Genomic DNA, 51,557 nt, shown 5'->3' on the forward strand with positions numbered 1-51,557 from the left:
ACGAGGCCCAGGTTCACCCGGTCGTTGCGGCTCTTCACGCCCGCCAGCAGCACGCCGCCCAACTCCAGGTAGGGGGCGAATTGCAGGAAATCGTCCACGTGGGTGTGGCGGCCGGGGCCGAAGAGGTGGTTGATGTCGCTCTTGGCGTCGTAGCTGCTGTAGAAGCCGTGGCCGTGGATGGTGCTGTGCCGTAGCCAATGAGCACCGCCGGCACGACGCTGGCCCGAAACCCCTTGCTCTGGAAAAAGCTTTTCTTCTCCACCGCCCCCGGGCCGGTGGCGGGGCGCTCGTACTTGTGGAGGGTGTCGGCCGCCGGCTTGGGCACCTGTTGCGCCAGCGCAGAAGTAACGGGGGCCGCCAGCAGCAAGCTCAGGCCCAGGGATTTGAAGAGGCTAAAACGCATAACGGAAACAGCTTGGTGGATAAGGCTTAAAAATCAGCACCAGCGTGCCGCCGATAATCATGGCCGCGCCCAGGCCGGTGTGCCAGGTAAGCTTTTCGCCCAGAAACACCACCGAGAGCACGATGGCAATGGCCACGCTGAGCTTATCGACCGGGGCCACCTGTGACACCTTGCCTAGCTGCAGGGCCCGGAAGTAGAATATCCAGGACAAGCCCGTGGCCAGGCCGGACAGCCCGATAAAAATCCAGTTGGTGCGGGTAAGGTCCCCGATGTGCTCCAGCCCGCCCCGGAAGTACACGATGCCCCAGGCCAGCACCAAAATGACCACGGTGCGGATGGCCGTGGCCAGGTTGGAGTCGACACCCTTTATGCCAATTTTGGCCAGTACGGCCGTGAGGGCCGCGAACACGGCCGAAAGAAGTGCATATATCCACCACATGAGGGCAAGGGGTTAAGGTTGGGGGTTGATTTCGGAAAAGCGGTACAGGCGGCCCTGACCTTTTTTGCTGCCCGCCTCGCTCGACACGAACAGGTCGCCGTTGGGCGCGAAGGCCAGGCCCTCGGGCTGCGGAAACAGGTTCGGGTCCAGGGTTTGGGCGGCGATGAGACGGCCCTGCGCGTCCAGCTCCACCAGGTCGTTGCCCCGGGCCGAGAGCACGAACACGTGGTGGGTGCGCGGGTGCACGGCCACGGCGGAAGGCGCGAACTGGCTGAGCTGACCGGTCTTTTTAGCGGCCTTGCCCTTTCGGGCCGCGTCGGGCGAGCGCGTGAGGATGGCCTCGATGTCGAGCACGTAGGCAGGCTTCGGCTCGATGTGGTAAGTGGTGGGGTTGAGGCGATAAACGGCCCGCTGGGTGCCGGGCAGGCCCGCGCCCGGCTCGCCCTTGCAGGCCACGAGCAGGGTCTGGCTGGCCGCGTCGTAGGTAAGGCCTTCGGGCTCGTTGGCGGCGCTCAGGCCGGTGGCGTAGGTCGAAGTCACCCGGCCGCTGCGCTTGAACAAGGTGCCGTCGCTGCGCAGGACGAGGTAGCCGCCGGGCACCCGCGCCACGTCCTCGTAGTCGCCCTTGGGCCCAAACTGCACGGTGCTGTCGAGGCGCTGGGTGCGCAGGTTGTAGAAGAGTAGGTCGCCGGTTTCGTCCTCGATGCAGGCCAGCTGCCCGTCGCCCACCAGGGTTTGCCCGGACAGCTCCTGCAGCGCCGGCGGCACGGCGTACGTCACGGTGGGCCGGGTGAAGTTGTAGGCGCTGGTCGCGTGGCTACCCGCGGCATCCGATGGCGAGGTGGTCAGCGGCCGGGCGGGGTCGGAAGACGCGGGCGCATTTCCGCAGCCGGTGAGCAGCAGGGCCGCAAAGAGGGGTTTGAGCATGGGAGGGCAAAGGCGTTTGGAGCCGCAAGGCTACGGGCCAATTTTGAGTTAGTTCGGAGCATGAAGTTGTCTGCCATGCTTGGCCTTAAAGGCCACCAAAAGCGGGGAGGACCCTCCGGACCGGGGCGAAGCATGCTCAATCTTTGCTCAGAATGCTGACGTAACCTTGGGCGTCGGCCCCAGGTAGGGTTGGCTACACACTGATTAAGCCCGCAATGAGCAATTCGCAACTACCCGGTTTTGGGCACCTGTTCAGCCCCCTACCGGCGCTTGGGGTGGCTGCTGCTGCTCGGAGTGGCGCTGCCCTGGGCCATCTTCCTGAAAGTGGGCTCGGAAATTCAGGAGCAGGAAGGCTTTTACGGCGACCAGCAAGCCCTGCGCCTGGTACACGCCCACGCTTCCCCCGCCATGGACACCGTAAATCTGCTGCTGACCCGGGCCGGCGGGCCGCTCTGGATGGCCCTGGCCAGCGGGCTGATTGCCGCCGGGCTGCTGTGGCGAAAGCAGCGGCGCCAGGCCTTGTTTTTGGGGTGGCTGTGGGCGGTGCCATGGGTATTAACCTGCTGGCCAAGGTGCTGCTCGGGCGGGCCCGGCCGGCGCTCTGGGTGTCGCTGGCCCCGGAATCCTCGTCGAGCTTTCCCAGCGGCCATGCCATGGGCACGGCCGCGCTGGCCCTCACCCTGGGGCTGCTGCTGGCGCACTCGAAGTGGCGCTGGCCGGCATGGGTACTGGGCGGGCTCTTTGTGCTGGGCGTAGGCTTTTCCCGGGTGTACCTGGGGGTCCACTACCCCAGCGACGTGCTGTCCGGCTGGATAGCCTCCCTGGGATGGGTGACGAGCGTGTACGTGCTGTTTTTACCCGTCCTGCGGTCGTTATGGAGCCCGGTTAGGCACCGACACCAGGCCCACCGCCAACCTTCCTGACTACCACTTGCCGCTTCGCCACATGATAACGTTGCCTTCCCGCTTTTCCGCCGGTTTATGGTTGGTTGCCCTCTCGTTAACGGGTAAAGGCTGGGCCCAGGCGCTGCCTCTGCCAATGGTGCCGTCGGATTCTATTCCCGCCACGTACCGACCAGTAAATCCGTACCGCCCGACGCTGCGGCAGCTGGCGCTGCCCATAGCCCTGCTGGGCGTGGCCGTGCTGAGCACCGAAGGCGTGGATGTATTGGAAACCGACGAGGCCGTGCAGCGGGCCGTGCGGGCGCACTTCCCCCGGTTCGAAACCTCGCTCGACGACCAACTGCGCCACGTGCCGGCCGTGGCCACGCTGGGCTTGAGCCTAGCCGGCGTAAAAGGTGTGCACAGCACCGTGAATCAGGCCGTGATTTTCTTTCTGGCCTACACTATCAACAACACGCTCACCAGCAACCTCAAGAACCTGGCGCAGGTGGAGCGGCCCTACGGCAACCAAGATTACAGCTCTTTCCCGAGCCAGCACACCAGCGCGGCCTTCGCGGCGGCCACGTTTATGCACCGCGAGTACGGCGGGCGCAGCGGCTGGTACAGCGTGGGCGGCTACTCCGTGGCCACGGCCACGGCTGCCATTCGGGTGCTGGGCAACAAGCACTGGCTGTCCGACGTGCTGGCCGGGGCCGGGGTGGGCATAGTATCCACCGAGCCTGGCCTATTGGGCCTACCCGCTGGTGCACCGGCTGCTGCTGCGCGGCCTGAACGAGCGGGCCATGATAACCCCACTGTATTCGAACGGGGCCGTAGGCGCGGCCGTTTGCATCGTGCTTCCTTGAGGCAAAAACCTACTCCGCGACTGGCACAAAACACGCCCCTGTCTTCTTAGCAAGGGCTTTTTAAACGGACGAACTTCCGCCTATGCCCCGTCGTTCAACGCTCTCCGTAGTCGACCGCGAAGTCCTGCTGGCTTTGCCCGCTACGCCCACCGAGTTGCTGCTGCACTATTCTTTTAGCGAAGCAGACCTGTCGCTTACCCGGCAGCATCGCAGGGCGGCTAACCGCCTCGGGTTTGTTGTGCAACTCCTGTAAGTGCGGTTTCCGGGAATGGTGCCCTGGCAAGCGTGGCTGCGGCAAGCCCCGGCTGCGCCCACGGCCAGCATATAAACGAGGCCTTGCTGCCCCGATGGTCGCCGCTGGGCTGGGAGCATATCAACCTCACGGGCGACTATACCTGGCGCACCAAGCGTGCACGCGGCAAGTTTTACCCGCTACGGCCCTTTCTACGCCTTTACGTGCGATTTTTTCCGTTTCCTGAGAGGACCCCTAACTCCCCAACCTCTAACCGAGGCCCACGGCTTTACTATTGAGCTATTGTTCCCATGAAAAAGGCCTCACCATCTCGGTGAGGTCTTTTTTTCTCCAGATGCAAGACAGTGGGGCGGGGCATTTTACAATTGCGAAACCTACTTGCCACAACGGGTTGCGAACATGACAGATTTCAGCGGGTGCAGGTGGCAAATCAGCCAGGTGTAGGATTTGGGCGGGTGGCCGGGCTGTCCAGGGCTCCGCTTCGCTGCGGTCCTGTGGACAGCTCCCGCTGGTCGCTCCCTTCCCATCCCTACCGCGAACAAAAGCAGAAGCCCAGCGCCGCGCACGCCTGCTGCTGTTCCGCTAAGCTCCACAACTGCAGGCTTGCTTTTGCCCCTCGACGTGGGCACAGAGCGGGATGATTAGTTGCCTGGTACTGGCCAGGTACGGCCTGTTTGCAATTGCAAGAATTAAGGCAGCCAGCAAAGAGAACAAAAGGGAAAAAATCAAAGCTCATGCCAGAAAATAAAGATAAAATATCATATTTAATAATGATAAATATGCAACGTTAATACAGAGTTTTGCGTTTAATAAGTATAAGTAACAAGCAAAGAAACAGGTTTTTAGTCATGAAAACGACCAGCGCCGCGCTCACTCTTACTTCCGGCCAAATGCTCATGGTATCATCGGCCCGCCGCAACCTACGGCAAGTCCTGAACCACCCGGCTTTCACCAAAGAGCGCCGCGAGAAGGCCGAGGCCCTGATTAGCACCAGCACCGACGCGGCCCGGCTGGTGAAGTGGAAGGCCCTAGCCATCGCCGAAAGCCAGGCATGGGAAGATGCCAAGCTGAAAGCCGAACACGAACAGCCAGGCCCCCGGCCCATCCTGAGTACCAATACTAACCCGCAACCCTCACCAATTAGCCCCTTCGATATGAAAGCTGCAACCACCTTCGCCCCCGCACCGACGTTCAAGAAATCATTACGAACCGCATCATCATGGCCCTCGAAAACGGGGTTACGCCGTGGAAAAAGCCTTGGAACGCAGCCAGTGGTGCCCCCGCAACTATCGCAGCAAGCACGTTTATACCGGCGTTAATGCCCTTTTGCTAGGCATGCTCGACTATGAGCAGGCCTATTACCTGACCTATAAGCAGGCCCAGGAACTAGGGGGCCAGGTGCGCCGGGGCGAGAAAGGGATGCCCGTCGTATTCTGGAAAGTGAGCAAGAAGGAGGACGCGCAGGGCAAGGAAAAGAAGGTGGCCTTCCTCCAATATTCTACCGTGTTCAACGTGGCGCAGATTGACGGCATTACGTGGAAGTTTCCCGAGCTGCCCAGCCGGGAGCACACGCCCCAGCAGGCAGCCGAGCAGATTATTGCCGGTTACGTGGGTGGCCCCAACATTACCTACAAAGGCAGCGAAGCCTTTTACCGCACGAGCACCGACAGCGTGACCATGCCCGAGGCTAGCACGTTTCACACGGCCGAAGATTTTTACCTGACCACCTTTCACGAGTTGGTACACAGCACCGGCCACGCGAAGCGCCTAGACCGGGCCACGCTGACCGAGAAGGCTTCTTTGGTAGCGCGACCTATGCCAAGGAAGAACTGGTAGCCGAGTTGGGGGCCGCTTTCCTGAGCAACACGGCCGGCCTCGACCTGAGCGTGACCGAGAACAACACGGCCGCTTATATAGAAAGCTGGTTACAGGCCCTGCGTAACGATAAGACGCTGATAATATCGGCCGCCAGCCAGGCACAGAAGGCCCTCAACCACATTCTAGGGATTGTACCCAGCTACGAAGCCAGCGAGGCCGAGAGCGAGTAGGGGAGGGGCCAGCGGGCCGGCCGGCAACCATCCGGCCGGCCCAGGGCCGCGACAAAATGAAAAACGCCTCTCCCAGCCCAGGAGGGGCTTTTTAGTGCCCCAGCCAACAAAGAGAACAAGAGGGAAAAAATCAAAGGCCATGCCAGAAAATAAAGACAAAATATCTTACTTAATTGTGATAAATATGCAACCTTAATAGGCGCTTGTGCGTTTAATATGTATAAGCAACGAACAAAGAAACAGCCCTTTAGCCATGTTTGACGAAGCTTTTGACTTAGCCCCCGGAGAAGTAGCCGCTGACCGTTACGACCCGGCCGACGCAGCAGAAACCCCCACCCCAGCCAGTGCCGCCGACGTGGCAGCTTGGGAAGCTAACCCTTGGTTCTAACCTTCTTTTTGCCTCACCTCAGCAGCTTTTATCTAATGAAAACCGCCCAAGTCCTTCGCCCCGCCCGTCGCATGAGTGCCGCCGCCCATGCTGCCCTGACCCTGAAAGTGGAAGCCGCCCGCGCTACCCGCGAAGCCCAGCGCCAAGCCCGCCAGGACGCAGCCGAGCAGCTGACCAACCCGGTGCCCGAGTTCGAGGCCGCGCCCCGCTTAACGATGCTCCCCGGTGGCTTGCATTGGTCGGCCCAGCAGCCGGTGCCCGCTGTAGGTGCCACGGTAACGGTGAACCGCGACGGACACCCCGAGCGAGCCGAGGTGAAAGGCTACACCCACGCAGCCGGTTTTCTAGGTCTGGTAACCGAAACCACCCACCACGCCAAAGGTGCCAGCCGCCGGAAGCGCAGCAGCCCCCGCGCCGGAGTGGTATTCGGCAGCCAGTTGGCCCTTGCCGCTTAGCCCCCGGCTCAACTTCTCACTACTCCCTTTTCCCCTTCGATATGATAACCCCAGCCCCCGCCCCCCAGCAGCCCCAAATTAGCCCCCTCGATTGGGCAGGTGACCCCGAGCAGTGCCCAAAGTGGATAGGCTACCCCACCCGCGCCGGTTTGCCTGCTGGCCTCATATGGTCCGGCAGCGGCGAGGTGCCCGCCATCGGTGCCCGAGTTCATATCTACATGAACAGCTTTGGCCCGGCCACCGTGCGCGCCTATTTTCACGCTGACGGTTATTTGGGGTTACTTTGCCAGCCAGATAAGATGCCCGAGCATCTAGCGAAGCACGGCGTAACGCTAGGCCATTTTTTCGGCCGGGAGTTGGAGCCCTACACGCCCGGCCCCGCCGCGCCCGCCCAGGTGCCCGAAGTGGTAGAAATCATCTCGCAGGAGTACCGGGTAATTCCGGCCCCGCTTTACTACCGCAACCTAGGAACCGGCCGCATTACCGTTGTGTACGGCGGGCTGGCTGATTATTACGGTTTCTATGACGTGGAACACTTCACCGGCACGGACCGCCAGGACGCGGCCCGCCTGGCCGACCCGGCCAACTGGCAAGACCTTCCCGAGCACCACTATTTAGAGGTTCACGAGGAAAGCCACGAGCGCAAGGGGCCGCAGATTTTCGCCCTTCGCGCCGGCACTGAAAACCAGGTGGACTACCTGACCGAGCAGTTCCCCGGCCCGTACCGCATCCCCGCCGCAGTGCCCTACACCTACGACCAGTACGACACGCTGAGCGCACTTGCCGAGGCCATGAAGGAGCAGGGCGCACAGTACCGGGGCCGCATCGTGGAGAAAAACGAGTGGCGGACGTGGGTAGCGTTCGAGGAAGAAGCCTACGGCAGCGGGGAGTGCCCTTGGGAGCGCCTAGAGCTTGATTTAGGCCAGATTCCGCTTGACAGCTACGCCTACATTTCGGGCCGCAGGGTCACGGCTGAGGAAGGCGAGTGCAACGGCCGCGTTACTCTTTGGCAGCAGTCCAGCGGGCAGTATTACGTGGAAACCGAGCCCCGCTTTCACTACGGCCCGAATTACCCCCGGCTGACCCCGCTAACGCTGGCCCAGGTGCAGGAGCAGTACGTTTTCGATTTCACCCCCAACGGCCAAGAGCCCGCTCCGGCTGAGCACGGCGATTGGATTCCTGAGTACCCGCCCCAGGAGGGCGACGACAACCAGGACAGTACCGAGTACCCGGAGCACCCGGCCGACGAGCAGCGCGACTAACTGATGCTCCCGGTTTTCAGCGTCCACGTCCACCGGCAGGGCAGCCGGTGGGCGTGGAAAATGCGACAGGGCCGAGGCCCCGCCGCCAGCATCCGAACCGGAGCAGCGGCCAACTTCCCCGAAGCTATCCGCGCCGCCCTACGCTTCGAGCAGCCCCGGCCCCAGGTGCAGGAGCACCAGGCCCACCACCAGCAGGCAGCCTATCCCCCACTTTTTACAATTGCAAAAGCTTATGTTACCGAACCTCCCCGCCATCGAAACCCACGCCGGCCGCATTGCCATTGGGGCCACCGTCCGCAGCACTCGTTACCGCGACGTGCAGGGACTGGTGACCGCCATTTATTGGAACGGCTACCACTACGCCATCAAAGTAAACGACCGCCACAGCGACGACGCGGGCCAGTACGAGCTACTTTCTGAGCCCACGCACCAAGGCTTTAATTACGTCAATCCGAACACCCAGCAGGTACTAAGCGGCAAGTTCGAGGTCCTGCTACCAGGGGAGGGCGACCGCATATATTTTGCCGACACCGCCGAGCAGGCCATTGCTTTGCTTGCGGCCACCATCGGCCTGCGCGCCCAGACCGCCGAAGTCGAATACCTGAAGCAGCGGGCCGAGGCCGGCCCGGTGGACGAGTTGCGTTGGCGCGGGCAGGCCTTTGGCAGCATCGTTGGCCAACTCGCTTACGTGAGCACCGGCACCGGCAAGCAGCACCCGGCCCCCAAGTTTCTAGTGGGCCACCAGGTGCATTTTTCAGCCCCCACACGACCCACACGATTAGCGGACTGGCTTTGTACAAGGACCGCCTGAACTACGGCAAGACGCAGTGGCACTACTTCTACGAAGGCGCGAAAGGCACCCACCACCCCATGAGCGAGGCCAACACTACGGCCGCGCCAGCAGAGCTGGCCGCGTAGCCCATCGTTTTGCAATTGTAAAAATATCTCCCTTTTTTCCCCTTTTGTTATGGCTTACCCCACCCCCAGGAAATCACGGCTAAGGCCGCAGCGAAGGGATTTCGCGTCGGCGCTTATGTCCACATGAGCACCCGCAACGCTGACACAGCCGCGCCCATCCGGGAGTTTACCAGCATTAACGGCCAGGTACAGGCGGTTTGGATGGGCGGCGCTTGCCGCAATCTGCTAGGCGAGTTGCGCCTGAGCTGCCAGCACCGCTTGCCGTATCAGTTCCCGGCCGGCTATGACTTCCTGACCAGCCCGCAGGCTCGTGGCCGAGGCCAGCCGCCAGGCGGGCAACACGGCTACCGGCACCTACACCGCCGCCAGGGTGAAGGACTACGGCACCGAGGCCGCGGATACGTGGGTAACCACCGACCCGCACCCGGAGCACGAGGGAACGGTTTACCTGAGCCTACGGCCGCAGCCCGCGCCGGCACCTTTCGCGGAGCTGAGCCCGAACATGGAATTTCTGTTGGCTGGTCAGCTCGTAACCGTGGCCGACGTGGCGCACTGGCTGGATGCTGACCCGAAGCAGGCCGGGAAGCTATTCAAGGAAATGCAGCGCATCTATGGCCCCAAGCCCACGATGGTAGACTTGGGGTTGTTCAGCTGCACTACCGAGCTGGCCCCGATGTTGGGCAGCGTGATGCTAGGCAGGAAGCAGGCCCAGCCCCAGGGCAAGTAGCCCCGCCCACCTGAGCATCAAACGAAAGCGCCTCGGTCAGCTGGCCGGGGCGCTTTCACTCTAACCAAGGCCAAACGTGTGGCCAACTATCTAAGCAGATTTGGAGTCATCCGCAACAGGCTCGTTCATGTCGGAAGGAGGGGCTGTAACAGTATATTCTTGTGGCGAACTAGTCATCGAGGCCCCGCTCTCTTCCAAATCGTCCTCGTCGATGTAGTAGGTCAGATTCAGGTTAAGGGTCTGAGCGTAGGGTATCACCATTAGGTCACCCAACACGTCATAGTATTTGCCCTCCACTTGCTCATCTGTCAGCGGCATCGTTGCCTCACTAGTCGCGTCTAGTCCGCCTACTTCCTCTGTTGCATCAGATGTTGGTTTCTGCTCCTCGGGCGCACCGTTGCTGAGAATCTTCCGGCGTGCTTCGCGTATGTAGATGGTACGTAGTCCACCATCAGCAGCTAACTCATAGTCCACTAAGATGCCCGAGTAAAGCATGTTGCTTTTCTCCAGCTTCATCAGTACATCCACAAACACAAAGTCAATTAGGCTGGCGTCTGGCAAGCCGATGGTAGGTTGTAAATCCGGCGTCTCTAAGATTTCGCCTGTCAGCAAGTAATGCCACTGATTGTCGTAGCGCAACCACGAATACCGCCGGTCCAGCTTAAGCCAGCGCACCAGCGACCGTACTCCCCACCCAGCTAGCGCCCCGGCGGTCAGCAGCCCCAGATAATACGCCAGAATAGGCCCCAATTGCTGTCGCAATAAGTCAAACCCCTCTCGGATGGTCCGGTCTTCTTTCGCTCCTAACAGCATGCTGCCCAGTACATCCAGCCGCACGTAGCGTGAGCTACAAAGCCCAATGAGCCAGAACGCTACTAGTTGCAGCAACAGCCCCGGTACAATGGACCGAAACACTTGGTCCGTAATGGTCAGATTACTATATCGGATGGAAAACCGCCCTGCGTAGTAAGTCCGAAAAATAAGAAGTCCTGGCGCTACCAGCAGGAGCACCAGGACCGTTGTAAATAGAAAATTCACCGGGTACGTTAGCGGGCGCTATGCGCCTCGGCGATAAATAGAAGTGACCGATTTGTATCGTTTTACGACATCACCTTTTCGTACTTCAATCACGCGTTTCCCCCGTGAGGAACGCTCCTTTAGCACGGCTGACACCAACTCGTAAGCCGAACGCGGGTCTTGCAGTACGCTGGCGATATCCGCAGAGAGTGGGGCTTTCATAAGATTTGAATTTGATGCAATCTACACTCTAAACTGGATTTATCAACCTGAAGTTTCAACATCCAAGTGGATAAAGTGAGTTGGTCGCTGGTGCGCAGCAAGTAGCGCCCAGCAAAGCCGCGAGTATATATTTTTGTCATAGAATGGAAGAAAGCGGGTAGAGTGGAAGTCAGCGTAGGCCGTTCATTTTCAAGAATAGGCCACCAGGATTCTTATCGGCTTTAATCTTATCCGTTTTCAGTTTATAAATGAATCCAAATAGTGCCTCCGTCAGCTTTGGGCTTTGCAAAATCTCCTGCACCAATTTGGGCTCAACAATCCCCAACGACCCTAAATGCTTACTGGCCATTTGGGCTTTGGCATCATCGGCCGGCAACTCAAAGGGTATCAGTAGTTGCTTCGGCTCCTGCGCGTTGACGTAAAACTTAATCCGGTCATAGGCGCGGCTCGATTTCAATAACTCGTAGCTGACCCGTAAGTCGGTGTGCTCATTGATTTGATTCATGGCCACCTTGAGCACGTCGCGCTGAAAGTTAGCAATCGCTACATATTGCTCCGGCTCTTTTCCTTTTGGGTCTTTCAGGTTGAGCATGTACTTGAACTCATCCAGGGTGTAGGTTTTTGTGTGGCCTACGTCTTTCCATTGCGAAACGAGTTGGTAGATGCGCTTCGCAAACTTGCTCGTCAGGCTGAGCGCCGCTTGCAGGTGGTAGCTGGTGAAGTTGCTTTTTAAGTCGATGAGGTAGGGGCGCATCTTCTCCGAGATTTCCAACTCGATAACGCCCTTGCCTTTTAAGTATTCGGCCGAGGCCAGCAGACTTATTTGTAGCACTTTGGCCTTATCCTCGATGTGGTAGATACGGCTGTTTAGCTGTTCCGTGGAATCCAGCAGTTGCTTGTAGTTCCACTGGCGGCCTGTCAACAGCTCTAGCTCCCGGACCCGTACCAGATACATTGTACCGGGCTTGTCGTGGCTGCTTAGCTTGGATAGTAAGGCAAAGACAATGTCCATCTCGCACGCGCTCATTTCGTAGCGTGCGTTGGTAATGGCATTGTGTTGCCGCACCTGAACGGAGGCAACAGTTTCAGCAGCAGCGGCAGACATGGCAGGGTGGGAAGGTTCGACGTCCCAAACATACGTCAAAAAACCCAAGTAGGAGGGAGGTGGAAACTTCTCCTACTTAGCTTATAAAACCTCCTTGCTCAGCTTATAAAACCTCCTACTTAGCTTATAAAACCTCCTGTTAGACTTATAAAACCTCCTACTTAGCTTATAAAACCTCCTTTTTGTTCCAATTAAAACACTGTTTCACAAGTAGTTACAGCAGCCTACAAATACTGTTAAATACTTTAAATACCACAAACTTGGTGATGGCTTCGCTAAAAAAGCTTTTAGGTATAAAACGGGGCCTCTCGGACGACAAAACAACAAAAAAGAGAGGCCTATAATAGCACAAACCGGGATTGCACTTTTTTGCTATTTATTACTACTTTACTAATAATGTAAAGCCCTCCCGCCCGGACTTGCCCAAAGATAAGCTCCTCCCAGCCGACGACCAATCGCACCATAACGTGTATGTGCTGGCATTTTGACTTATAAAACCTCCTACTTAGGGCTAACCAAATATTACCTCAGCAGGTCAGGGTAGGGTTTTTGCTTATAAAACCTCCTACTTGGCCATCGTCTTAACCTCTTGGGTGGACATTTCCGGTCTTTTAGCTTATAAAACCTCCTACTTCGTGAGACGCAGGGCCAAGGAAAAGGAACGTATAATTCCTCCTTTTTCGATTCAGAGCCTCCATTTCTGAGCCTTCAGCATCATTGAAGCCAAGAATCGCTAACTGTCCTGCACTGCGGAACCACCCAGAGCATTTGTCTCTAGCCCCCTGCGGCAGCGTCCAAAGAAGCGCGAGGCCAGACTTATAAAACCTCCTAGTTAGGATTGCTGCCAGTAGAACAGCAAGCCGATTGAGCAACTGATAAAAAGTAGTAGTTGGAAAATAGGTGGGCGGGTGGCCGGGCTATCCAGGGCTCCGCTTCGCTGCGGTCCTGCGGACAGCTCCCGCTGGTCGCTCCCTTCCTATCCCTACCGCGAACAAAAGCAAAGGCCCTACGCGGCGCGTTGCTGCTGCTGCTCCGCTTCACTTCGCAGCTGCAGTAACGCTAGCTCCCCAGCTCATTGACCAAGCGCACTTGATTACTGCTGCCATCGGCCCCGAGCGCCAAAAAAGAACAAAAGGGAAAAAATCAAGCGCCATGCCAATAACGACGCTAAAATATCTTATTTAATTATGACAAATATGCAACGTTAATAGGGTTATTTACGTTTACATAGTAGGGTGTTGTTAAACAAATAGGGTAAAACCTCCGACTCGGCCCTACGCCGGTTTGCTTGGCGGCTGCCAGGTAGCAATCAGGTCCATGTCAAACGGGGCTTCGGCCAGCAGGGGGTGGTCGGAGAAGTCGTACTCGCCGTGCAGGTTCAGGTGGCGGTAGGAGAGCACGGCGAAGGGCGAGAGCGTGGCCAGCGTAGCCGCTTGCTGCTCGGGCGGCAGCCGGGCCAGGTGCTGGGAGAGGTGCAGGTAATTCCAGCAGATGATGGCGTTCATCAACAAGCGCTTGCAGGTCTCGGCCACCAGCTGCTCGGAGCGGGTGGCGGCGTGAAACTCCTGGTTGCGGCCGTGCCAGACGGCGTGGGCCAGCCGGTGGGCGCTCTCGCCCTTGTTGAGCTGCTTCTGGATGCGCTGGCGCAGTTCCACCTGGTCAACGTAGCGCAGCAGGAACTCGGTTTTAACCAGCCGGCCCAGCTCTTTCAGGGCCCGGTAGAGCGGGTGCTGGCGGGCGTAGGAGTTGAGGCGGCCGAACAGGCGGGAGGCCTCGCTGTGGCGCAGCTTCAGGGTGACGACCAGGCGCAGGACCTCGTCCCAGTGCCGGGCGATGCGCTCGGGGTCGAGGCGCGCGTCGGGCAGCAGGGTCTGCCCCAGTTGCCGGTGCGTGGCCACCGGCTCCCAGCTGTAGAGCTGCTGGTTGGTGAGCTGGCGGATGCGCGGCTCGTAGGCGATGCCCAGCATGCGAGTCACGGCGAAGATGACTTCGGTGTAGCCGTGCGTGTCGGTGCTGTGCACGTCGGTGGGCCGCACGGCGTGGCGCAGCAGCCCCTCCAGCAGGTGCGTGGCCTCGCGGTCGGCGGCGCTGAACACGGTCGAGTCGAAGACGAGCAGCGTTTCGTCCACGTAGGAGTAGGCCGTCAGGCCGCGGCGGTTGCCGAAGTACTTGAACGAGGCGCTGCCGGCGAGCGAGTCCACAGCCAGGTCGTACTTCTGCCCGTCGCTGCTGCTGTGCAGCACGTCGGGGAGCGCCGAAAGGCCTCGCGCAGGCGCAGGCGGCGCGTAAAGTTTAGAATCAGTTCGTTGGCCTGGCGCAGGTTGTCGAGCGAGAAATGGGTGCTGGCCAGGCGCTGCAGGGCGGCCTCGTCCACCTGGGGTGCGACCTGGGCCAGGCGGCGCAGGCCCAGGTTGCACCCCAGCCCCACCAGGGCGGCCAGCAGCTGCGACAAGGGCGGCGGGGTGCGGGCGTGCTTGCTGGGCAGCGAGCCGAAGGCCGTGTCAAATTGGGTCAGCCGGGCCACGCTGGTGAGCACCTCGCGCAGGGGCACGACCCGGTGGCGGGGAAACAGGTGGGCCGGCAGGCGCGGCTGCTCGGCCGGCAGCCGGGGCGTGGTGAGGCGGTAGCGCCCGGCCGGGGTGCGGTGCGCGTGCGGGTTGTCGGCTCCGCTCAGGTGGGCATTCGTGGCGGCAAACTGGGCCTGCAGCTGCGCCTGCAGGGTCGTTTGGACCGTGGCAAAGTCGCGCCAGGCACTCAGGCCCGCCTGCTCCAGCAAGGCCTCGTGCTGCTTGGCCCACTGCGCGGCCGGCAGCAGGTAGTGCTCAAACGCCCGGTACTGGTAACAGCACGTAAAGTTGAGTTGGCCGGACTTGATGGCCGTGGCCATCTCCAAAAAAGGAGGGCTTTATAAAGGGAGGTGCGTAACCGACCTTGCGCATCGAGGACGTAGGCCCGTTGCGTGAGCGAGAGAAAGTCCAGCGGCACCTGCGCGCCCAGGTGCCCGTCGTGCTGCTGGTAGTAGTGCACGGCCCGCCACAGGTCGGCGCGGGTGGTCGCTTCGTCGACGACCAGCGCTTTGACCAGGGCCCCGAGCTTGGTTTGCAGGCGCAGCGACGCCCCGGCCAACGCCTCGTGAAACAGCGCCTCGCCCGCCTGCTGCTCGGTGGCTTGGCGTAATTGCTCCAGCTGCTGGTGGTCTTCGCTCAGCTGCGCGGCCGTGACCTGGTGGCGCTGCAGCAGCGCGTCGATACGGGCCAGCTTCTGTTCGGCCGGCACGTCGGGGGCATCGACCAGGGCACGAATCTGGGTCAGCGCCTGCAGGTGTCGGTAACCCCGGCCCGTGACCTGGCTGGTCAGCTGCTGCGTGGCGGCGCGCTGCTGATAAAGCGTCTCCTTCACCTGCTCGCGGCATTGATTCGCGGCGCTGGTCGTGGTGTGCAGCAGCGTGTCGACCAGGGCGTCGCCCAGTTCGTAGTACTGGTGCACCACGAAGCTGAGCAGGTAGAGGTAGCGCCGCTCGTCGCGGCGGTAGAGTTGCGCGGCCTGGGCCCGCAGCACGTACTCGGCGTAGTAGGTGATGGCTTGGTCCGAGAGGCGCAGGCGCTGCCAGAGCGGCTGCAGCTGCTCGAAGAGCCGCCGCAGGGACGCGAAGTGCGTCACCCGTTCGCGGATTTCCCCGGGGCGCAGGCCCTGGCGAATGCGCTTGAGAAAGGTGAGCGGGTAGCGCCGGTCCGCCTCCGCTTCGCGGGCGTCGGGGTCGTCGGCGGCCAGCAGCCGGTCCAGCAAGCGCTGCTCGCCGGGCTGCAGGTGCTGCTGCAAGCGGTGGAGCAGCCGTTTCTCGAACGCGAGCAGGGCCCGCGTGATGAGGTCGGCCAGCGTGTTGTAGGTGGGCAGCTCCAGCCGGTGCTCGTGCAGAAACAGCACCAGGTAATCGAAGACCGACGCCGGCTTCAGGTGCTGGCTGCTTAGGCGGACCGCCTCCTGGTACAGCCGGTCCGCCGCGGCCGCCTCGAACCGCGCAATACCCAGTTGCTCGCACAAGAGCTGCTGGTGGGCATAATAGCGGGCATCGGCGTAGCGAAGCGGGTCAAAGTCGGCGGGCCCCAGGCCCAGCTGCTGGGCCACGTACGCCACATCGGCCGCGTGGTAGCGGGTGGCCACGTAGAAGCGCTGGCTAATCTGGAAGTAGCCCAGCTGCAAGACAAACCCGACGCGGTTGCCCGGCGCCAGCATCCGGGCCAAGTGAACATCCGCCCAATCCGGGACGGCAAAGACCCGGGCCTGCTCGGCCGCTGGTACCAGCGGGGCTGCTCGTAGAGCTCACGCTCCTTGCCCAGGTGAATCCGCAGGTGCGTGGCCATAAGCTACCCAAAAGGCGATGGTGTAAACGACCGTTATTTCTACCCACCAATGATAGCGTTAACGTCCATGTAAAGGTATCGAAAACCGGTACCTTTACGAAGCGCATTTACCTTATCGCTAACCTGCCCGTTTTGCCCATGCTATTTGGCTACGTCCGCGTCTCCACGAGCGCCCAATCGGCCGAGAGCCAGAAGAGCCTCATCGCCCGCTATCTGGTCGAGCACCGCTGGACCCTCGACGAGTGGATTGAAGTAGAAATGTCTTCCCGCCGCACCGCCGGGCAGCGCCGCCTGCCCGAGCTGCTGGCCAAGGTTGCTGCCGGCGATACGGTCATCGTCTCCGAGCTCTCCCGGCTGGGCCGCTCGCTGCGCGAAGTGCTGGGCCTGATTGAAGAGTTGATTCACCAGAAGCGGTGCCGGCTGATTCTGGTCAAGCAGGGCCTGGACCTGGACCCGCAGAATCACCGCGACATGACCCACAAAATCCTGCTCACCATTTTCGCCATGCTGGCCGAGCTGGAGCGGGACTTCGTTTCCGAGCGCACGAAGGAAGGCTTGCGGGCGCGGCGCGAGCAGGGCATCGTGCTGGGCAAGCCCAAGGGTGTGGTGCAGCCCTCCATGTACGACGCCGACCGCGAGCGGATTCTGCACCTGCACGCGCTGGGCGTACCGCTCACCACCATCGTGGACGTGCACCTGAAGTACGGCAAGTACCTCTCCCTGAAAAACTACCTGGCCAAACTGCAGCGGTAACCGAGCCGAAATGCCGCCCCCTAACCGGACGACTCGGAGGTTTTACCCTATTTGTTTAACACCACCTAAATTACCTATATAATTATAATTTTTTTATATACTATGCGCCGTATGGGGTCTCTTTGGGAGCCAGCAGCCTATAGAAGAAAGCCTGCGGTCTGGTTGAGAAAAACGATTTCTCCAGCCAAACGCTAGCAGCTCAACAGCGCTAGCTTTCTTCTGCTTTTGCGAACCCAACTGATTCACGAAAAAACTGCGGCGATACGGCCGTATTTTTCTTGAAGAAGCGGCTGAAATAGTATTCATCCCCGAAGCCCAGCGCGAAGGCGATAGCCTTGACGGATTGACTGGTTAGGTACAGTTCGCGCTTGGCCTCCATAATGATTCGCTCCGTGATGAGTTGGCTGAGCGTCTTCTGATAATGGGACTTGACTAGGCGCGTTAGGCTTCGGGCGGGAACTCGTAACAGGTCGGCATACTCCCCGGCCGTGTGCAGGTGGCGGTAGTGCGTATTAATGGCATCTTGAAGTTGCTGCAGGAGCCAGGGCTCCCGGCCAGACGGGTTCTGCTCGGTGCCTAACGCGGGCTGTGCAGTACGAATACGGATAGCTTTCAGCAAAAAGAGCTTCAGATATAATACGATGGACTCTTGTTGTGCTACCTCTTGACGCCGTACTTCCTCTTGCATCACAGCTGCCAGGGCGGCAAATTCACGCACCGCCTCTGTTGTAACCGGGAAGAAGGGCGGCTCAAAAATGGTGTTGAACAAGATGCCATTGCTAGCTACCTCCTGCTGATGCCGGTAGATGCAGAAAAAGTCGGCATGAAAATCCAGGACCAGGCCCGCTACAGCGGTGCTGGCTTGGATAGTGTAAGGTTGGTAAGGGCCAAAACAACACAGCGTACTGCCAGCAAACAGGTAGGTGGCAAAGTTGGCGCGTATCTCGCCGCTGCCCTGCGTAAGCAGAATGAGGGAGTAATAATTATTGCGTTGTAAGTAATTAAACGGGGTGTCGTCGCTAAAGGAGTAGCTTCGAAACGCTAATTCACCCGTGTGCGGATGAGTTAGCAGGAGACAGTCAATCGCCATCGCGTGAGAAGAATAGCAGCTAGCCAACGGGACTAACTGCCCGCCAGCCCCTAAAGCGACCTATGCCCAGGCATAGGTCGCTTTAGGGGCTGGTAATTATTTGGCAGCCAAGATAGCTACTTGTTCAATGACAGGCGGCACGGCCAGCAAGTCGGCCGCATGGGCCATCAACGCAGCGGCAATAGGGCCGTTAAGATGCGCCTGCCGGCCTGCTTCATCCGGAAAGGTATCAAAGATACCGAAGGTGGCCGGCGCCAGCTGAATAGCATACCAGGTTATGGTAGCCGGCTCTTGCTGAGCCAGGGGCAGAGCGCCCGTCAAAAAATCGAGTACTGCCTGCTCTTTACCGGGCTTCGCTTCGAGCCGGACCAGCAATCCTACATTCTTCATGGAAGTGGGGGTTAGGTAAATTGATATAACAAAGGTGCTGCCTCTCTGAAAGGATTAACATGGACGGACGCAACTAGTGGCTGGACAAAAAGACCATGGCCGCTTCAAACCAGTATGTGAGCTCGTGTATCATGGTTTACCTGGCCCCGAATGGTGCAGTGGCTGTTGCAGAACTCGGCACGATGCAAAACGTGAAGGGCTTGAGGCTTCGAGCCAGGCTAGAAAAGAACATGAGCAGGCCGTTCATCTAGGCTCAGTAACTATTATACGTAGTTGCTGAGCTGCCTTGAGAATTCTGTAAGGGGTTCTTTTGCCAAAAGGGCGGATTTACACGCTAAGCCCGGTTATCAAAGAGGGTTATAGTACTGCCTGAGAAAGACTGATTCTACGCTGTAGAGCGGGTGCGTGCTGCCTATCAACAAGGAACTCCTTTTTGATAACCTCCGATGCCCGCCAACCCGACCGACCAGCCCACCCGCGTGGCGCTCTATGCCCGCGTCTCCACCCTCGACAAAGGGCAGGCCCCGGAGACGCAGCTGCGCCCCTGCGCGAGTACGCCCAGCGCCGCGGCTTTGCCGTTGTCGATGAATACGTGGACTAGGCCTCGGGTACCAGCGAGGAATGAACTCAGTACAAACGGATGATGGCGGCGGCCAAGAACCGGTAGCTCGACGCGGTGCTGGTCCGGCGCTACGACCGCTTTGCCCGCTCGACCCAGGCGCTGGTCAACGCGCCGAAGGAATTCCAGAGCCTAGGGGTGGACTTCGTCTCCTACCAGGAAAATATCGACACCACCACGCCCACGGGCGAGTTGGGGTTCCACGTCATGGCTTCGCTGGCCCTGTTTGAGAGCACGCTCATCAGCCAGCGCGTGCGCGCCGGCATGGCCCGGGCCAAAGCCCAGGGCAAGCATGTGGCCCGGCCGCCACTGGCCCAGTCTAAGCAGGAGGCCATTGCGCAGCTTCTGCGCAATGGCTTATCTATGAATCAAGTCATCAAGCAGTTAGGCCTGGCCTATGGCACCGTCTACAATTACGCCCAGAAGCTAAAAAGTGCTTAGCGTGTAAATCCGCCCTTTGGGAAGAAGAACCCCTTTTAGCCATGGACTCGGAGGTTTTACCCTATTTGTTTAACAACACCCATAGTATAAGAAAGCAGCATAAAAACAACGCTTTAGCTATGAAAACCGCCGCCCAAACCCTCGACCAAGTACGTCAGTTTTTTACCGAAAATGCCCGGCAAGTCCAGGTGGAAGGGGTAGCCGATTCGGTAGCCGTGGGCTATGTTCGGCAGCGGGCAGGCCAGTTTACCTATGCGGTTTTCTACGGCAAGCAGGGCAAGCCAAAACTACATTACGCCGCCAAGTCGGAGGCCGACGCTGAGGCGCAAATCATCAAGGCGCTGACCCAGGCCGGAAAGAACGCCGAGCGCCGAGTAGAGGAACGCAAGTCGGGCCGGGCTCCTTTCCACGAGCGCCAGGAAGGCAATATTACGTGCCGCAGCTACACCGTCGCCGGCACCGCGCAGCTCATCCGGGAGGCCCTGAAAGTAGCCTTTCCAGGCGTGAAGTTCAGCGTAACCTCAGACAGCTTCGCCAACGGCACCGCCGTAGATATCCGCTACCAGGATGGACCCACCCGCAAGCAGGTTGAGCAGGTATATGCCCCTTTCATTAGCGGCCACTACAACAGCGCCGAGGATATGTACGAGTACCACCGCGAGGCTACGAAAGTGGACGACAGCGGCAAGCTGCTACGCCTGAGCTACGGGGCCAAGTATATCCACGAGCACCGCAGCTACTCGCCGGCTTATGGCTTTTTCCTCAACTCGCTAGACTTGCGCCAGGCCCCGACGCTGGCCGAGCAGTTCGCCTCCTTCTACGACTGGCACCACCGCCAGCGGTACAACATGGTAACCAGTTGGGGCGAGAACGCCGGCACCTACACCGTGAGCAGCGACAGCAGCCACGGCGACTTAGAGCGCTTTGCCGAGGCCCTGACGGTACAGGGCCACGCGCCCGAACTGGCCACGGAAGGCCACGAGGTTACGCTGACCGTGCAGGGCAGCCCCAGCGCCGCCCCGGCCGTGCCGGTGGTTGCGCCCGCCCAGGGGCAGGAGCCCACCCAAGAGAAGCCGGCCGCCGAGTTGACCGACCCCACCGCCGAAATTACCACGGAGGCCCACGCCGCCCAGGTTGGGGCGCGGATTGATGCCCTTTGGGCACTGGCCGAGGAACGTTGGCAGCAGGGGGCCGGCCGCTCCGCTTCATCGGGTGCTCTTACTACGTGGTCGATTCCCGCCAGATGGAGGACCGCAGCGCCTACCTGAGCGAAGTAGAAGCCGCCGAGGTTCACCAGCTCACCATGCAGTTCAGCCTCTACACCAACGACCCGCAGCGGGCGCACCTGCGCGTACTTGACCGGCTGGCCCACCTCAAAGCTGGGCGCGAGGCCGACGACCAGACCGCACAGGAGTACCGCGCCGCCGAAATGCAGTGGCTAAGCGACCCCGGCCAGGATAGCACCGACCGCGAATTTGAGGCGGCAGAACGTAGCTGGCTGGCTTAGGCAGCGCCCCCTCCGGGGGAAGGCAAGGGGCCGGCCGGCCCAGGAACAAAAGGAATTGCAATTGCAAAAAGTTGGCCTTGGTTAAAAGTTTGGTACAAAGGTTAAACGGGCGGGGCCGCAGGAGACTCCCAGTCGAAGGCAAAAAGGGCCTCCAAATCGAAGGGGAGTGAATCTTTTAGGGCGTCGTCCGAGAAATCGAACTCGCCGTTCAGATTGATGTGCTGCCAGCTCGCCCGTGAGCTGGCAGCACATCAATCTGCCACGGACTAGCGCTCGGCCGCCGGGGCATGAAGCAGCTACTGGTTGGGACAAAGGCAATTCCAACAGACGATTACGTTCTGCACCAGCCGTTTGCAAGGGCCTGCTTGCGTGGGTGGTCGCATGCCCGCCGTCGCCCGCTCATGGATACTCTCGCGGCCATACCCAGCCAGCGCGGCGAAGAGGCCCAAGACCGACCGCCCGGCCGGGGTGGCCGTATCGATGCCTAGGTCCAGAGCGACGAAGCGGACCTGCCGGGCGTGCAGAGCGGCCACCACCTACATGATGTGGGTGCTGTTGCGGCCCAGCCGGTTCAGGCGGGCTAAAGTCACCGTGTCCCCGGCACGCAACGTGGCCAGCCGCTCGGTGAGCACCGCGCGCTGTGAGCGTGCCGCTGATTTTTCCCAAATCAGGCGGTCTACGCCCGCGACCTTTAGTTGTCCATATCAAAATGTCACATCTGCGTACTTTGCCGCCATGTCCGATTTCCGTCTGCGCGTATTTGCTGCCGTGGCCCGGCACCTGAGCTTCACCAAGGCCGGGCAGGAGCTGTTCGTGAGCCAGCCGGCCGTCACCAAGCATATCCGGGAGCTGGAGGCGCAGTACGGCCAGCGCCTACTAGAGCGGCGCGGCAACCGCGTGACCCTCACCGAAGCCGGCCGCCTGCTGCACACGCACGCCGAGGCCGCCGCCGCCGCCCAGCAGCAGCTGGAAGACCAGCTGCTGGGCCTGCGCGACCCCGACGAGGCCGCCGGCCGCCTGCGCCTGGGGGCCAGCACCACGCTGGCCCAGTACGTGCTGCCGGGGCTGCTGCCCGCCTTCCAGGCCCGCTACCCGCAGGTGCAGCTCTCGTTTCTGAACGCCAACTCCGAGCGCATTGCCGAGGCCCTGCTGCGCAGCGAGCTGGACCTTGGCTTCGTGGAGGGCCGCACCAAGAGCCACGACTTGCACTACGAGCCTGCTGCTGCCCGACGAGCCTGGTGGCCGTGCGCCGCACCACGCCCGGCGGCCCGCCCGCCGCGCCGCTGCCCCTGGCCGAGGCGCTGGCCCACCCGCTGGTGCTGCGCGAGCGGGCTCGGGCACGCTGGAAATCCTCGAATTTGCCCTGCGGGCGCAGCACATCAAGCTCAGCGCCCTACCCGTGGCCATTTACCTGGACAATACGGAAGCCATCAAGCGCTACCTCGAAGCCGCGCCCACCGCCCTGGGCTTCGTGTCGCGCCGGGCCCTGGACCGCGAGTGGCGGCCGGGCTGCTCGAAATCGTGCCCATTGCCGGGCTGCACCTGGCCCGGCAGTTTGAGGCGGTATCGGTGCAGGGGCAGCCACTGGCCCGGCCGGCGCAGCGGTTCCTGAGCTTCGTGCAGGGGCAGCTGAAGGGGGCAAATAAAAAATGGTGATGCCGGATAACTATTCTGTATCCGCTGAAAGCAACACTTTATGAGCAGCTTACGTACCATTGCAGCGTAGTGCGGACCGGGTGGTTCGCCCATCTTCACCCGACTTGCTTATACTCATGGAAAACACTCCGCAGCCCGCCCCAACCGATGCGCAACCCGCCGCCGAACCGGCCGCCCACGATGGCACCCCGCACTACGGCGACTTCGGCCACCCCGCCGACCCCACCGCGCCCCGCCACTACCAGGCCCCGACCAACGACGGCTCGAACGACAACCCCGACGAGTTCAGCGAATTTCGCGGCAAAAATGCCTCAGCCACCGAGCAATACTGCCTACCCGGTGCTATTGCTGACCCAAATTTGCAGCGCGGGCACGTCGAGCAAAACCAGCACCCCGAAGCCATTGCCGCAGCCGAGGGGGCAGCGACGCCGAAGAGCGCGCCGCCTACGCCCTCGACGACCCGCGCTACGCTGGCGGCGACGTATTCGATTTGAAGGACGAGCAAACCGGCTTCTAAGCCCTCAGGCCAGTAGTTCATCCGTCCAGCGGCCGGCTCGTGGTGTACGAGCCGGCCGCTGGCGTTTCCAGCCCTCGCGGCGGCCGGCTTGGCCACGCAAAACGGACGCGCCACCCTGGCTCGGCCCGGGCAATCAATAACCTTTGGTTATGCAGGATAATACTATTGGATAATCCAATCGGTGGGCAACGCCGTATATTTGCCTCAGAAACAAACCCCTCCCGCTCATGGCCCTCCCAGTTCAGCCCACGCCGCTTCAAGCTTCCACCCCGCTGCCCGCCCCTGCCCCGGCCGGGGAAACCGCCGCCCCGAATTCAACGAAACCACCGGCTTCTTCCGCCACCTGCACACGCCCCGGGTGGTGTTCGGGCAGGACTTCACCTTGAAGCAGGTGGTGTTCGTGCTGTTCTTCGTGTTCTGCCTCACGCCCTGGGCCTCGCCGCCCATTGCCCTGGCGCTGGGCCTGCTGCTGGCCCAAACCATCGGCAACCCCTTCACCACGCAAACCAAGCAGGCCACGGCCAAGCTGCTCCAGTTCTCGGTTATCGGGCTGGGCTTTGGCATGAATGCCCACGCGGCGGTGCAGGCCGGCAAGGAGGGCATCATTTTCACGGTGGTGTCCATCTTCGGCACGCTGCTGCTGGGCCTGGTGGTGGGCCGGTGGCTGGGGCTGGGCAAGCACGTGGTGCATTTGATTTCGTGCGGCACCGCTATTTGCGGCGGCTCGGCCATCGCGGCCATCGGACCGGTGCTGCGGGCCAAGGACGAGGAAATGTCGGTGGCGCTGGGCACGGTGTTCGTGCTCAATGCCGTGGCCCTATTCGCCTTCCCGCCCATCGGCCACGCCCTGGCCATGACGCAGAACCAGTTCGGCCTGTGGTGCGCCATTGCCATCCACGACACCTCTTCGGTGGTGGGGGCGGCGGCGGCCTACGGCAACCAGGCCCTGGAAGTGGCCACCACCGTGAAGCTGGCCCGCGCCCTCTGGATTATCCCAATTTCCATCGGCACGGCCATGCTATTCAAGCAGAAGGGCGTGAAGGTGAAAATTCCCTACTTCATCTTTGGTTTCATCGCCGCCATGCTGGTCAACACCTTTATTCCCGCCGCCAAGCCCTGGGCCCGGTGATGGTGAATCTGGCCAAAATCGGCCTCACGGTGACGCTGTTCTTTATCGGCGCGGGCCTCTCGGCCAAGGTGGTGCGCTCGGTGGGAATAAAGCCCTACGTGCTGGGCATTCTGCTCTGGGTAGTGATTTCGACCGGCTCGCTCTACGTGATTCTGCACACGGTCTAGCCGCCTGAACGGGGCAGAGCGGCCGAATGGTAGCGCTTGCTTTGCCCGATTTAACTAATTGACTGTCTGCATTCCGCAAAACAAGTTGTTTTGCGCGCTGGCTGGCCATTGCCGCCTGTTTCACCTCTCTCCTTGGCCTCATGGAAACCACTCCCGACCCCTCGCCTCGGCTGCAGCCGGAAGACAAGCAGGCCTTCATCAAAATCGCTGGCCTGCTGACCTGGGTGATTGCCCTGATGGTGCTGGTAGTAGCCGTGACGGCCTACATCGTCGTCTTCAACCCCAAAACGCCCGACCTGCTGGCCGATGCCCCGGCCACGACGGCCGCCGCTGCGAGTGGGCCTGCGGCGGGCTTGCCTGACGTTGCCGGGGGGCTGTGGGGAGCAAAACCAACTTCTTCCAGCCCGCCCGCTTCGTGCTCGACAGCGTGAAGCCCGACCCGGAGGGCCAGCTCATCCGCTACGGCCACGAGCTGATTGCCCACACCGCCCACTACCTCGGCCCGCAAGTGGCCAACCCGGCCCTGCGGCTGGCCGGCAGCAACCTGGCCTGCCAGAACTGCCACCTGCAGGCCGGCCAGAAGGCGTTTTCGGCCCCCTACGTGGGCATCTGGGGCATTTACCCCACCTACAAAGGGCGCGAGGATGCCATCAGCACCCTGGAGGACCGCATCAATGGGTGCATGACGCGCAGCCTCAACGGCCGGCCCCTGCCGGTGGACGGCAAGGAGATGAAGGCCATCATCACCTACATGAAATGGCTGGGCCGCCAGGTGCCAGTGGGGGAGAAGGTGAAGGGCCAGGGTTTTGTTAAGTTCACCATGCCCAACCGCGAGGCGAATCTCGGGCAGGGCAAAATCGTCTTCGCCCAGCAGTGCACCAGCTGCCACGGAGCCAATGGCCAGGGCCGCCTCAACGGCACGCTGGCCGCCGATGGCTACCAGTACCCGCCGCTGTGGGGGCCCGACAGCTACAACGACGGGGCCGGCATGCACCGCCTGCAAACGGCGGCCCGCTTTATCAAGGCCAACATGCCTTTCGGCGCCACGGCCGAGCACAGCATCCTCACCGATGACGCCGCCTACGACGTGGCGGCCTACATCAACTCGCTGCCCCGCCCGCGCATGGCCCACCTGGAAAAGGACTACCCCAACCTGAAAAAGAAGCCCGCCGACTGCCCTTACCCGCCTTACGCCGACCGGTTTACGCAGCACCAGCACCAGTTTGGTCCCTACGCGGCGATGGAAGCGGGCAAAAAGGGCGGCGAGTAGCCCCGCACCGATTTCCAGTTTCACCCCTTTCGTTTTCACCGCGCTGCTTCGGTGGTGCCCTTTCCCCAGTTGCCATGAAACACCTGCTGCTGACCGCCGCGCTGCTCGCCGGCCTCACCCTCTCGGCCCGCGCCCAGACGCCCGCCACCCGCAACGCCACCGCCATGCATGACCGCGAAGCTTTTCAAAAAGGTGCCTTCCAAGGGGCCACGGCCGACCAGGCCCAGTACCATGTCATCTACCAGGCTCGACAGCGACGACCCCAAGCTCATCCAGCAGACGCTGCGTAACATCGGCAACGCGCTGGAGGACAGCCGGCTTAAAGGCAAGCTCACCGTGGAGCTGATTGCCTTCGGCGGGGGCACCACGCTCTACCGCAAGGACCAGCCCTACGAGGCCCAGCTCACGGCCCTCAAGCAGAAAGGCGTGATTCTGGCCCAGTGCCTGAACACGCTGAAGGAAAGGAAAATGAGCAAGGACGAGCTGCTGCCGCTGATTTCCTACGTGCCCAGCGGCAACGGCGAGCTTATTATCCGGCAGGCCCAGGGCTGGTCGCTGGTGCATCCGTAGCGCCGGGCTCTCCGCTGCTTTCGTGCTTTTCTCCGCTTTCCTTACCCAACCCCATGAAACCCCTTCCGCACCTGCTGCTGGCGCTGGCACTGGCCGCCCCGGCCGCCCTTTTCGCCCAGACCATGCCTATCCAAAAGCCCACGCCGCCCGAGCCGGCCCACCGCTTTGACCCGCCCTGGAACGCGCCGTTTCAGGCTGGAGTGCCCTTCACGGTGCCGGGCATCGACAACGCGCCCGACCTCTACGGCGACGTGGTGGACCCGCAGTTGGTGGTGTTTTTCGGGGGCAACCAGTTCATGGTGCTCGATGATTTGCTGAAGGAGTTCCGCAAGGCCCACCCCGAGTACGTGCGCATTTTCGTGGAAACGCTGCCGCCCGGCATCCTGGCTAAGCAGATTACGCAGGGCAGCCTGGTAGTAGGCAACCTGCGCATCGAGCTGAAGCCCGACGTGTACGCGGCCGGCAAAAACCGCATGGATATGACGCCGGAGTGGTTTGCCCGCACCACCAGCTACGCCCAGAACCGGCTGGCCATCCTCGTGCGCCAGGGCAACCCCAAGAAGGTGACCAGCCTGCGCGATTTGGGCCGGCCCGAGGTGCGCGTGAGCATGCCTAACCCCGAATGGGAAGGCATCGGCAAGCGCATCGAGGAATCGTACGAGAAGGCCGGGGGCGCGGCCTTGAAAACGGCCGTGATGACGACCAAAGTGAAAGCCGGCAGCACTTACCTGACCCAGATTCACCACCGCCAGTCGCCCCTGAGGGTGCTCTACGACCAGTCCGACGCGGCCCCGGTGTGGTACACGGAGGCCTTTTATCAGAAAATGCTGGGCCACCCGGTGGAAAGCGTGGCCATCCCGGCCAAGGAAAACATCATGGCCAACTACGTGGCCGGGGTGATGAAAGCCGCGCCCCACGCCAAGGCCGCCGAAGACTTTGTGGCCTTCCTTAACAGCCCAGACGGGCAGGCCGTGTACCAGAAATACGGCTTTTTGCCGCCCGTTAAGTAACGCGCTAATACCCATGAAAACATCCCCGCTTACCCGGCTCCGCCGCTTCGCTCTATTGCTCATGTCTCCTGCTCTGCTCGCGGCCGCGCCGGCCGCCGCCCAAACCCTGCACGTGTACGGCCCCGGCGGCCCGGCCACGGCCATGAAGGAATGCGCCGCCGCCTTCACCAAACAAACCGGCCTGGACGTGGCCGTCACGGCCGGCCCCGAGCCCAAGTGGCTGGCCCAGGCGCAGCAGGACGCCGACCTGGTGTACGGCGGGGCCGAGTACATGCTCACCCAAACGGAGCTGGCCCACCCCGGCTTTATCGACGAAGCCAGCCGTACCAGCCTGTATGCCCGCGAGTCGGCGGTGCTGGTACGCCCGGGCAATCCGCTGCACATCAAGCGGCTCGAAGACCTGGCCCGGCCCGGCGTGCGCCTGCTCGACGTGAACGGGGCCGGCCAGATGGGCATGACCGAGGACATGGCCCGCACCCCGGCCCTCATCAGCAACCTGCAGCACAACACCAAAACGTCGGTCAAAACCAGCGCCGAGGCCGTGGCCCTCTGGCAGCAAAAGCCCCAGGACTACGACGCCTGGATAACCTATGCCTCCTGGCAGCCGCGCCTGCCCGGCTCGGCCCTCGTGCGCCTGCCCCGCGACCAGCGCGTGAGTCGGGGCACGCCCATTGCCCTCACCCAGCGCACCACGCAGGCCGCCGCGGCCCGGCAGTTCGTGGCCTTTCTGCAGTCGGCCGACGGGCACGCCATTTTCCGCCGCAACGGCTGGGAATAGGCCGGGCGTTGGCGGCCGGAAAGCAAACACGAAGAACGTCCTGCTTCGGCTGCGCTCAGCAGGACGGGCAAATGGCTCTTGGTTTTCACTATTCCACCTTGCTTTCCCGCATTCGCATGGCTATTCCTTCGCTTCCGATGCCGGTGCCTAGCACCCCGTTGCCCGCCGCCCCCGGCCGACCACGAAACGCCGCACTGGCTGTTTCGCTACGTATTCAGCCAGGACCCCAAGACCATTGCCAAACAGTACCTGCTTACGGGCATGGCCTGGGCTCTGGTGGCGGGCACGCTTTCCACGCTGTTTCGCTTGCAGCTGGGCTAACAAAGCAAGTTTGAAAATACGGGCCGCCGTACCTGCGGCAACCGCTTCTCCATCATCCAAACCCCATGACCCGTCTCGCTCAACTCCCCGGCCTGCTCGCCCTGACCGGCCTGCTGCTCACCGCCATCAACCCACCGGGTCACGGCCAGGAAGGCGGCAAAATGCTCAAAAAAGAAGGCAAAACCGACGACAAGTTGCTGCGCGAAAACCGCCGCATGATGCGCGACGGCCGCGTGAACCACGGCCAAAGCCTGAGCAAAGAGCCCAAGCTCGTTCGGGAGGAAGACCGGCTGGACCATCGCCAGGCCCCCGCCCCGCGCAAAACCCGGCGGGCGGGCGGTTCGCCGCGCTAGCCGATGGCCCAGTCTTCGTCCCACGCACCGCCCCTGGCCTACACTGAAGTAGCGGGCCAGAGCCTGCGCCGCATCGAGTCGCTCAGCGACGGCGTGTTTTCCATCGCCATGACCCTGCTCGTGCTCAACCTGCGGGTGCCGGCCGCCGCCCTCGTGCGCACCGAGGCCGACGTGGGGCCGGCCCTGCGGGCGCTGCTGCCCAGCATCGGGGGCTACGTGCTGGGGTTTCTCTCGCTGGGCATTTTCTGGGTGTGCCAGAGCACGCAGTTCACCTACCTGGCGCGCAGCGACCGCCGGCTGGCCTGGTGGCACATTGCCTTTCTGCTGGTGGTGGGGCTGCTGCCCTTTTCCACGGCGTTTCTCACCACCCATTTTCCCCTGCGCGGGGCCGTGCTGGTGTACTGGGCCAACCTGCTGCTGCTGGGCGGGGCGTTGCTGGGCAGCTACCGCTACGCCCAGCGCCACGGACTGCTGCGGCCCGAGCACGCGGCCGTGGGCCGGGCCCTGGTGCGCCGCCTGGGCCTGATGCAGGTGCAGTACGCGGCAGCGGCGGGCCTGTGCTTGCTCAGCGTGCCGGCCGGGGCGGGGCTGCTGCTGCTGGTGCAGCTTAACTACGCGCTGGGCCTGGTGGCCGACCGCTGGCTGGGCGACTGAAGAACCCATCGGGGCCAAATGGTGCCGCGTGGGTGGCCGTATACTCCCCCATTGCCTGTCCTATTTCCATTCTGCTCCCTCCCATGAAAAAACACCCCCGCCTGTACCTGGGCCTGCTGGCCGGCGTGGTCGCCATCACCGCTAATACGCTGGTGCTGAAAGCGGCCCCGCTGATGGCCGTCAACGCCGAAAGCGGTGGCCTGCTCAAGCTTGTGCTGCTGCATACCACGCCGGTGTTGCCGGCCGGGCTGCTGCCCGTGGTCAAAGCCGAGGGCTTCAAGCTGCTGTTTCATTACCTCACGGGGCTGGGCATGGTGGGGCTGTACGTGCTGGTGTTCGAACCCCGGCTGCCGGGCAATGGCTGGGTAAAAGGCGGCCTGTTTTCGCTGCTGCCCTGGGTCCTCAACGGCTTCGTGGTGCTGCCGCTGCTGGGGCAGGGCTTGGCGGGCGGGCACGTGCTGACGGCCGGCGGCATGGCGTACTTTTTTGTTGCCAACGCGGTGTTCGGGCTGGTGCTGGGCGGGCTGTATGCGTACCTGCGCCAGCAGCAGGAGGCGGCAGGGGTCTAGCAGCGCTTGTTTCCGTAAGCGTTTGCTAGTTAAATTTCCGCTCTTCTCGGCGCGCATTTCCGTCCTGCCCCACTATTTAAGTCTGGTCATGAAAATCACCAAGTACATCCATTCCTGCCTGCTGTTTGAGCTGGATGGCCAACAAATTCTCTTCGACCCCGGCAAGTTTTCCTTCAACGAAGGCCTGGTGCAGCCGGAGGTTTTTAAGGACGTCTCGGTCGTCCTCATTACCCACGACCACCCCGACCACCTTGATGTGGTGGCGCTAAAGAAAATCGTGGCCCTGCGCCAGGCCGTCATCATTTCCAATCGTGAAGTGGCGGCCGAATTGAAAAAGCACGGCCTGGCCGTGCAAATCCACGAGGAAGGCCCCTGGAGTTGGGCGCGTTTCAGCTGCACGCCCTGCCGGTGCAGCACGAGGCCATTCTCGACAGCCCCTTGCCACAGATGACAGCCTGGCTGGTGAATGGCAAGGTGCTGAACCCGGCCGACTCTTTTGCCCATAATCTGCTCCCCTTCGCGGGCGTGGAGCTGCTCATTCTGCCCATCACCGCGCCTTTTCTCACGGAGCTCGTGGTGGCCGATTTCGCCCTGAAAATGCGACCGCAGCAGATTCTGCCAGTGCACGACGGCTACATCAAGCCCTTCTTCGTGCAGCAGCGATACGCGAACTACGGGCCGTACTTTGAGAAGCACGGCATCACGTTTCACCGGCTGGCCGAACCGGGCGCGGCCATTACCCTCACGTAGCCCACCCCCATGCCGCTTACCCCCACCAACCCCCTCACCCTGTCGGACCGGCTGGCCCTGCAACGGACCCGGCTGGCCAATGAGCGGACCTTGCTCACCTACGTGCGCACCAGCCTGGCACTGGTGGGCTTCGGGTTGGCGCTCCTTCAATTTCACCCCGAGCGGGGCGGCCGGTTGGGCTACTCCGCGCTGGCCGTGGCGGGATTGGTGCTGGCGGTAGGGCTGCTGCGCTTTCGGGCGCACCGCCGGGAGCTGGCGGCCTGCCAGCTCCCGGCTGGCGGCGGTAGGTGAGCGGCAAAGGCCCACCCGGCGCTACCCGAGGCGAAAGAGTTTACGCCCATAAAAAAGGCCCCTGATGCCTCATGCACCAGGGGCCTTTTTGGTCGGCGGCCGGCTTACGGCTGCGTGAGCGTGACCGCGCCGGCCGGGTTCTTGTCGCCGAGCACCACCACGGCAAAGCGCCCCGCCAGCCGCAGCCGAATCTGGTAGTAGGCGTTGACTTCGACCGCGCCCTCGGCATCGGTTTTGAAAGAAATGACGGGCTCCGGGGCCACCAGCGTGGTTTTATTGTCCGATAAGTATAAGGTGTAGTTCGTGTTCGGGGCCAGCCGCTTGAGAGCCAGAATCAACTCGTCCACGTCTTCTACCGGCCGGATAACGGCCACGCCGCCTACCCCGGGTACCGGCTGCGTACCGACGGGTACCAGGCGCAGGTTAACGGGCGCGACTGGCACAAAGGCTTCCAGGTTGCCGGTGCCGGGACTGCCACCGCCGGCCTTCACCACGTAAATGATGGCGTTCGGGTCCTGGCCACTGGGAGTTTCGCTCAGCTTGGTATTGGTTTTGGTATCGATGCTCACCAGCGCGTCGCCGTATTCCAGGCCTACGTACACCTTGCTGCCGTCGCCATTGGGCCACACGCCGTGCGGATTGGGGCCCACCGGAATGGTGGCCACCAACTGGCGTTGGCGGGTGTATACCTTCACCGCGTTTTCGCCGCCCACGGTTACGTAGGCAAAGTCGCCGGCCGCCGCGCCGCTGAAGCGGGTGCCACCGCCGGGGCCGGCCAGGTTCACGTGGTTGGTGCCGGGGCCGGTGTCAATCACGCCCTCCACGGCGTAGGTCTGGGCATTCACCACCGTCACCTTGCCCACGTCCTTGTGCGTAAGCCATACCTGCTGGCCGTCGGCCGTTACGGCCAGGTTAGGGAAAACTTGCTCACCACCGGTACGCGCGCTATTACTTCGCGGGTTTTCACATCCACCACATCCAGCTCGGCCGTGAAGGAGTGGTCCACAAAGGCCACCTTGCCGTCAGGCCGGAACACCACCATGCCGGGGCCCGGCGCAGTCTTGATGTTTTTCACGGCCTGCATTTTCTCCACGTCAATCACCGTTACGTAGTCGGCCCCGCGTACCGTCACCCAGAACTGCTTGCCGTCGGGCGTGAAAAAGCCCTCGTGGGGATTACGGTCCACATACACGGTGTTCTTAATGGCGTTGGTGGCCAGGTCGATGAACACCACCGCGTTGGTAAGGGTAGCAATGACGCCCAGCGTCTTGCCGTCGGGCGAGACGCCCATGCCGTGCACGTTGGTTTCCCGGTCGTAGAGCGGGCTCAGGAACTGGGGCCGCCCTTTACCCAGGCGAATCACGCCCAGCAGGCTGGTTGGTGTTCGGGTCATGCACCGACACCGTGTTCGACGACTGGTCGGACGTGTACACCCGGTCGCTGGCGCTGGGCGCTTGAGGGCCGGGGTCGGCCGGCACTACCATGTCGGGCTGGGCGTCCTCATCGTTATTTTTCGAGCAGGCCCCGAGCAGCAGGGTGGCCGCGAGGGCGAAAGTGGAGAAGTTAGGAATGCGCATGGAAAAATAAAATGGAGTGGAAGGGATGCTAAAAAATGAAGGCTGGCTCGTCGTGAAACGGGCCAGCCTTCGGGCCGTTACGGGGCTACGGCCTAAAATTCAGGGCCTTAGCGCGGGGCCGGGGTCAGCAGGCGGCCGTTGGCCACGGGGCTGATTTGCACCACCTGGGTGGCGCTGCCGGTTTTGCCCGCCGCGTCGGTTACGGCGGCTTTGATGGTGACGCTGGTTTTGCCGCCCAGCTGCAGGGTGCCGCCCACGCTCCAGCCGAAGGTGGTGCGCACGAAGCCGCTCGGGTCCAGGCTCGCTGCCGGCTGTGTTGAACACCGGGGCTAGGTTGCCGCCGGCCGGAATCACGTTGCCGTTGGGCTGGAGCAGGGGCACGTCGAAGGTGACTTTCAGGCCCGGCACGTAGCGGTTCACGCCGGCGTTGGATTGCGTCTTGTCTTCAATCGTGCCGCGGTCAGCGGCGGGCTTGCCGAAGGCACCGTCCCCGTTTTCGGCCACGTTGATGCCGTTGCGCGACTTATCGAGCGCCGACACCTGGATGAAAAACAGCGCGCCGCTGGTGGGCGGGGCCGGCAGCACACCCGCCGTCTGGATGCCGGGGCTGATGCTGGAGGGGGTGCGCGGGGCAATCATGGTCACCGTGGGGCCGTCGGGGTTGTCCACCGTGCCGTAAGTGATGGGTTTGGGGGCGGGCGTCAGGGCCTCACCGCTGAGGGCCCCGTTGGGTCCGGGGCCTACCTTCAGCAAGCGGGTGGCCGTGACCTTGCGGCCGGCGCGGTCCGTTACGGAAGTAGTCAGCGTGCAGCTGGTAGTACCGGCCGCCACCGACTCCAGCACGTGCCAGCTCACCCAGGTGGTCACGCCGGGGCCGGGCGTGTCGTCGGTGCCCGCAATGTTGAAGAGCGAGGCCAGGTTGGTTCCCTTGGGGATGGTGCCGCCGTCGGGCTTAATCAGGTCCACGTCGAGGCTGGCCGTGAAGCCGGGCAGGTTCACGTTGGGCTGGCCTAGGGCGGCGGTGTTGCGGATGTTGAGGCTTTCCTTGGTGGGGATGGTGACGGTGTCCTTGGTCACGATTTCCAGGTTGATGGCGAAGCCCGTGCCGTTGTAGTCGGCCGTGGTGGCGTTGCCCAGCCGCCCGCCGGGCATGATGGTCGCGCCCTCCACCGGCGAGACGATGTTGAGCACCGGCGGCGCGCTGGTGTCGGCGATGGCCTCGTTGTCTTTCTTGCAGCCGCCGAGCAGCAGCGCACGCCGCCACCGGCAGCAGAAACCGTTTGAGCGACTGCGCCCGCGAGCTGATGCCAGTGTGTTGATTGAAAATGGATTGCATGTTGTAGGGTTGTGGTTACAAGTGAATTCAGTTTAGATTAGCTCGGCATTGCAGCAGGAATGGTTGTCCCGGCGGCCATTAATGGCCTTTGGGTGGGCGTCCAAAGGCGGACTATTCGGCCACCAAAACGGGTTCGCTGTCAGCGGCTTTGGGCGCCACGATTACCCGCGAAAACGTTTTGCCGGATGTATTCAAATCCCCGCCCGCGATGCGCTGCACCGGCCCTAGCGCCTGGCCCATGGCCCCGCCTTTGGCGTCGGTGCGCACGGTGGTCAGGGCGTAGTCACGGGGGTAGGGTGCCTTGGTGCCGCTGGTCAGGAAGATGTCGTAGTCGGTGTTGGGCGTCAGGCCGCGCAGGGCGAAAGTGGCCAAATCCACCAGCCCTTCCGAGCGCAGGGTCATGGTGCCGGTGGCGGGGCCGGGCGTAGGTGGCTTCAAGGTGCGGACGATGGCGGGCTGGTCCACCAGGCTGCCGGCCCAGGCCGGTGGCGCCGGCCGCGCCGGCCGGCACGGCGTTGGGCACGTACATCAGGGCCATCGGGGCCTGCCCGACTTTTATTTTGGCCAGCACTTTATTGCTCGCGGTGCTGATGGCCACGGCCGAGTCGCCGTTTTCCAGACCCACGTACACCCGGCTGCCATCGCCCGAGGGCCAGATGCCGTGCGGCAGCGCCCCCACCGGAATGGTGGCCAGCTGCTTAAAACCCGGGGCGCGGCTGTACACCTTCACCACGTCCTCGCCGCCCACCGTCACGTAGGCCAGCTTGCCGGCGGCCACGTCCACCGTGGCCACGTGGTTGGAGATGGGGCCGGTCGTCAGCACGCCGCTGATGGTGAGCGTCTTGGTATCCAGCACCGACACCTTGCCCACGTCCTTGTGCGTGAACCAGATTTGCTGGCCGTCCCGGGTAGGGAAGATATTGGGCGAGAAGGGGCTCACCACGGGGACTTTTTGATGACTTTGTAGGTGGCCACGTCCACCACCGCCAGCTCGGGCGAAAAGCTGGAGCACACGAAGGCGCGCTGGCCGTCGGGGCTGAAGGCAATCTGGCCGGGGCCGTTGGGCACGGGCACGCGGCGGGTTTCGCGCAGCGTGGCCACGTCGATGACGGAGAGGTAGTCCTCGCCGCGCACCGTTATCCAGGCCTCCTTGCCGTCGGGCCGGAACGTAGCCTCGTGCGGGGCGCGGCCCACGTACACGCTGCCCCGGATGGCATTGGTAGCCGTTTCGATGAACGTGACGTTATTGGAGCCCACCGACACCACGGCCAGCAATTTGTGGTCGGGCGAAGCGCCCAGGCCGTGCACCAGCGCCTGCCCTTTGTAGAGCGCCGAGAGCAAATCGGGCTGCGGCTTGCCCAGCACAATCTGGCCCAGCAGCTTGTTGTCGACGGGGTCGATGACCGAAACGGTGTTGGAAATCTGGTCGGCGGTGTACACCCGGTCGCGGTGGCTCACGGCCTGGGCCGCGGCGGCGCTGGTAATGAGCAACAGACCGGGGAGAAGGGAAAATTTCATTTGGGATTGGGAAAAAGAACGTCATGCTAAGCATGTGGCGCATCAAGCCAGGAGCGCAGCCGTAGTCGAAGCATGACGGTTCTGATTGATTGGGCGCTATTTGCCAGAACTCTGGCTCGCCACCGGATGCTGCTTCAGCCAGGCGGCCATCTGCTGAATCTCGACCTGCTGCTCGGCGATGATGCTTTGGGCGAGGCGGCGCAGGGCCGGGTCTTTGCCGTAGAGCAGCTGCAGGCGGGCCATGTCCACGGCACCCTGGTGGTGGGGCAGCATCATGGCCGCGAAGCTGGCGTCGATGTCGTTGGGGTTGGCGCCGGTCATGCGGCGCATGCCCTCGTCCATCACCACCATCACCGAATCCATGCCGTGCTGGAAGGCGGCGACCGGGGTGCCCGGGGCGGCCATGCCGTGGTTCATGTGCATGCCGGCCATGCCCGGCATCGGGGGGCGCTGGCCGGGTGGTGTTGGGCGCGGGCCGCAACGGCTCCGCCGAAGGTGAGCGCCAGCAAAAGAGGAGGGATTTGGTCATGTCGTGCACCGGGGCCGCCCCGTTAGCGGGGGCTGGTGCGCTAACGGGCAACTCCAGAAGATGAACGCCCGACACGGGCCAACTGGACCTATCCCGGGGTGAACCGGCCTTTTGCTGCCCGGCCCGGCTCAGGCGAAGCGCTTGAGCAGCTGCTGCACCCCGGCGCTGTAGCTGCGCGAGGAGGTGACGTGCTGCCCGTTGGCCATGCGAAACAGGTACTCGCCGTGCGACCAATGCTTGAAGTCGACGATGTGGGCCGGGTTGATGATGCACGAGCGGTGGATGCGTAGGAACACGGCCGGGTCGAGCCGCTCGGCCAGGCTGGCCCAGGGCCGTGCGCAGCGGGTAGTGCCCGCCGGCCGCGTGCAGCAGCACGCCGTTGCCGGTGGCTTCGAAGTAGCACACCTCGGCGGCCGGCACGAAGAAGCTGCGCGCCGGCAGTTTCACCAGAAACTGGTCCTGGTAGTCGGCCGCCGGGGCGGTCCAGCTGTGCAGCAGGGCCTCCAGGCTCGGGGACGCGGGCCTGGTCCTGGCGCAGCGCCAGCGCTGCTGCACCCGGCCTACGCAGTCGGCAAACCGGTCGGGGTCCAGCGGTTTGAGCAGGTAATCGACGGCGTGCAGGGCGAAGGCCTGCACCGCGTACTGGTCGTAGGCCGTCACAAACACCACCAGCGGGAGCGGCTGGCCGGCCGCCTGCAGCCGCCGCAGCACCTGCACGCCATCAAGGTCGGGCATCTGCACATCAAGGAAAACGACGTCGTATGCGCCGGTGTGCAGGGCGGCGAGGGCCTCGGTGCCGTTGGCGGCTTCGCCCGTTACGGCCAGCGCCGGAAAATCGGCCAGCAGTTCGCGCAGCAGGCTGCGCGCCAGGGGCTCGTCGTCGACCAGCAGCGTGCGGATGGGGCTCATGCGGGCTCTGGGGTAACGCCCCCGCCGCCCGCCGGAACGGGATGGACAGGCGCAGGCAGTAGCCGCACGCCGGGGCCGACTCCACCGCCAGGGCATAGTCCGGGCCGTAGAGCGTGGCCAGCCGGCTTTCCAGGTTGCGCAGGCCGATGCCCCGCGCGGCGGTGTCGGCCGCGCCCCGGCCGTTGTCCTGCACTTGCAGCAGCAGCCGGTCGCCCTGTTTTTCGGCCCGCACGGCCAGCTCACCGGCCCCGGCGCGGGGCGCCAGGCCGTGGCGCACGGCGTTTTCCACCACTGGCTGCAGTAGCAGGGCGGGCAGCAGCGCCCCTTCGGTATCGGGGGCAATGTCGTAGCGCACGGCCAGCCGGTCGGGGAAGCGGGTTTGCTCAATTTCGAGGTAGAGGCGGGTGAGGCGCAGCTCCTGTTCCAGGGTCACTTCCTGCTCGTCGGTGCCTTCCAGCACCAGCCGCAGAAACTGGCTGAGCTGGGCCAGCATGCGCCGGGCGGCTTTCACGTCCTGGCTCATCAGGGCCGACACGGCGTTCATGGAATTGAAGAGAAAGTGCGGCTGGAGCTGCATTTTCAGGGCCTGCAGCTGGGCCTGCACCAGGCTGGGTTTCGAGCTGGGCGGCCCGCACCCGGCCTTCGCGGTACCGCTCGCGGTACTGCACGGCGTAGGCGATGCAGAGCAGCATCCAGTAAATGGGCACCCAGCTGTTGGCGTTGGCCACGACCTCGGCGAGGAAACCCGGCCCGGCACGGCCCCGCTGCCGTGCATCACGGCGGCGTACACGAGGCGGTAGGCCAGGGTGAGGACGTAGCTGGCCGCCGCGTGGGCCAGCAGGTGCCGCAGCCGGTGGCGGCTCTCGGTGAGGTTGAAGCGGGCCGCCAGGGCAAACACCACGGGCGTGAGCAGCCCCAAATCAGGCCGTGCAGCAGGCGCCCGCCCAGGGCCTCGCGCCAGTCGGTGGGCGTGCCGGCCGAAAGGTTTTGCACGAAAATCAGCAGCACCATGAACCCGCTGAACAGCAGCCACGCCAGGGCAATGGTGGAGCCGCTCACCAGGGGCGGGGTCTTCTGCGGTTCCGGGGGCCGGGCGGTCGTGCTCATAGGCTTTAAAGGTAGCCAAACCCACCGCCACCGCGCCGTCCTGGCATTCAGAATGGCCTTTTTGGCGGGCCAATGGGCCTTCGGGCCGGTATTGGGCGAGCTCGATTACCCCGCCGGGGCTAAGCGCACGGGAAGTTTGTGAAAAAGGTTAGCCGTAGCAGGCGCGGGCCTCCCGCCGAGAGTCAGACAATTCTCACTAGCCTGTTTAACCTTTGTACCAAACTTTTAACCAAGGCCAAAGTTAGCAAGCCAGGCGGCAGGGGCAGGCCACCGTTTTACAATTGCAAAAAAAACAAGAGGGGAAAATCAAGGTCCGTGCCAATAAAGCGGCTAAATTATCTTATTTAATTACGACAAATATGCAACGTTAATAGGAGCTTTTGCGTTTAACAAGTATAAGCAACGCAGCTAAAAAGCCCTTTTTATGAGCACCAGCCCCGCCCCCAAGCCCGAGATTGTAGAAGAAGCTTATACCATTCTGATGCAGCTAGGCGGCAAAGAGTTTCTAACCATGACCGGAGCCCATAAGCTAATGGCAGCCGGCCGGTCGGACAGCAACCCGAATCCTTGGCTTCGCATGGACTTGCGGAAGAACCAGGCCCAGGTAAACCGGCTGAAAATTACGCTCATGCCCACGGATACCTACAAGGTGGAATTTTACCGCCAGGTACTCGTCGATTGGTCGCCGGTAATCAGCCACGAGCAAACCTTTGAAATGGTGTACGGCGAGGACTTACCCGAGCTTTTCCGCAGCGTGACGGGCTACGAAACCCGCTTGCCCGTCATCGTTCGAAAGTAAGCGCCACCGCCATGCCAGCCCCCGAGCCCTTACCATCGACCTAGAAGGCCAGCGCGTCAAAGTGTACCGCAACCTACAAAACGGCCTCTTTTCGGTGCAGTTCGGGGGCTAGTCGTGGCTCACCTTGCCACGGTGCAGCTTACCGGAGTGGTGTTCAAAGTGACCGAAACGGCCCGCCAGCGGGTGCTTGCCCAGCGCCAGCGCAACGTTCACGCTTACGCCATCGGCACCTTCACCACGGCAGCGCAGCCCACGGCCTCCGAGCCCATTTCTTACAACCCCTACACCGCCGGCCATTTTATCCGCGTCGAGGGCCAGACCCCGATTCACAGCGCCACGGCGGTAGTGCTGAGCCACGGCAAAGCCTACGCCAGCGCCCAGGCCAGCCTTTTATTCTAGTTTTCATCAACCCCGCTGCCCGCGCAGAAAATGAAGTTTTGAACCAGTGGGCCGCATTCAACCGCCCGCCCAACAGCCGCCGCCATGAAAGCCAGCAAAGCCCCAACAATTCAGAGCAAAACTTGGAACGCCTACCGTAACCAGGTCATTGCCGCCATTACCGATGTGGAAGTGCTCATACGGCAGCTTGACAAAGGCATTAATTCCGAGGTGCTGGCCGAAGAAGTAGCCGCGCACATGGGAATGGAAATCGACACCCCCGAGGCTTACGAGGCGCTGCTGAAGCTTGTAAAAGCTGCCCGTCCGATTGCCCAGGAGGGCCTACGCCGTACCCGTGAGGACCAGGGTGGGCAGTATGCCTTACTTCTACTTTAATTGCCCTCAATTATGCAACAGCCCCAAGACTTACCCGTAGGCCACGCCGTTTTTTATGCCCGAGAGCAGACGGTAGGCATCATTTACGAAACCTATACTTTCGTTGATGGGCCGGGAGCCCGCCCCGGCGTGAGCGTGATTCTGGCCGATGGGCGCGACCTAAGCGGCTTTAGTGCCCAGGAGGCCGACCAGTTTTTGCAGCCCCTTGGTGATTCGAGCCTCGACTACGCTTTTACGAACGTCGGCCAGCTCCACACCGACTTCCGAAGCGGGCTTTTCGGCCAGGCCATGCACGAGGCCCAGGTAATGCTCATTTCACAGACGCTGGCTGGCAATATTACCCTGAGCAAGTAACGTCTTTTCTCCCTTTTGTTTTTTCAGCCATGAGCACGACCCACCAGCAAGCCTACCTAGCCATTGAGATAAAACCCGCCGACGAGGCCGAAAACGAGCGCCTGCTGGCCGTCCGCCAGTACGTGCAGGCCCACGCCCACCAGAGCGACTTGCGGGCGCTGGCTCCCTACGTGCGTGAGCTAATGGGCGAGGGCTACCAGGTAGTTTGCGGCAGGTCGCATATCTGGATGAAGCGCAAGGAAGACACCGAGCGACTGGCCATTATTGCCGACCGCCTGGCCACGTCCTATCGCGACTGGTACGAGCCGGCCACCCCCAGCGGCCCCCGCGCCAGCATTCGCACCGAGGAAAGCTTGCCTATTCCTGACCAGGTGATGATGCCCGCCAACTCCCCGCAGCATTAACTTTCTGACTTATAAAAAGTGGTTTTTCACTGGCTCTAACTTCCTTTTCCTGCTCATGTTCAACTTTCAAGCCCTCACAAAAAAGGACTGGACGACCGACTACGGTTTTCGGAAGGCCTTCGAAGCCAACCCCGGCCAGATGCGTTTCGGGGGGCCATCGTCGGCAACGGCCGCAAGGATATTGTAACGTATTGGCAGCAGGAGAAGGACCAGTACCGCCTTTGGGAGTTGCTTTTGTACATGGGCAGCCATACGGTGCCGCAGACCGCCGCCTATTTTGACTTGCCGGCCGACGTAGCCGAGTTTCTGCGTTGGGTTTACAACCACGTTGCCCACGAGCAGCGGGAGCAGGTAGAAGCAATGGTGCAGGGCTTCGCCAGTGGCTTTGACCAGATGAATTTCTTCCCTTACGCCGAGCTATACACCATTTGGCAGCGGGCCGACGAGCGCGAGGCCCGGCAGGGCAATGTGCTGGTGTACCTCGACCGCATAACCGAAGCCGACGGGCGGGAATTGCTGAGATACAGTGCCCCCACGCTCTACGAATAGGTTTTGAGCCGCAAGGGTATTGTCATTAATTGCGACAGTCCGTAATAATGACAATTTATCCTAGTTCTTTTGCTGCCATGACGAAGAAAACGACCCCTACACCGCCCGCCGAAGCACCGCTAACCGTCCAGGTAAAGCCCTTGCCACGCCCCGAAACAGTCACTGCCACGACGTGCACCACGCTGGCCGAACTGATTCACTCGTTGGGCAGCCGTAAGGTTGTTTCAGAGCAATGGCAGGTAGCGCCGCGTACCATTGCCCTACGGATGGAAAAGCCCGGAACCGCTTCACTTGATGAATTGCAGCGCCTGGCCGAACTGAGCGGCCTTGACTTGGAAACCGTGTTCAAGCTGGCTCGCTACCAGATGCAGAATCCCCCGCCGAAGTACCCACGGCCCACGTCGGCCGGCCCTTCGGCAGCACCAGCCGCAAGGCGTAACCAGTTCCCCTCATGCAAGCGTCCACCGGCATCTTGGCCATGCTCTATCAAATGGCCGAACTGCTGCTACGCTACCCCGACCCGGAACAGCGCCTTGCCGCGGCTAACGCGCTCGATACCCCGAACGATTTTTGGCCGAGGCCCCCGACCTGGCCACCGTAGCCGAGTGGCTGCAACTGTTCGGGGAGGACACGTCGGCCGACGAGCTGCGCGAGGACTTCCAGCGCCAGGGCTGGCTAGTGCGCCGCCCCTGATACCGCACCCCATCCCACAACTACCTTTCCAATGAACAGCTTATCCACGCTGGCCGGCGTTACCCATGCCCTGCCATTCCATCTATACGACGACATTAAGCAGCAGCCGACGCGCTGCGAGTTAGTAGTTCACCCCGCCCAGGGATGGGCCGTAGCAACTGAATTGGAAGGCAACCCGACCGGCCTTATTCAGTGCCAGGCAACGCTTGCCGCCAAAATTTGCCAGGAGTACGGCATCGACCCGCAGGAACTTACCCTGCTTACGCGCTACGCCTACACCGGCAATTATGAAAACGTCTACGTGGTGCGCTTTGTCAGCGGGGAGCGGGACTTGTTCGACGGAATACGGTTTTTGGGGCCGCGCCGGGATATGCTCAAACCCGAGGACGTAGACGCGCTGGTGCAGCAGGCGAGCAACGGCGAGGCTCCCGCGCAGCAGTGGCGCGCATTATCCCACCCGGCATGAAGTACGCTCCCCGTCGCCGGCAGCGTCGGCCTGCACCCCCGCTCCCTATTGCTACTGACCCACTAAGCCAGGCGCTCTATGCGGCCTGCCGGCGCGGCGACGAGCTGTTACGCCAGGCCCTCCCGCAGCTAGCCCAAAAACAGACGCACTACAACCGGGTAGTGGCCACAATCATTATCGGAGGAACCGCCGTAATGTTCAGCCTAGCGTGGCTTTTTGGGGATTGGATACAAGCCCAGTTTCCGCCGCCGCCTTTCATTTCGCGCTAGGGTCAGTACCACATGAAGCTTCGTACCAAACCACCTGAGCAACTGCTAGCGCAGCTGGTTGAAAACTCAGCCGGCCTTATCCGCGCCGAATTGAAGTTGAGCGTGTCCAGCCACCACCGCGACGAGCTGACCCGAGCCGTAGAAAAACAATCGGCTTTTACCAGACGCATAGAGCAACTAATGCTGCTGCTGCTGGTAAGCTGTGCCCTTGGCTTCGGCTACGTACTGCATCTGTCTTTCCCCCACTGGCTACCAGAGCAGTGGGCGGCTGTTTCCTCTACCATCAAGAAGCTATGAAACTAATCATTGTAGAGAGCCCCAATAAGATTAAGAAAATCAAGGGTTTTGCCGGGGAGATTATGAAGTAGCCGCGTCCGTGGGTCATATCCGGGACCTGCCAGTGGGCGGGGGTGATATTGGCATTGACCGGGAGCACGGCCACGCGCTGAAGTACGTAATCAGTGACGACAAGAAAGACGTGGTGGCCAACTTGCGCCGCCTGGCAAAAGTGGCCGGCCCCCAGGGTGTGTACCTGGCCACCGACCCCGACCGGGAGGGGAGGCCATCGCCTTTCACCTTTGCGAAGTGCTCAACCTCGACCCGCGCACCACCAAGCGGGTTTCCTTCCAGGAAATTACCGAGAAAGCCATCAAAGCCGCGCTGGCTTCCCCCAGCACGGTAGATATGCAGTTGGTCCACGCGCAAGAGGGTCGACGGGCCGTAGATAGACTGGTGGGCTTCACCATTAGCCCGGTGCTGAACCGCAAACTGGCTGCTGGCTTATCGGCCGGCCGGGTGCAGTCCGTGGCCGTGCGCCTCATCGTCGAACGGGAGCGCCAGATAACGCAGTTCCTTGACAAGTTCACGGTGCCCGTTTCGGCCACCTTACAAACCGCCCAGGGCGAGCAGTTGAAGGCCCGTCGCACGGCCGAGCCCTTCGCCGCCCTCGATGCCGCCCAGGCGTACTTGCAGCAAGTCGGCCGCAACGCAAGCTTTACCGTGCTGAGCGTCGAAAAGAAGCCGGTGGAACGGCAGCCCCAGCCGCCTTTCAGTACCTCGACACTTCAACAGGAAGGCGTTAAAAAGCTGAAATTTAAGGTGCAGAAGGTTTCTGATTTAGCCCAGAAGCTGTTCGAGGAAGGCCACATTACCTATATCCGCACCGACAGCGTGAATCTTGGCGAGGAAGCTATGCAGCAGGCCCAGGTGCAGATAACATCGCAGTTCGGAGCCGACCAGCACCAGCCCCGCCAGTGGAAAAATAAGGACAACGCCCAGGAAGCCCACGAAGCCATCCGGCCGACGCATTGGGAAAATGCCACGGCCGGCGACACGCCCGACGAGCAGGCGCTTTACCGGCTGATTTATACCCGCGCTTTGGCTTCGCAGATGATGGCCGCGCAGTTCGACCAGACCACGATAACCTTAGCTCCAGCGGCTGATGCCGCCGACACCTACACCAGGCTCGACGCGCACTCAGACCCGCGCCGGTTATCTGGCCGTGTACCAGGATGCCGAGGACGAGGCCGAGGAAGGAGCCGACGAGGACGAGGCCACGCTGAAAAACCCGGTGGTGCAGGGCCAGGCCCTGAGCATCGTAAAGGTGGAGGCCCGCCAGAGCTACGCCCGCCCGCCAAAACGCTACAACGAGGCCACCATTGTAGCCGATTTGGAAAAGCAGGGGATTGGCCGGCCGAGTACCTATGCGTCCATCCTGCGAACAATTTTCGCCCGGAAGTACATCGACACCGGCAGCGTCGCCGGCAAGAAACTCACTAGCCAGTTACTCACTTGGGCGAAGGGCCAAGTAACTACCAGCCAGAAAAGCGAAACGCTAGGCGCGGACAAGGATAAGCTGTTGCCCACGGCCACCGGCACCGAAGTAACCGAGTTCCTAGAGAAGAATTTCCCGAAGGTGATGGACTATAAGTTCACGGCTGGCTGCGAAGCCATCTTTGATAAAATCGCCGCAGGGACGCAGACTTACCAGCAGTTTGTGCCCATGTTCGACCAGAACCTACTTGGATGGGTAGCCGCTGCCGACCAACTCACCCCGGACCGGGCCGAACTGCAAAAGCGACTCGCCGGCCAGTTTGAAGGTTCGGAAATGCTGATTGAGACCGGCAAAAACGGCCTCTATATTCTCCATGCCGAGAAATACTATAACATTCCCGAAGGCGTAAGCCATGCCACGCTAAGCGAGGCCCAGGCCCAGGCCATCATTACCCAGCGCCGGCAGTTGGCCCCCGCGAGTTGGGCCAGCACCAGGCCAAGCCGGTAGTGGTGGGCCAGAGTCAGAAAGAGGACAAAGCCGTTTACGTGAGGTGGAACGACAAATTTTTCAAAGTGCCTTCCGGTATTGAGGCCGCAACGGTCACCTTGGCCCAGGCCGTGCAACTCATCATCCAGGCCCAGGAGCAAGCCGCCCGGAACGTACTGGCTACCGTGGGTAAGTACACCATCGGCAAAAACGAGTGGGGCCTGTACGTTTCCGACGGGGAGGTAAAAGCTAAGTTTAAGCCAGGTGTAACCGAGGACGAGGCGAAGGCTACCGACGCGGCGACGTGCGCCGAAATGATTAAGAACTATAAAGCATGGAAAAAGAAGAACGCCGGCAAGAAGTAGCCCCGCTCACCCTGCCGGACCTGCGTTTATCGGTGCCCTACGAGGATGCCCTACTCTATGCCCAGGGCCGCTTGAAAATGCTTGGCAGCGGGAACGTAAAGTCCTTTTGTGACGCGCAGCAGCTAACCTATACCAATGTTGTCGGCCTGAAAAACAACACCCTGAAAGGTCCGCAGCCCCGCTTTCTACAACGGGTACTTAAATCTCTTGCCTTACCAACCGGATTGCTTCAGTACCCCCAGGTAGCAAAACTCATCGCTTTGTGCTGCCAACGGCCGAGGCGCTGGCTGCCTTCCACGAGCAGCTTGCCTTTCTCAAAGGTTATGAGTAGCTGCTTGTGCCCGAATGCAGCTCAATTCCTTCACTCGCCAGTATTCCCTCAATCTCAACCCCTAGCCTTCTTTTGTTCCAGTCGTCTATCCTTCCGATGAAGCCCGAGAGCACGAGCCAAAAGGAATGCTTCGTGTCATTCCCCAAGTCTAGTTCGTACTTGTAAGAGGTAGCACGATTGGTCTGCGCTGCGTTATTAGGAGGAAAGAACCCCATGACGGTGTAACATACCGGGGCACCATTACAGATTATCACTTTGGGCCTAAACCGGCGAATCTGTTCTAGTAGATGCGTGCTGCAATTCTTCACTACTTGCTTACTGTTAACTTCTCTTGGAGAGCCATTGACTAACACGACGGCCGGAAAGCTAGGAGAGAAGCATTTTACCAAGTCCGTATGAGCGATGCGACTGTTTTGGCTTTTCCAATTGGCATACAGAGCCGGGGAGACTTTTCTGAAATCCCAGAAGTAGGGATGGCAATCCGGGTCGAAATCCGCGAACTCGGCGGGAGTTCGTTGCTCAACGTGGCCAATATCATGTTTTGGATTAAGCCCTACAATCCAAATGTCCGCCGTTGTTTTACCCTCTAGATAGTCAGCAGGGCCAATGGTATCAGAATAAAAGCCTAAGCCCATATGGGCGCACTTGTCGCATGTCAATGTCATTATTTTTCTCCCTTTTGTTCTCCTACGATGGAAGTATTCTTTGATAGTCCCGGCCCAGGCTCTCATACTACCAGCGTTACCGTAACGGGCGCGGCAAGTTCTGATGAAGCCGTAGTAGCGGCCCAAAACCGCATCTATACTGAGTACAGCACCGACCGCTACGAGGTGGTGATTACCCCACCCAGTGGCGCACCGGCTGAGGCCGAGCGGTATGAAATGAGCGTAAGCATTACCGATACACAGCCGGATTAGAACAGGGCCTACTGGTTCGCTACCGCCTTTTACCTAGTCACGCATTCCTCTCACGTCGTGGGAAAGTACAGAGGTAAAATAAAAGAATATTTTCTGCGGTTTGCTCGTGGCTCTGCTCCTTTGTTGAAAAGCCACATTATGACACTGCATAACACCATCAAGAACCTTCGAAAAAGCGGAGAACCAAGCAGAAAAACATGGCTGATAAGCTCTGCATGGCTCCCTCTACTTCCAGCAAGCGCTTTTAAATGCTCGCACGGCTAGCAGACAATCAGCTATTTGGGCTAGCAGCAGTTGAAACTTAGCGAAACCCCGCTTTGAGGGTAATTGTGGTGGTCGGCGCTGGGTCTTCATCAAAGTCGTAGGCTTTGAAGTCTTCTAATCCTTCGCTGTACTCAAAGTAAAAGCGGGTCGATTCGATGTAGGGTTTCACCTCATCGTTTTGAAAAAGCTCATTCACTTCTGCTGTAATAGCAGTGGCTGCATCGTGATTAGGGTCGAGGCCAGGCACGGTGCCGTTTCCGAAGAAGACTGGCCACGGAGCCGGCTCATTCAGGATATGAATCAGGCGCACCGTCAGGCTCCGCCATTTTATGTCTTTGTACTGGATGGTTACGGGAGTAGGCATGCGATAGGCAGTGTACTGCCATGGTTGGTCCAGCTCGGTCAGACGGCCATACTGCTGCAAAAAGGCTTTTACGACATCCGGGTATTGTAGACTAGCGACGTGGCTCAGCACGCGGTCGACAATTACTATCACACCCGAATCGTGCTCCAGGCCCGCTATCAACTCCTCCACCCGGTCATCGTTCCAACCTTTGGGCCGTCGCTCGAAAGCGTGGCCGTTGGCATCGGTGGTCTTGCGGCTTTCGCGCACGTAGCGGATGGTATGCCCTTGAAAGGGTATTTCAACAAAACGATAGCGAATCATAGCTAATTGGTAGAAGCTAGCTGGAATACCACGGTGGTTTCCAGGCAGGGGCGATAGGCAAAGTCGTTTACCCCGACGCTAAACCAGTTTTCAGGCTTCTGATAAAGGTCCAGGCCGCGGCCAGAGCGGATTATCCACCCATTGCTCAGGCGCATCTCCCGGTCATGGAGGGTGGCACTAAAGGAGAAGCTGAATTGAATTCCAAAGTCTTTCAGACTCCATTTCAGGTCTTCAAGGGCTTTTTTGACTTCGGCGTGCTGTTCTTCGGTTTCGGGCTGACCAGTCACCAGAACTAATTCGCGGCAGTCGCCCACGCGGGTCAGCAGTTCGCAGAAGCGAACCAGATTGCCCAGTTGGTGGGTGGTGCGAACATAAGGCTCGGTTAGGGTAACGGTGGTGGCGCCCGCCAGATAAGAACCAAAAAGGGTTTCGTAGCTATGACCCGTATCGCCGAACAAGATGCGCACTGTCTTTTCAGGTAACACCTCGGAAGCAGTAACGCCAGGGATGCTCGATGCTACTGATGGCGTCGCTGGGGCCGGTATAGGTTGGCGGGGAAGAGGAACATTAGCAGATGCTGCCTGAACAACATGAGCGGATTCGGGGCAGAAAATAACCTCTTCCCGGTCATCCTGCCGGCGCACGTAGCTCAGATTGATACGGGCAAACTCATCATCCGGCTTCTGCTTGTTCATCTGCTCTTTCACCCGGCGGCGGCCCTCGACGGCATAGGCCACGTACTCGTCAAATTGGGCATCCGTTGGCTCATCGGCGGGGTGGAGGAGCTTGAGCAGGCCGGCCACGGTTTTCTTGATGGCTTGCTCGTCGCGGCCCTCAACGGCATTACCCAGTCGGATGCGGCTGTTGATGGTTGGGTACTTGTTAACTTTCTTCTTAAGGTAGTGCAGGGCCTCGGCCAGATAGTCCGTAATCAGGCCGTACTGGCCAGTGAGGTAAGAAGAACTGTTTTTGGGCATCTCCCAACCGGGCAGGAAGTAATGCAGGCGGTCCTGCACGGCTAGGTCAAAATTGTCGGGCAGCGTTAAGAAGAGGGTGTGTTGGGGCGAGTTGACCAGCTGCTCGATGGAGTGGTCAATATTGCCCACGAAGGCGAAGGAAGCATCGGCAATGACCTCCGCGCCCCGTGAGAAGCGCCCGTTGGCCATGTAGTCCTTCATAATCTGGATGGTATTCTGGTCTTTGATGCGGATACCTCCTACCTCATCAAAGCCAATAATATCCCAGTAGCCCACCAGGCCTACGGTGCGGCGCGATAGGTTGTAGAACAGCGTGGCCGTGCTGGCCTGCCCCCGCTAATAAGCGTGCCGTAGGGGAAAACTCGCTAAAGGCAAAGGACTTGCCCGTGCCGCGGGGCCCGAGTTCAATGAAATTGTAATTCGACTCGACGAAGCCAATCAGGCGGGTCAGGTAGTGCAGCTTCAGCCGGAAGCTGAAGCGGGCCGGGTCCAGGCCAATAGTGCGCATGAGCACGTCCAGCCACTCGTCGCGACTGAAGGCCTGGCGGCCCTGGCAGTAGGTATCGAAGTCGAAGCGGGCCATTTGAACGGGGCGCAGCTCCTCGATGTAAAAGGCGTAGGCGTCGTCGGTTTCGTTGCGGGCCACTTTTACTTCGGCCCATACGCCCCCTTCCAGCAGCCGCTCGTTCTGGCTGTAAAACTGCTCGGGAATGGCAATGCGCTGGGAGTTGAAGTTCTCCATCGTGGCCCAGTGCTTTCGCTCCCGTTCCTGGTAGCGCACGTGGATTTTGTCGATGAAGCGGTGCGAGCCCTGCTGCTGCACCAGCGACTGTGCCTTATTGGCTTCGTCGGGGCGCACGTACTGGCGGCTGAGGGTTTCGACTACGGCCAGCATACCGGCTTCCACTTCTTCGGGGTCGTCGGTAGCGCAGTAGCGGGCCAGCAGAAATTCCAGCACGAACGAGGGAACGTTGGTGCTTTTCTTAATCTGGTGCAGCAAATCCTTGCGTACGGCTTTGCCGCTGAAATGCTCGTTCAGCTTCGCGTCCAGCGCATCGGGGCCATTATAGTTCATACTGCGTCTGTAGGGGCAAGCTGAACAGCTCCACCTGGGTGTCAGGGTCGGAAGCCCGGATGATAAACGGCCCCTCGTACGCTTCGTTCAGGCGAATGGGCAGGCGGGCCAACTCCCCGGCCGGCAGGCGCACGAGTTGACCAGGGATATCGACCACGGTGCTGTGGGAGCCTAGCTGGCCCACTACCTGCCCCTCGGAGCCCAGCACGGTGATGCGAAACTCCACGGGCGGCGACTCATCGTAGAGCTGGTCGCCGGCCACCGCCTCGGCCGTAATCATAGGCTGACGGGTGGTCACGGCCGTCTTGGCGTAGCGCAGGAACAGGCGCGTGCGTTGCGCCGGCCGGTTGGGGGCCGGCAGCTGCACCCGCAAGGCGGGCAACACTACTTCGGCCAGCGACAATCCCTCATGGGCGTAGGTGCGGCCCCTGGTGAAGCTGCCCAGCGAGCGCGGCACTACGAAGTGCGGCCACGGCCCCGGAATACCAACCTGCTTGGTTTCCAGGCGCACCGTACCGGGCGTATCGTCCAGGCCCCGGCCGAGCAGGCTGCGCACTTTCTTCATGGCCCACTCGCCGGGTGGCGTGGGCACCAGGGCGCCGTCGTTGGGCGTGGGCTGCAAGACAAAGCCGTGGTCGGTGGCAATCACGACCTCGCGGAAACCGGCGGCCCCGGCCGCCAGCACGGCCCGCCGCACGGCCCGCAAGGCCCTAGGAAATTGCTCCAAGCCCGCTATGCCATTGTTCTCCCCCGCCTGGTCCAGGTCGGACGAGCGGATGACGAGCAGGCCCACGGCATCCGGTACCGTTGGACTGGCCAGCCATTCTTCCTGGGTGAAAACCCGCACCCGGTCCCCAAATTTCCGCTCCCAAAATTGGTCCCGTGTGGCCGCCGTTGGCACCGCCGTGTAGGGCTGGCCCGCCTGCGGCTCCACTTTGTCATCGGCCGCGGCCGCCAGGGTCCAGTGACCATCGTGGGGCAGCAGCACCGACATGCCAATGGGCGTGCTGGTGGGCAGCTGGGCGCAGTAGGCTTGGGTAGTCACCGTAGCCCCCTGCTCAGAAAGCAGCGCAGATAGCTCCTGCGCCAGGCTCGAAGCGCAACGCATCGACCAGAAAGTAGGCGATGCGCCGGCCGCCCTGCTGCAATGTTGGCTGCACCAGCTGGCTGGTCACTTCCCGGGCTGCCAGTACGCCGGTTGCGGGCCAGCCATGCGCTTCCACGGCGGTGAGCAGGCGCTGCTGTAGCTCCCCGGCAAGGGTTGCGTGCAGGGCGCGGCACTCCACAATAAACGCATCGAGGTCAGGCCGACCATCGGCAGCGCGGCCGGCCGCTGACACCGGTGCTTCGGAGGAGTGCAGGTAGGCTCCCACGGCCATTTCAAAGCGGCGCTGCGCCGCGTCCGGGGCGTGTAGCGGACCCACATAGGCCGCGATTAGCCGGGTTAAGTCAGTTGGGGGCTCGGCTTGCAGATAGGCGCGGGTGGCAGCCACGGCCTGGTGCAGCGTGAGGCCAGCGGCGGCCACTTCCCAGCGGGCCGCTCCTGGTCGCGCCACACCGAGCTGTGCTGCAGGCGCAGCTTGTCGGCCGCGCCCGGCAGGTCGCCGGCCCGGATGGCGCTGAGTACCTGTCCCAGCAGGGTCAGGTCTTCAAAGCCGAACGTGAGCCGCTCGCCTAGGTCGTCATGCGGGCCGAAGTAGCTGGCCAGGTTCAACTGCTCGGCCAGCTGGCGGGCCTGCTCCAGGTATTCGGTGGAATAGGCCTGCTGGCGCAGCTCGGGAGCGAGGCGCAGCACTAGGTCGCGGGCCGAGTCAGCGGCGCGCTCCACCCCAGTCAGGGCCGAGGGCAGTGGGCAGCGTAAATCCATCACGAACTCGCCCAGCAGCACCAACTGCCAAAGCTTGCGGCGCAGCGTGGGCAGCGTGGGCAGCGTGGGCAGCGTGCCTTCGCTCAGTGAAATCCCAAGCGCTACTTCGGTGAGGCGCAGGGCTTCGGGCAGCCAGTCGCCGGAGGCCTGCAGGCGGGCGTCGCTGTCCGTGCGCGGAATCATCAGCCCCAGCAACAGTTCGGCCCGTGACTCCCGGCCCTGGAAGTAGTGGCTCAGGCGGGGCCATTTCTCCCCGCCGCCCAGGTTGTCGAGCACCGCGAAAGGGGGCGGTTGCGGGGCAGCAAACAGCTCGTTGAGCTGCGGCAGGTAGTCAGCATAGTGCTGACGGGCCAGTTGTTCGTATAGCTCGTAGTCGTGGTGGCCAAACGTGTCGCTGGCCACCGCCAAGGCCCAGAAGGGTCCACGCGCTGGGCCGCTTCGCC

At 61.5% G+C, this 51,557-nt stretch carries 72 protein-coding genes and 10 pseudogenes (2 of these 82 cut by a window edge); 49 read left to right on the forward strand and 33 right to left on the reverse strand.

Going from position 1 to position 51,557, the window contains the following annotated elements; translation table 11 throughout:
* The 5 genes from ACFQT0_RS28095 to ACFQT0_RS28115 form a co-directional block, all read right to left on the reverse strand.
* Positions 1-98 carry the start of a phosphatase PAP2 family protein gene (locus ACFQT0_RS28095; RefSeq protein ID WP_380206562.1) on the reverse strand. Its footprint begins 409 nt before the window's first position, so only the first 98 of its 507 coding nucleotides appear in the window; it begins with the start codon at positions 96-98; its stop codon lies off the left edge, out of view.
* On the reverse strand, positions 35-403 hold the full coding sequence (locus tag ACFQT0_RS28100; RefSeq protein WP_380206564.1) for a hypothetical protein: 369 nt from the start codon (positions 401-403) through the stop codon (positions 35-37). The genes ACFQT0_RS28095 and ACFQT0_RS28100 overlap by 64 nt, the downstream gene beginning before the upstream one ends.
* Positions 393-842, reverse strand: coding sequence for an EamA family transporter (locus ACFQT0_RS28105; protein WP_380206566.1), 450 nt, complete (start codon positions 840-842; stop codon positions 393-395). The genes ACFQT0_RS28100 and ACFQT0_RS28105 overlap by 11 nt, the downstream gene beginning before the upstream one ends.
* A gap of 12 nt (positions 843-854) precedes the next feature.
* Positions 855-1,769 (reverse strand): SdiA-regulated domain-containing protein, encoded by a 915-nt coding sequence (locus tag ACFQT0_RS28110; protein ID WP_380206568.1) that lies wholly within the window; start codon positions 1,767-1,769, stop codon positions 855-857.
* 252 nt (positions 1,770-2,021) lie between these two features.
* Positions 2,022-2,165 (reverse strand): hypothetical protein, encoded by a 144-nt coding sequence (locus tag ACFQT0_RS28115; protein WP_380206570.1) that lies wholly within the window; start codon positions 2,163-2,165, stop codon positions 2,022-2,024.
* A gap of 134 nt (positions 2,166-2,299) precedes the next feature.
* Here ACFQT0_RS28115 and ACFQT0_RS28120 point away from each other — a divergent pair, with 134 nt between their 5' ends.
* The 11 genes and pseudogenes from ACFQT0_RS28120 (at position 2,300) to ACFQT0_RS28175 (ending at position 9,567) form a co-directional block, all read left to right on the forward strand.
* The gene (locus ACFQT0_RS28120; protein WP_380206572.1) at positions 2,300-2,692 is read left to right on the forward strand and encodes a phosphatase PAP2 family protein; all 393 of its coding nucleotides are present in this window, start codon (positions 2,300-2,302) and stop codon (positions 2,690-2,692) included.
* A gap of 115 nt (positions 2,693-2,807) precedes the next feature.
* Entirely contained in the window at positions 2,808-3,566 is a 759-nt protein-coding gene (locus ACFQT0_RS28125) for a phosphatase PAP2 family protein (RefSeq protein WP_380206574.1), read from the forward strand.
* 32 nt (positions 3,567-3,598) lie between these two features.
* A pseudogene (locus tag ACFQT0_RS28130) lies at positions 3,599-3,766 on the forward strand (DUF4158 domain-containing protein); the annotation flags it as partial.
* A gap of 1,222 nt (positions 3,767-4,988) precedes the next feature.
* Positions 4,989-5,218, forward strand: a pseudogene (locus ACFQT0_RS28140) (ArdC-like ssDNA-binding domain-containing protein); the annotation flags it as partial.
* Between the two features lie 63 nt (positions 5,219-5,281).
* A complete protein-coding gene (locus tag ACFQT0_RS28145; protein WP_380206740.1) occupies positions 5,282-5,605 on the forward strand; it encodes a zincin-like metallopeptidase domain-containing protein in 324 nt (107 codons plus the stop codon).
* A gap of 5 nt (positions 5,606-5,610) precedes the next feature.
* Positions 5,611-5,817: a zincin-like metallopeptidase domain-containing protein gene (locus ACFQT0_RS28150; RefSeq protein WP_380206576.1), complete on the forward strand. Its 207-nt coding sequence runs from the start codon at positions 5,611-5,613 to the stop codon at positions 5,815-5,817.
* A gap of 423 nt (positions 5,818-6,240) precedes the next feature.
* The gene (locus tag ACFQT0_RS28155; RefSeq protein WP_380206578.1) at positions 6,241-6,660 is read left to right on the forward strand and encodes a hypothetical protein; all 420 of its coding nucleotides are present in this window, start codon (positions 6,241-6,243) and stop codon (positions 6,658-6,660) included.
* A gap of 41 nt (positions 6,661-6,701) precedes the next feature.
* Positions 6,702-7,922: a hypothetical protein gene (locus tag ACFQT0_RS28160; RefSeq protein ID WP_380206579.1), complete on the forward strand. Its 1,221-nt coding sequence runs from the start codon at positions 6,702-6,704 to the stop codon at positions 7,920-7,922.
* A 232-nt stretch (positions 7,923-8,154) separates the two neighbouring features.
* Positions 8,155-8,733 carry a hypothetical protein gene (locus ACFQT0_RS28165; RefSeq protein ID WP_380206581.1) on the forward strand — a complete coding sequence of 193 codons (579 nt, stop codon included), beginning with the start codon at positions 8,155-8,157 and terminating at the stop codon, positions 8,731-8,733.
* Complete coding sequence (locus ACFQT0_RS28170) at positions 8,715-8,840, forward strand: hypothetical protein (RefSeq protein ID WP_380206582.1); 126 nt, start codon at positions 8,715-8,717, stop codon at positions 8,838-8,840. Before ACFQT0_RS28165 ends, ACFQT0_RS28170 begins: the two co-directional genes overlap by 19 nt.
* Positions 8,841-9,150: 310 nt before the next feature.
* Positions 9,151-9,567, forward strand: a complete 417-nt coding sequence (locus ACFQT0_RS28175) for a hypothetical protein (protein ID WP_380206584.1) — start codon at positions 9,151-9,153, stop codon at positions 9,565-9,567.
* A 90-nt stretch (positions 9,568-9,657) separates the two neighbouring features.
* On the opposite strand, the gene ACFQT0_RS28180 is transcribed toward ACFQT0_RS28175, so the two are convergent.
* The 5 genes and pseudogenes from ACFQT0_RS28180 to ACFQT0_RS28200 all read right to left on the reverse strand — a co-directional run.
* Complete coding sequence (locus tag ACFQT0_RS28180; protein ID WP_380206586.1) at positions 9,658-10,578, reverse strand: hypothetical protein; 921 nt, start codon at positions 10,576-10,578, stop codon at positions 9,658-9,660.
* 397 nt (positions 10,579-10,975) lie between these two features.
* Complete coding sequence (locus ACFQT0_RS28185) at positions 10,976-11,911, reverse strand: replication initiation protein (protein WP_380206587.1); 936 nt, start codon at positions 11,909-11,911, stop codon at positions 10,976-10,978.
* A 1,274-nt stretch (positions 11,912-13,185) separates the two neighbouring features.
* Complete coding sequence (locus ACFQT0_RS28190; protein ID WP_380206589.1) at positions 13,186-14,154, reverse strand: Tn3 family transposase; 969 nt, start codon at positions 14,152-14,154, stop codon at positions 13,186-13,188.
* The gene (locus ACFQT0_RS28195) at positions 14,055-14,798 is read right to left on the reverse strand and encodes a Tn3 family transposase (protein WP_380206591.1); all 744 of its coding nucleotides are present in this window, start codon (positions 14,796-14,798) and stop codon (positions 14,055-14,057) included. The genes ACFQT0_RS28190 and ACFQT0_RS28195 overlap by 100 nt, the downstream gene beginning before the upstream one ends.
* 977 nt (positions 14,799-15,775) lie before the next feature.
* Positions 15,776-16,213 (reverse strand): annotated as a pseudogene (locus ACFQT0_RS28200) (DUF4158 domain-containing protein); the annotation flags it as partial.
* Between the two features lie 197 nt (positions 16,214-16,410).
* Here ACFQT0_RS28200 and ACFQT0_RS28205 point away from each other — a divergent pair.
* On the forward strand, positions 16,411-17,025 hold the full coding sequence (locus tag ACFQT0_RS28205; protein ID WP_019949548.1) for a recombinase family protein: 615 nt from the start codon (positions 16,411-16,413) through the stop codon (positions 17,023-17,025).
* Between the two features lie 208 nt (positions 17,026-17,233).
* Here the strand turns inward: ACFQT0_RS28205 and ACFQT0_RS28210 are convergent, their stop codons facing one another.
* Positions 17,234-18,115, reverse strand: coding sequence for a helix-turn-helix domain-containing protein (locus ACFQT0_RS28210; RefSeq protein WP_140467141.1), 882 nt, complete (start codon positions 18,113-18,115; stop codon positions 17,234-17,236).
* Between the two features lie 96 nt (positions 18,116-18,211).
* On the reverse strand, positions 18,212-18,505 hold the full coding sequence (locus ACFQT0_RS28215; RefSeq protein WP_019949546.1) for a putative quinol monooxygenase: 294 nt from the start codon (positions 18,503-18,505) through the stop codon (positions 18,212-18,214).
* Between the two features lie 446 nt (positions 18,506-18,951).
* Here ACFQT0_RS28215 and ACFQT0_RS28220 point away from each other — a divergent pair, with 446 nt between their 5' ends.
* The 4 genes from ACFQT0_RS28220 to ACFQT0_RS28235 all read left to right on the forward strand — a co-directional run bounded on the left by ACFQT0_RS28220 (position 18,952) and on the right by ACFQT0_RS28235 (position 21,072).
* Positions 18,952-19,149, forward strand: coding sequence for a hypothetical protein (locus tag ACFQT0_RS28220; RefSeq protein ID WP_380206593.1), 198 nt, complete (start codon positions 18,952-18,954; stop codon positions 19,147-19,149).
* Between the two features lie 32 nt (positions 19,150-19,181).
* Positions 19,182-19,565: a recombinase family protein gene (locus tag ACFQT0_RS28225; RefSeq protein WP_380206595.1), complete on the forward strand. Its 384-nt coding sequence runs from the start codon at positions 19,182-19,184 to the stop codon at positions 19,563-19,565.
* Positions 19,566-19,684: 119 nt separating this feature from the next.
* Positions 19,685-20,833, forward strand: a complete 1,149-nt coding sequence (locus ACFQT0_RS28230) for an LPD29 domain-containing protein (RefSeq protein ID WP_380206597.1) — start codon at positions 19,685-19,687, stop codon at positions 20,831-20,833.
* A complete protein-coding gene (locus tag ACFQT0_RS28235) occupies positions 20,791-21,072 on the forward strand; it encodes a hypothetical protein (RefSeq protein ID WP_380206599.1) in 282 nt (93 codons plus the stop codon). The genes ACFQT0_RS28230 and ACFQT0_RS28235 overlap by 43 nt, the downstream gene beginning before the upstream one ends.
* Positions 21,073-21,368: 296 nt before the next feature.
* Here ACFQT0_RS28235 and ACFQT0_RS28240 read toward each other — a convergent pair.
* A pseudogene (locus ACFQT0_RS28240) lies at positions 21,369-21,743 on the reverse strand (recombinase family protein).
* Positions 21,744-21,807: 64 nt separating this feature from the next.
* On the opposite strand from ACFQT0_RS28240, the gene ACFQT0_RS28245 reads away from it, so the two are divergent.
* From ACFQT0_RS28245 to ACFQT0_RS28325, 17 genes are all read left to right on the forward strand, one after another.
* Complete coding sequence (locus tag ACFQT0_RS28245; protein ID WP_380206601.1) at positions 21,808-22,728, forward strand: LysR family transcriptional regulator; 921 nt, start codon at positions 21,808-21,810, stop codon at positions 22,726-22,728.
* 116 nt (positions 22,729-22,844) lie between these two features.
* Positions 22,845-23,222 carry a hypothetical protein gene (locus ACFQT0_RS28250; RefSeq protein WP_380206603.1) on the forward strand — a complete coding sequence of 126 codons (378 nt, stop codon included), beginning with the start codon at positions 22,845-22,847 and terminating at the stop codon, positions 23,220-23,222.
* A gap of 222 nt (positions 23,223-23,444) precedes the next feature.
* A complete protein-coding gene (locus tag ACFQT0_RS28255) occupies positions 23,445-24,374 on the forward strand; it encodes a YeiH family protein (protein WP_380206605.1) in 930 nt (309 codons plus the stop codon).
* Complete coding sequence (locus ACFQT0_RS28260) at positions 24,371-24,541, forward strand: hypothetical protein (RefSeq protein WP_380206607.1); 171 nt, start codon at positions 24,371-24,373, stop codon at positions 24,539-24,541. Before ACFQT0_RS28255 ends, ACFQT0_RS28260 begins: the two co-directional genes overlap by 4 nt.
* A gap of 140 nt (positions 24,542-24,681) precedes the next feature.
* A complete protein-coding gene (locus ACFQT0_RS28265; protein ID WP_380206609.1) occupies positions 24,682-24,972 on the forward strand; it encodes a hypothetical protein in 291 nt (96 codons plus the stop codon).
* Positions 24,918-25,811 carry a c-type cytochrome gene (locus tag ACFQT0_RS28270; RefSeq protein ID WP_380206611.1) on the forward strand — a complete coding sequence of 298 codons (894 nt, stop codon included), beginning with the start codon at positions 24,918-24,920 and terminating at the stop codon, positions 25,809-25,811. The genes ACFQT0_RS28265 and ACFQT0_RS28270 overlap by 55 nt, the downstream gene beginning before the upstream one ends.
* A 74-nt stretch (positions 25,812-25,885) precedes the next feature.
* Positions 25,886-26,101 (forward strand): hypothetical protein, encoded by a 216-nt coding sequence (locus ACFQT0_RS28275; protein ID WP_380206612.1) that lies wholly within the window; start codon positions 25,886-25,888, stop codon positions 26,099-26,101.
* Positions 26,043-26,381 (forward strand): DsrE family protein, encoded by a 339-nt coding sequence (locus ACFQT0_RS28280; RefSeq protein ID WP_380206614.1) that lies wholly within the window; start codon positions 26,043-26,045, stop codon positions 26,379-26,381. The genes ACFQT0_RS28275 and ACFQT0_RS28280 overlap by 59 nt, the downstream gene beginning before the upstream one ends.
* Before the next feature lie 53 nt (positions 26,382-26,434).
* Positions 26,435-27,391 carry a molybdate ABC transporter substrate-binding protein gene (locus ACFQT0_RS28285; protein ID WP_019949220.1) on the forward strand — a complete coding sequence of 319 codons (957 nt, stop codon included), beginning with the start codon at positions 26,435-26,437 and terminating at the stop codon, positions 27,389-27,391.
* 61 nt (positions 27,392-27,452) lie between these two features.
* Positions 27,453-28,169: a substrate-binding domain-containing protein gene (locus ACFQT0_RS28290; RefSeq protein WP_227610421.1), complete on the forward strand. Its 717-nt coding sequence runs from the start codon at positions 27,453-27,455 to the stop codon at positions 28,167-28,169.
* 78 nt (positions 28,170-28,247) lie between these two features.
* On the forward strand, positions 28,248-28,490 hold the full coding sequence (locus tag ACFQT0_RS28295; protein WP_380206616.1) for a hypothetical protein: 243 nt from the start codon (positions 28,248-28,250) through the stop codon (positions 28,488-28,490).
* A gap of 65 nt (positions 28,491-28,555) precedes the next feature.
* Positions 28,556-28,843: a hypothetical protein gene (locus ACFQT0_RS28300; protein WP_019949217.1), complete on the forward strand. Its 288-nt coding sequence runs from the start codon at positions 28,556-28,558 to the stop codon at positions 28,841-28,843.
* Between the two features lie 3 nt (positions 28,844-28,846).
* The gene (locus tag ACFQT0_RS28305; RefSeq protein ID WP_019949216.1) at positions 28,847-29,497 is read left to right on the forward strand and encodes a TMEM175 family protein; all 651 of its coding nucleotides are present in this window, start codon (positions 28,847-28,849) and stop codon (positions 29,495-29,497) included.
* A gap of 83 nt (positions 29,498-29,580) precedes the next feature.
* A complete protein-coding gene (locus tag ACFQT0_RS28310) occupies positions 29,581-30,066 on the forward strand; it encodes a hypothetical protein (RefSeq protein ID WP_019949215.1) in 486 nt (161 codons plus the stop codon).
* A gap of 88 nt (positions 30,067-30,154) precedes the next feature.
* Complete coding sequence (locus ACFQT0_RS28315; protein WP_380206618.1) at positions 30,155-30,517, forward strand: MBL fold metallo-hydrolase; 363 nt, start codon at positions 30,155-30,157, stop codon at positions 30,515-30,517.
* Positions 30,514-30,816: a hypothetical protein gene (locus ACFQT0_RS28320; protein ID WP_380206620.1), complete on the forward strand. Its 303-nt coding sequence runs from the start codon at positions 30,514-30,516 to the stop codon at positions 30,814-30,816. Before ACFQT0_RS28315 ends, ACFQT0_RS28320 begins: the two co-directional genes overlap by 4 nt.
* 9 nt (positions 30,817-30,825) lie before the next feature.
* Entirely contained in the window at positions 30,826-31,107 is a 282-nt protein-coding gene (locus ACFQT0_RS28325) for a YidH family protein (RefSeq protein ID WP_019949213.1), read from the forward strand.
* A 104-nt stretch (positions 31,108-31,211) separates the two neighbouring features.
* On the opposite strand, the gene ACFQT0_RS28330 is transcribed toward ACFQT0_RS28325, so the two are convergent.
* The 12 genes and pseudogenes from ACFQT0_RS28330 to ACFQT0_RS28385 all read right to left on the reverse strand — a co-directional run bounded on the left by ACFQT0_RS28330 (position 31,212) and on the right by ACFQT0_RS28385 (position 38,083).
* Positions 31,212-31,970: a YncE family protein gene (locus ACFQT0_RS28330; RefSeq protein WP_380206622.1), complete on the reverse strand. Its 759-nt coding sequence runs from the start codon at positions 31,968-31,970 to the stop codon at positions 31,212-31,214.
* 38 nt (positions 31,971-32,008) lie between these two features.
* Positions 32,009-32,470, reverse strand: coding sequence for a YncE family protein (locus ACFQT0_RS28335; protein ID WP_380206624.1), 462 nt, complete (start codon positions 32,468-32,470; stop codon positions 32,009-32,011).
* On the reverse strand, positions 32,454-32,684 hold the full coding sequence (locus ACFQT0_RS28340; protein ID WP_380206626.1) for a hypothetical protein: 231 nt from the start codon (positions 32,682-32,684) through the stop codon (positions 32,454-32,456). The genes ACFQT0_RS28335 and ACFQT0_RS28340 overlap by 17 nt, the downstream gene beginning before the upstream one ends.
* 99 nt (positions 32,685-32,783) lie before the next feature.
* The gene (locus ACFQT0_RS28345; protein ID WP_380206628.1) at positions 32,784-33,875 is read right to left on the reverse strand and encodes a hypothetical protein; all 1,092 of its coding nucleotides are present in this window, start codon (positions 33,873-33,875) and stop codon (positions 32,784-32,786) included.
* Between the two features lie 256 nt (positions 33,876-34,131).
* Complete coding sequence (locus ACFQT0_RS28350) at positions 34,132-34,398, reverse strand: hypothetical protein (protein WP_380206629.1); 267 nt, start codon at positions 34,396-34,398, stop codon at positions 34,132-34,134.
* Entirely contained in the window at positions 34,304-34,960 is a 657-nt protein-coding gene (locus tag ACFQT0_RS28355; RefSeq protein WP_380206630.1) for a YncE family protein, read from the reverse strand. Before ACFQT0_RS28355 ends, ACFQT0_RS28350 begins: the two co-directional genes overlap by 95 nt.
* On the reverse strand, positions 34,957-35,538 hold the full coding sequence (locus ACFQT0_RS28360) for a YncE family protein (RefSeq protein ID WP_380206632.1): 582 nt from the start codon (positions 35,536-35,538) through the stop codon (positions 34,957-34,959). Before ACFQT0_RS28360 ends, ACFQT0_RS28355 begins: the two co-directional genes overlap by 4 nt.
* 96 nt (positions 35,539-35,634) lie before the next feature.
* On the reverse strand, positions 35,635-35,979 hold the full coding sequence (gene copM / locus ACFQT0_RS28365; protein ID WP_051103019.1) for a CopM family metallochaperone: 345 nt from the start codon (positions 35,977-35,979) through the stop codon (positions 35,635-35,637).
* Between the two features lie 216 nt (positions 35,980-36,195).
* Positions 36,196-36,387 (reverse strand): LytTR family DNA-binding domain-containing protein, encoded by a 192-nt coding sequence (locus tag ACFQT0_RS28370; RefSeq protein WP_380206742.1) that lies wholly within the window; start codon positions 36,385-36,387, stop codon positions 36,196-36,198.
* Between the two features lie 310 nt (positions 36,388-36,697).
* Positions 36,698-36,913: pseudogene (locus tag ACFQT0_RS28375) on the reverse strand (LytR/AlgR family response regulator transcription factor); the annotation flags it as partial.
* Complete coding sequence (locus tag ACFQT0_RS28380; protein ID WP_380206744.1) at positions 36,810-37,751, reverse strand: sensor histidine kinase; 942 nt, start codon at positions 37,749-37,751, stop codon at positions 36,810-36,812. The pseudogene ACFQT0_RS28375 and the gene ACFQT0_RS28380, both read right to left, overlap by 104 nt.
* Positions 37,751-38,083 (reverse strand): hypothetical protein, encoded by a 333-nt coding sequence (locus ACFQT0_RS28385; RefSeq protein ID WP_380206635.1) that lies wholly within the window; start codon positions 38,081-38,083, stop codon positions 37,751-37,753. The genes ACFQT0_RS28380 and ACFQT0_RS28385 overlap by 1 nt, the downstream gene beginning before the upstream one ends.
* Before the next feature lie 424 nt (positions 38,084-38,507).
* Between ACFQT0_RS28385 and ACFQT0_RS28390 the strand changes: the two genes are divergently transcribed.
* The 15 genes and pseudogenes from ACFQT0_RS28390 (at position 38,508) to ACFQT0_RS28460 (ending at position 45,016) form a co-directional block, all read left to right on the forward strand.
* Positions 38,508-38,882: a hypothetical protein gene (locus ACFQT0_RS28390; protein WP_380206636.1), complete on the forward strand. Its 375-nt coding sequence runs from the start codon at positions 38,508-38,510 to the stop codon at positions 38,880-38,882.
* Between the two features lie 108 nt (positions 38,883-38,990).
* Positions 38,991-39,281 (forward strand): annotated as a pseudogene (locus ACFQT0_RS28395) (hypothetical protein); the annotation flags it as partial.
* An 84-nt stretch (positions 39,282-39,365) separates the two neighbouring features.
* A complete protein-coding gene (locus ACFQT0_RS28400; protein ID WP_380206640.1) occupies positions 39,366-39,656 on the forward strand; it encodes a hypothetical protein in 291 nt (96 codons plus the stop codon).
* Between the two features lie 12 nt (positions 39,657-39,668).
* Positions 39,669-40,010: a hypothetical protein gene (locus ACFQT0_RS28405; protein WP_380206642.1), complete on the forward strand. Its 342-nt coding sequence runs from the start codon at positions 39,669-39,671 to the stop codon at positions 40,008-40,010.
* Positions 40,011-40,039: 29 nt separating this feature from the next.
* Positions 40,040-40,414: a hypothetical protein gene (locus tag ACFQT0_RS28410; protein ID WP_380206644.1), complete on the forward strand. Its 375-nt coding sequence runs from the start codon at positions 40,040-40,042 to the stop codon at positions 40,412-40,414.
* Between the two features lie 55 nt (positions 40,415-40,469).
* On the forward strand, positions 40,470-40,601 hold the full coding sequence (locus ACFQT0_RS28415; RefSeq protein WP_380206646.1) for a hypothetical protein: 132 nt from the start codon (positions 40,470-40,472) through the stop codon (positions 40,599-40,601).
* A 53-nt stretch (positions 40,602-40,654) separates the two neighbouring features.
* Complete coding sequence (locus ACFQT0_RS28420) at positions 40,655-40,963, forward strand: hypothetical protein (RefSeq protein ID WP_380206648.1); 309 nt, start codon at positions 40,655-40,657, stop codon at positions 40,961-40,963.
* Between the two features lie 570 nt (positions 40,964-41,533).
* A complete protein-coding gene (locus tag ACFQT0_RS28425) occupies positions 41,534-41,656 on the forward strand; it encodes a hypothetical protein (RefSeq protein ID WP_380206650.1) in 123 nt (40 codons plus the stop codon).
* 31 nt (positions 41,657-41,687) lie between these two features.
* Positions 41,688-42,122 (forward strand): hypothetical protein, encoded by a 435-nt coding sequence (locus tag ACFQT0_RS28430; RefSeq protein WP_380206652.1) that lies wholly within the window; start codon positions 41,688-41,690, stop codon positions 42,120-42,122.
* A 281-nt stretch (positions 42,123-42,403) separates the two neighbouring features.
* The gene (locus ACFQT0_RS28435) at positions 42,404-42,688 is read left to right on the forward strand and encodes a hypothetical protein (protein WP_380206654.1); all 285 of its coding nucleotides are present in this window, start codon (positions 42,404-42,406) and stop codon (positions 42,686-42,688) included.
* Between the two features lie 64 nt (positions 42,689-42,752).
* Positions 42,753-43,073, forward strand: a pseudogene (locus ACFQT0_RS28440) (toprim domain-containing protein); the annotation flags it as partial.
* 2 nt (positions 43,074-43,075) lie between these two features.
* Positions 43,076-43,810: pseudogene (locus tag ACFQT0_RS28445) on the forward strand (DNA topoisomerase); the annotation flags it as partial.
* A gap of 22 nt (positions 43,811-43,832) precedes the next feature.
* Positions 43,833-44,081: pseudogene (locus tag ACFQT0_RS28450) on the forward strand (DNA topoisomerase); the annotation flags it as partial.
* A 168-nt stretch (positions 44,082-44,249) separates the two neighbouring features.
* Positions 44,250-44,672, forward strand: coding sequence for a topoisomerase C-terminal repeat-containing protein (locus ACFQT0_RS28455; RefSeq protein ID WP_380206746.1), 423 nt, complete (start codon positions 44,250-44,252; stop codon positions 44,670-44,672).
* Positions 44,645-45,016: a topoisomerase C-terminal repeat-containing protein gene (locus ACFQT0_RS28460; RefSeq protein ID WP_380206655.1), complete on the forward strand. Its 372-nt coding sequence runs from the start codon at positions 44,645-44,647 to the stop codon at positions 45,014-45,016. The genes ACFQT0_RS28455 and ACFQT0_RS28460 overlap by 28 nt, the downstream gene beginning before the upstream one ends.
* 321 nt (positions 45,017-45,337) lie before the next feature.
* On the opposite strand, the gene ACFQT0_RS28465 is transcribed toward ACFQT0_RS28460, so the two are convergent.
* On the reverse strand, positions 45,338-46,078 hold the full coding sequence (locus ACFQT0_RS28465) for a uracil-DNA glycosylase family protein (protein ID WP_380206747.1): 741 nt from the start codon (positions 46,076-46,078) through the stop codon (positions 45,338-45,340).
* On the opposite strand from ACFQT0_RS28465, the gene ACFQT0_RS28470 reads away from it, so the two are divergent.
* Positions 46,040-46,264, forward strand: coding sequence for a hypothetical protein (locus tag ACFQT0_RS28470; RefSeq protein ID WP_380206753.1), 225 nt, complete (start codon positions 46,040-46,042; stop codon positions 46,262-46,264). The two genes, ACFQT0_RS28465 and ACFQT0_RS28470, sit on opposite strands and share 39 nt — an antisense overlap.
* 301 nt (positions 46,265-46,565) lie before the next feature.
* On the opposite strand, the gene ACFQT0_RS28475 is transcribed toward ACFQT0_RS28470, so the two are convergent.
* The 7 genes and pseudogenes from ACFQT0_RS28475 to ACFQT0_RS28505 form a co-directional block, all read right to left on the reverse strand.
* Positions 46,566-47,195: a hypothetical protein gene (locus ACFQT0_RS28475; RefSeq protein ID WP_380206657.1), complete on the reverse strand. Its 630-nt coding sequence runs from the start codon at positions 47,193-47,195 to the stop codon at positions 46,566-46,568.
* Between the two features lie 2 nt (positions 47,196-47,197).
* A complete protein-coding gene (locus tag ACFQT0_RS28480; RefSeq protein WP_380206748.1) occupies positions 47,198-47,890 on the reverse strand; it encodes an MIT C-terminal domain-containing protein in 693 nt (230 codons plus the stop codon).
* 18 nt (positions 47,891-47,908) lie between these two features.
* Positions 47,909-49,247, reverse strand: a pseudogene (brxL, locus tag ACFQT0_RS28485) (BREX system Lon protease-like protein BrxL); the annotation flags it as partial.
* Positions 49,237-50,355: a hypothetical protein gene (locus tag ACFQT0_RS28490; protein WP_380206659.1), complete on the reverse strand. Its 1,119-nt coding sequence runs from the start codon at positions 50,353-50,355 to the stop codon at positions 49,237-49,239. The pseudogene brxL and the gene ACFQT0_RS28490, both read right to left, overlap by 11 nt.
* Positions 50,306-50,740, reverse strand: coding sequence for a hypothetical protein (locus tag ACFQT0_RS28495; RefSeq protein WP_380206661.1), 435 nt, complete (start codon positions 50,738-50,740; stop codon positions 50,306-50,308). The genes ACFQT0_RS28490 and ACFQT0_RS28495 overlap by 50 nt, the downstream gene beginning before the upstream one ends.
* A complete protein-coding gene (locus ACFQT0_RS28500; protein ID WP_380206663.1) occupies positions 50,692-51,390 on the reverse strand; it encodes a hypothetical protein in 699 nt (232 codons plus the stop codon). The genes ACFQT0_RS28495 and ACFQT0_RS28500 overlap by 49 nt, the downstream gene beginning before the upstream one ends.
* Positions 51,348-51,557, reverse strand: the 3' portion of a protein-coding gene (locus tag ACFQT0_RS28505; RefSeq protein WP_380206665.1) for a hypothetical protein. Its footprint extends 165 nt past the window's final position; only the last 210 of its 375 coding nucleotides appear in the window; the start codon falls outside the window, past its right edge; it ends in the stop codon at positions 51,348-51,350. The genes ACFQT0_RS28500 and ACFQT0_RS28505 overlap by 43 nt, the downstream gene beginning before the upstream one ends.

This window comes from Hymenobacter humi, from assembly GCF_042665855.1.
GTDB lineage: Bacteria > Bacteroidota > Bacteroidia > Cytophagales > Hymenobacteraceae > Hymenobacter > Hymenobacter humi.

Coding starts and splice junctions, on each gene's coding strand:
- ACFQT0_RS28100 (WP_380206564.1), bottom strand. CDS start 403: ATGCGTTTTAGCCTCTTCAAATCCCTGGGCCTGAGCTTGCTGCTGGCG.
- ACFQT0_RS28105 (WP_380206566.1), bottom strand. CDS start 842: ATGTGGTGGATATATGCACTTCTTTCGGCCGTGTTCGCGGCCCTCACG.
- ACFQT0_RS28110 (WP_380206568.1), bottom strand. CDS start 1,769: ATGCTCAAACCCCTCTTTGCGGCCCTGCTGCTCACCGGCTGCGGAAAT.
- ACFQT0_RS28125 (WP_380206574.1), top strand. CDS start 2,808: ATGGTGCCGTCGGATTCTATTCCCGCCACGTACCGACCAGTAAATCCG.
- ACFQT0_RS28155 (WP_380206578.1), top strand. CDS start 6,241: ATGAAAACCGCCCAAGTCCTTCGCCCCGCCCGTCGCATGAGTGCCGCC.
- ACFQT0_RS28160 (WP_380206579.1), top strand. CDS start 6,702: ATGATAACCCCAGCCCCCGCCCCCCAGCAGCCCCAAATTAGCCCCCTC.
- ACFQT0_RS28165 (WP_380206581.1), top strand. CDS start 8,155: ATGTTACCGAACCTCCCCGCCATCGAAACCCACGCCGGCCGCATTGCC.
- ACFQT0_RS28185 (WP_380206587.1), bottom strand. CDS start 11,911: ATGTCTGCCGCTGCTGCTGAAACTGTTGCCTCCGTTCAGGTGCGGCAA.
- ACFQT0_RS28195 (WP_380206591.1), bottom strand. CDS start 14,798: ATGGCCACGGCCATCAAGTCCGGCCAACTCAACTTTACGTGCTGTTAC.
- ACFQT0_RS28205 (WP_019949548.1), top strand. CDS start 16,411: ATGCTATTTGGCTACGTCCGCGTCTCCACGAGCGCCCAATCGGCCGAG.
- ACFQT0_RS28210 (WP_140467141.1), bottom strand. CDS start 18,115: ATGGCGATTGACTGTCTCCTGCTAACTCATCCGCACACGGGTGAATTA.
- ACFQT0_RS28215 (WP_019949546.1), bottom strand. CDS start 18,505: ATGAAGAATGTAGGATTGCTGGTCCGGCTCGAAGCGAAGCCCGGTAAA.
- ACFQT0_RS28220 (WP_380206593.1), top strand. CDS start 18,952: ATGCCCGCCAACCCGACCGACCAGCCCACCCGCGTGGCGCTCTATGCC.
- ACFQT0_RS28230 (WP_380206597.1), top strand. CDS start 19,685: ATGAAAACCGCCGCCCAAACCCTCGACCAAGTACGTCAGTTTTTTACC.
- ACFQT0_RS28245 (WP_380206601.1), top strand. CDS start 21,808: ATGTCCGATTTCCGTCTGCGCGTATTTGCTGCCGTGGCCCGGCACCTG.
- ACFQT0_RS28250 (WP_380206603.1), top strand. CDS start 22,845: ATGGAAAACACTCCGCAGCCCGCCCCAACCGATGCGCAACCCGCCGCC.
- ACFQT0_RS28265 (WP_380206609.1), top strand. CDS start 24,682: ATGGAAACCACTCCCGACCCCTCGCCTCGGCTGCAGCCGGAAGACAAG.
- ACFQT0_RS28275 (WP_380206612.1), top strand. CDS start 25,886: ATGAAACACCTGCTGCTGACCGCCGCGCTGCTCGCCGGCCTCACCCTC.
- ACFQT0_RS28280 (WP_380206614.1), top strand. CDS start 26,043: ATGTCATCTACCAGGCTCGACAGCGACGACCCCAAGCTCATCCAGCAG.
- ACFQT0_RS28285 (WP_019949220.1), top strand. CDS start 26,435: ATGAAACCCCTTCCGCACCTGCTGCTGGCGCTGGCACTGGCCGCCCCG.
- ACFQT0_RS28290 (WP_227610421.1), top strand. CDS start 27,453: ATGTCTCCTGCTCTGCTCGCGGCCGCGCCGGCCGCCGCCCAAACCCTG.
- ACFQT0_RS28300 (WP_019949217.1), top strand. CDS start 28,556: ATGACCCGTCTCGCTCAACTCCCCGGCCTGCTCGCCCTGACCGGCCTG.
- ACFQT0_RS28305 (WP_019949216.1), top strand. CDS start 28,847: ATGGCCCAGTCTTCGTCCCACGCACCGCCCCTGGCCTACACTGAAGTA.
- ACFQT0_RS28310 (WP_019949215.1), top strand. CDS start 29,581: ATGAAAAAACACCCCCGCCTGTACCTGGGCCTGCTGGCCGGCGTGGTC.
- ACFQT0_RS28315 (WP_380206618.1), top strand. CDS start 30,155: ATGAAAATCACCAAGTACATCCATTCCTGCCTGCTGTTTGAGCTGGAT.
- ACFQT0_RS28320 (WP_380206620.1), top strand. CDS start 30,514: ATGACAGCCTGGCTGGTGAATGGCAAGGTGCTGAACCCGGCCGACTCT.
- ACFQT0_RS28325 (WP_019949213.1), top strand. CDS start 30,826: ATGCCGCTTACCCCCACCAACCCCCTCACCCTGTCGGACCGGCTGGCC.
- ACFQT0_RS28340 (WP_380206626.1), bottom strand. CDS start 32,684: ATGCGCATTCCTAACTTCTCCACTTTCGCCCTCGCGGCCACCCTGCTG.
- ACFQT0_RS28360 (WP_380206632.1), bottom strand. CDS start 35,538: ATGAAATTTTCCCTTCTCCCCGGTCTGTTGCTCATTACCAGCGCCGCC.
- copM (WP_051103019.1), bottom strand. CDS start 35,979: ATGCCGGGCATGGCCGGCATGCACATGAACCACGGCATGGCCGCCCCG.
- ACFQT0_RS28380 (WP_380206744.1), bottom strand. CDS start 37,751: ATGCACGGCAGCGGGGCCGTGCCGGGCCGGGTTTCCTCGCCGAGGTCG.
- ACFQT0_RS28385 (WP_380206635.1), bottom strand. CDS start 38,083: ATGAGCACGACCGCCCGGCCCCCGGAACCGCAGAAGACCCCGCCCCTG.
- ACFQT0_RS28390 (WP_380206636.1), top strand. CDS start 38,508: ATGAGCACCAGCCCCGCCCCCAAGCCCGAGATTGTAGAAGAAGCTTAT.
- ACFQT0_RS28400 (WP_380206640.1), top strand. CDS start 39,366: ATGAAAGCCAGCAAAGCCCCAACAATTCAGAGCAAAACTTGGAACGCC.
- ACFQT0_RS28405 (WP_380206642.1), top strand. CDS start 39,669: ATGCAACAGCCCCAAGACTTACCCGTAGGCCACGCCGTTTTTTATGCC.
- ACFQT0_RS28410 (WP_380206644.1), top strand. CDS start 40,040: ATGAGCACGACCCACCAGCAAGCCTACCTAGCCATTGAGATAAAACCC.
- ACFQT0_RS28415 (WP_380206646.1), top strand. CDS start 40,470: ATGTTCAACTTTCAAGCCCTCACAAAAAAGGACTGGACGACCGACTAC.
- ACFQT0_RS28420 (WP_380206648.1), top strand. CDS start 40,655: ATGGGCAGCCATACGGTGCCGCAGACCGCCGCCTATTTTGACTTGCCG.
- ACFQT0_RS28430 (WP_380206652.1), top strand. CDS start 41,688: ATGAACAGCTTATCCACGCTGGCCGGCGTTACCCATGCCCTGCCATTC.
- ACFQT0_RS28435 (WP_380206654.1), top strand. CDS start 42,404: ATGAAGCTTCGTACCAAACCACCTGAGCAACTGCTAGCGCAGCTGGTT.
- ACFQT0_RS28470 (WP_380206753.1), top strand. CDS start 46,040: ATGGAAGTATTCTTTGATAGTCCCGGCCCAGGCTCTCATACTACCAGC.
- ACFQT0_RS28465 (WP_380206747.1), bottom strand. CDS start 46,078: ATGAGAGCCTGGGCCGGGACTATCAAAGAATACTTCCATCGTAGGAGA.
- ACFQT0_RS28475 (WP_380206657.1), bottom strand. CDS start 47,195: ATGATTCGCTATCGTTTTGTTGAAATACCCTTTCAAGGGCATACCATC.
- ACFQT0_RS28480 (WP_380206748.1), bottom strand. CDS start 47,890: ATGAACAAGCAGAAGCCGGATGATGAGTTTGCCCGTATCAATCTGAGC.
- ACFQT0_RS28490 (WP_380206659.1), bottom strand. CDS start 50,355: ATGCGTTGCGCTTCGAGCCTGGCGCAGGAGCTATCTGCGCTGCTTTCT.